Consider the following 57,671-nt stretch of genomic DNA (forward strand, 5'->3'; position numbering starts at 1 on the left):
CTACTGAATAATGCGCTGAACATAAAAATTACCAGCGACTTATCTTTTACCACAAGGCTCGGACTTGAATATGAAAGTTCGATAAACGACGGCTTCAGCCCCATTATTTATGCCAACGACCGTGGTGGCGCCTCTAACAGCAATACATACTGGAATTCATTCCTGAATGAAAACGTACTTACGTATTCAAAGCACTTTGACCATTCGCAGCGATTAACCGTTACCGGTGGATTTACCTATCAAACATATATGGCCAGGAGTTCCGGCATTTCTGTTTCAGGATTTACAAACAATATTACCGAAAACTACAATCTCGGCTCTGCAGAAACCATTAATCCTCCATCTTCAGGCATCTCCGAATGGCAGTTGGTTTCAGGTCTTGGCAGAGTGAATTATTCTATTTGGGATAAATATTACGTTACTGCCAGCCTTCGTTCAGACGGATCTTCGAGGTTTGGCAAAGAGAATAAGTGGGGAATATTCCCCTCAGGAGCTTTAGCATGGAGAGTTTCTGAAGAGCGCTTCATGAGAGAAAACGTAAAGTTTATTGACAACCTTAAACTGCGGGCAAGCTATGGTATTACAGGCAATACGGCCTTGTCTCCCTATCAGTCTCTCGACAGGATGTCGCCAGTAAAGTATATCTATAACGGCAATACAGAAAGCGTGGGATATGCGCCTTCAGGTATTTCAAACAGCCAGTTGAAATGGGAAACCAGCAGTGAGCTCGATCTCGGGCTTGATCTCAGTATTTTAAACAACAGGCTTGGTTTTACTTTTGATTACTATAAGAAAAATACACACGATCTCCTGGCCTCTGTGCCACTGCCGCCATCTGTAGGTTTTGGATTCATTCTCCAAAACTTCGGTGAAATTCAAAATCAGGGACTTGAATTTGGATTGAATGCTGATATCCTTACACGTGAATTTAAATGGGATGTTTCTACCCAGTTGTCTATGAATAAGAACAAAGTGGTTAAAATAGCGGGAGGAAGCGATATCGTTACTGTGGGCCAAACCTCAGGGTTACCGGGCTATAATATTGCACGGGTAGGTCAGCCATTGGGCGCTTTTTATGGTTACCAGGAAGACGGGCTGGATGAAAATGGGTATATAAAATTTGTGGATGTTAACAAAGATGGTTCTATCACACCATTGGATCGTGTGATACTCGGTACGCCATATCCTGATCTTGAATTCGGGTTCAATTCAAACTTTTCGTATAAAAATTTTAGCCTGAATATTTTTCTGCAGGGAGTTAAGGGCAACGACATCTTTTTCGCCACCGCCTTCACCAATCTCAATTCATTCCAGAGAACACAAAATCAATTTGCCGATTTGTTCGGCAACTATTGGACAGAGGATAATCCGAACCCAAAAGCCAAATACCCCAGGGTAAGTCCGCTCACACAAATGCGACCCTCCGACAGGTTCATTATGGATGGAAGCTATTTCAGGGTGAAGTCTGTACAGTTGTCCTACAACCTGCCGGTAGATAAGATGGGATTAAACTGGCTGAGTTACGCAAGCATATACCTGAAAGCAACGAATCTTTTTACAGTTACCAATTATCCGGGGCTTGATCCTGAAGTAAATACAAGGGGAAGCGATTCCCAATCCATTGAGGATCGGTTGTTCATCGGCACAGATGAAAGCGGCTATCCCAATGCAAGAGTATTTGGAGCAGGTATAGAACTTAGGTTTTAACAGCAAAAATATCTTACAATGAAACGAACTATTTTATTTATAGGACTTATCGCCATCATCTCATCGTGCAAAAAAGAGTTGACGGAAGTGCCGAGGGATTTTATTTCAAAAGCCAATTTTTATAAAAACGCTGCCGATGCACAAGCCGCTATTACAGGCGCTTATTCGTCTCTTGCTGATAATTATGGTATTACTTACTGGCTCTTTCTCGTTAATCATGCCGACTATGAAAACGGAAGGGGGTCGCAGGCTCCAATCTCGGTGTTTAGTCAGATACTTGATGTAGCCAACATTGGAAGAGCGGCTGATATCTGGTCGTCTCATTACAGAACCATTAACCGCGCTAACTCTATTCTGGACAATGTGCCGGAAATTGAAATGGATGAGACTGCAAAGAATAAGATTCTTGCAGAAGCACATTTTTTAAGAGCAATGGCCTATTTTAATCTCGCAAGAGGGTTCGGTCCGCTGCCTTTAAAAACATCGGAAAGTGTTGATATCAGTACAGTGGGCGCTCCCAGGATGCCGGAAGATGCAGTATATGACCTGATCATTGAAGACGGCATGGCTGCAGTTAATGGATTGCCTGAAACAGTGGGCGGTGAAACAGGCCGGGCATCTAAGTGGGCCGCAAAAATGCTTTTGGCAGAAGTATACCTCACAAGAGAAAAATGGGCTGATGCTGCAAAAGAAGCAGATGATATTATCAACAGTGGACAATATAATTTAGTAAGGGTACAGCAATCTAATGATTTTTATAAAGTATTTGCTGCAACTACCAGCGCTGAAGATATATTATCCATCCACCATTCCGATTCAAGGCAGTCCGCATTGCCCGGCTATCTGCACCGGCCGAATACGCCTCCCTACAATTACAGCAGTGGAGGAGTGTATGCCTGGCTTCCCAATATGAATTCTTTTCTTTCAACCTGGGATGGTAAAGATCTGCGAAGAGATTTCAATCTCTATACAAAATATATCGGACCAAATGGAGATTCTGTTTTGTTGCCTTCGGCTACACCTGTTTTGTTTAAAAAATTCACTACCGATCCTTCCGGATTGGCTACCTATAGCGATCCTGTATTCCGTTATGCTGAAGCCTTCCTCATTTTTGCAGAAGCAGATTGTATGGATAAGGGGTTACCCGGCACTTTGGCGCTTGAGCGGCTGAACACGATTAAAAGAAGGGCCTATGGGTATGATCCTGAAGTGCCTTCGCCGGTTGATTATGCCTCGGGAATGAACCAGGAACAATTCCGCAATACCGTTTTAATGGAAAGAGCCTACGAATTTATTGTGGAGGGTCAACGCTGGCAGGATTTAAAAAGAACAGGCACTGTGAAACAGGCTATGGAGCTTGCTGGCAGAACTGTTATTGATGCCCGTCTTCTTTGGCCTATACCGCAGGAAGAGATTGATAACAACCCGGATATGGAGCAACAGGATCAAAACCCGGGATATTGACAAAAATATCAAGCCATATTTTGTAATAATTTCTCATTTCCAAATGATAGTGTATCGTTTTTACACTATATAACAGCCTAAAAATATTCGAATGAAATATAAAATTATTAACCGGTTCCTGTTAGCCCTATCAGCACATATGCTGTTGCTGTGTGCGGCAATGGGTCAATCGGGCAAGACAACCACTCATTCTGCAGATATTTGTATTTACGGCGCCAGTTCTGCGGGAGTAATCGCGGCGTATGCAGCAGCAAAATGTGGTAACAGTGTTATACTGATTGAGCCGGGGAAAATGATAGGAGGACTAACTACAGGTGGATTGGGTAAAACAGATGCGGGGATAAAAGAGGCTATCACCGGATTGTCTCTGCAATTTTATCAACGGGTAGCAAAAAAATATGGACGCGCATCTGATGAACAATGGACATTTGAACCCCGTGTAGCATTGGAAGTAATGCAGGATTATATTCGCGAAGGAAAGATAACATTGTTGATGGAAACACAACTTTCTAAAGTTGAAAAAAAAGGAACTATTATCCGTGCAATTCAACTTAATGATATGCCTGCCGGGAAATCCATCAGCGTGAGTGCAAAACAATTCCTTGATTGTACTTATGAAGGCGATTTAATGGCCATGGCCCGTATTTCCTATTTTGTAGGCCGTGAAGATAACAGTGTGTACAACGAAACTCTCAATGGTTTTCAACTGCCGGAGTATCACAGGCAATCCGGGTATCATCAGTTCCCGGATAATGTTAGTCCATATAAAGTTCCCGGCAATCCTTCCAGCGGACTGGTATGGGGTATCACTAAAAATAAGGTTAAACCTGCCGGTACAGGAGATAAAAAAGTGCAGGCATATAATTTCAGGATATGCCTTACCGATAGTGCCGAAAACCGTATACCAATAACACGTCCTGGAGATTACGACCCCACCAGGTATGAGCTGATGGCGCGCCTTTTTGAAGCGCAGCCCACAATGAGAGACATTAATCATTATTTTATCTGGAGCCTCATGCCGAATCGGAAAACGGATATCAACAACCGGGGAGGATTTTCAACCGATATGATGGGAATGAATTATGATTGGCCGGAGGCAAGCTATGCAAAAAGAGAAAAAATGCTCGAAGAAGCACTTTCTTATACCAAAGGATTGCTGTACTTTATGACAACGGATAAACGGGTACCGGATACATTGCAGGCCTTTATAAAGGAATGGGGTTATCCCAAAGATGAGTATGAACAGTTTGGTCATTTTACCCCACAACTGTATGTACGGGAAGGCCGCCGTATGATCGGCGAGTATGTGATGACCGAACACAACTGCAGGAGCGAAGCAAAAGTGGATGACGGCATAGGCTTTGCTTCTTATGGCATGGATAGTCATAACTGCGACCGGATAGTGGTAAATGGAATGGTAAAAAATGAAGGGAATGTGGAAGTAAGAGTAGAACATCCTTATGCGGTTTCTTATCGTTCCATTACGCCTAAACAAAAAGAATGTAGCAACCTGTTGGTACCTGTTTGCCTTTCTGCAAGTCATATTGCTTATGGCTCTATACGCATGGAGCCTGTTTTTATGGTATTGGGACAATCCGCTGCCATGGCTGCCTCAATAGCTATTGCAAAAGATATCCCTGTACAAAAAGTCAGCGTGCCTGAATTGCAGGAGTGGCTTCATGCAGACCCTTACTTAGAGAAAGGAGGTTTCAATAATAAGTAATGAATTGAAGAAATTAATATGAGGTATCAATGCGATTGAAAATGAACATGATAAAAAAACCATACGAATGAAAAGAAGAAATTTTATAAGATCTCTTACCGTAGGTAGCGGCATAGCGATATCCGCAGGCGCTCCGGCATTTGCATATACCATACTGGGTAAAGGGAAAAAATATGACGCGGATATTATTATTTACGGAGGAACATGTGCAGCCGTTACTGCCGCAGTGCAGGCAAAAAAGCTGGGAAAGGCTGTAATCATTGTCTCACCGGATAAACATCTCGGCGGCATGACATCGGGAGGACTTGGATTTACCGACACAGGAAATAAAACGGTGATCGGCGGTTTGGCAAGAGAATTTTACCATCGCATATATATTCATTACGACCGCCCGGAATCCTGGAAGTGGCAGAAGAAAGCAGCTTATGGCAATAAAGGACAGGGCACACCTGCGGTAGATGGAGAGAACAGAACGATGTGGATATTTGAGCCACATGCTGCCGAGAAAGTATTCGAAGATTTTGTGAAGGAAAATGGTATACAGGTATTGCGCGATGAATGGCTGGATCGTGAAAAAGGAGTAGAAGTAAAAAATGGAAGGATTACTGCTATCAAAACAGTAAGCGGGAATATTTTTACAGGAAAGATGTTTATAGATACCACCTATGAAGGTGATCTGATGGCGGCCGCACGTGTTAACTATACAGTTGGCAGAGAACCCGGCAGCTTATATAACGAAAAATGGGGCGGTATTGTAACAGGTGTGTTTCAGCACGGGCACTATTTTAAATCAGACATTGATCCTTACAAAACGCCGGGCGATCCTTCAAGCGGGTTGCTTCCGCGTATTTCGCCAGATCCGCCAGGCAATAGAGGTGAAGGAGATAAAAAAGTGCAGGCGTATTGTTACCGCATGTGTTTATCCAGCCATACGGAAAACAAATTGCCTTTTCCTCAACCCAAAGGTTATGATCCTTTCCAGTATGAATTGTTAGTGCGCGTATTCAATGCAGGATGGCGGGAGCTTTTCCAGAAATTTGATCCCATTCCCAATATGAAAACGGATACCAATAATCACGGTCCGTTTAGCACGGACAATATAGGAATGAACTATGCATACCCCGATGCTTCTTATAAGTTGCGTCGCCAAATCATTGAAGAGCATAAAACCTATCAAAAGGGGCTGATGTATTTTATAGCTACCGATCCACGCATTCCCCGGGATGTACAGGATGAATTTAATGCCTGGGGGCTTGCTAAGGACGAATTTGTTGATAATGGCAACTGGCCGCAACAGTTATATGTGCGGGAAGCGAGACGTATGGTAGGAGAACTTGTGATGACAGAAAATGAGATTTTAGGAAAAAATCCTGTTACAGATTCTATTGGCATGGGTTCATATACATTGGATTCACACAATATTCAACGTTATGTAACGCCGGAAGGATATGTGCAGAACGAAGGTGATTTTGGCGTGCATGTACCTCAACCTTATAGTATATCTTACAAATCTATTCTTCCAAAAGAAAAAGACTGCGAAAATCTGCTGGTACCGGTATGCCTGTCCAGCTCGCATGTTGCTTACGGATCTATACGCATGGAACCTGTATTTATGATTTTGGGAGAATCTGCCGCCACCGCCGCTGTAAATGCAATAGACAATCATGTAAGTGTACAGAAGGTAAACTACGAAGAATTAAAAAGGCAGTTGTTACAACAGGATCAGCGGCTTGCTTAACATTTGAACATATTCCAAAGCCTGCATTCAAAATATTCAGAATGTGAAAAGAAGAAACTTTATCCGGTCATTAAGCCTTAGCACCAGCGCAATTGTCGTGGCTCCCGCAGACATTACCTCAGTTATATCAACCACACATCACCAGAAAAAACCATCTCATGAACTATCCGAAGATGTTGTGATAGCGGGTGGTGGCATGGGCGGTTGTGCTGCTGCATTGGCGTTGCTTCGCAACGGGCTTCGTGTAGTCATGACCGAAGAAACAGACTGGATAGGAGGACAACTTACACAGCAGGGACTGAGCTGTCCTGACGAACATCCCTGGATAGAATCTTTTGGTGCAACACAGCTTTATCGCGACTTGCGCATGGCTATCCGGGAATACTATATACGCCATTATCCACTTACTGAATCTGCTAAGGCAAATAAATATTTAAATCCGGGAACGGGCTCAGTTTCCAGGTTATGTCACGAACCACGTGCAGCATTAGCCGTACTGAATAGTATGCTGGCGCCTTACCTGGGTTCCGGCAAACTAAGATTGCTGCTACAGCATAAGATCGTAAGTGCGGATACCGATGGAGACAAAGTAAAGGCACTAAAAGCACGTTCCCTGCAAACCGGAAATGAAATTATACTCACCGCTCCTTATTTTATTGATGCCACTGAACTTGGAGAATTATTGCCATTAACAAAAACCGAATATGTAACAGGAGCGGAATCCAGGCAGGATACCCGTGAACTGCATGCACCGGAAAAAGCGGATCCCAATAATAACCAGGCCTTCACCTATTGCTTTGCCATGGATTATCTGCCCGGCGAAAATCACATTATTGATAAACCAAAAGAATACAATCGCTGGCTTAACCTGGTACCCGATTTAACGCCATCCTGGCCGGGGAAATTATTGGCACTATCCTATTCAACTCCTTCCACGCTACAACCAAAGACATTGGGTTTTGATCCCACAGGTAAGCCTACCGGCAAAACACTTAATCTATGGAATTACCGGCGCATTGCTGACAAGAATAATTTCAGCCAGGGATTTTATGCAGGTGATATCAGCATCGTAAACTGGCCGCAAAATGATTATTTCGTTCACAACATTATTGATGTAAACGAAAAAGACTTTCATCATTTCATCGAGCAGGGCAAGCAATTAAGTTTATCGCTTTTTTACTGGCTGCAAACAGCGGCGCCACGCCCCGATGGAGGATTGGGCTGGCCGGGATTGCGCCTGCGCGGAGATGTTGTGGGAACAGCAGATGGATTAGCCAAATACCCTTATATCCGGGAATCACGCCGTATACAATCTGTCTTTACTGTTTTGGAGGAGCACGTTGGTAAGGAAAACAGGAGATTGGTGGCGGGTGAAAAAGCGGGAGATAAAGCCGCCGGTTTCTTTGACAGTGTAGGTGCAGGTTATTACCATATTGATCTTCATCCCAGCACCGGCGGCAACAACTATATTGATTTTGCGTCATTGCCGTTTCAGATACCTTTGGGAGCGTTGTTACCCCGGCGTATGAAAAACCTGGTTCCGGCAAACAAAAATATCGGTACTACACATATTACCAATGGTTGCTACCGGCTGCATCCTGTAGAATGGAATATAGGTGAAGCTGCCGGAATGCTTATCGCTTATTCGCTTGGCAAAAAGATCGCACCGCATGCTGTCAGGGAGAAGAAAACTATACTGGAAGACTTTCAGCAATTTATTCGTGCGCAGGGTATAGCAACACAATGGCCGGAAGAAATATCAAATCATAGTTAGTGCCGTGTCAAACGTGAAAAGTGAGAAGCGAAACACTTCCTTCACCTTTATCCCCGTCCGAATGGCATTCAGTGCCGCCTGAATGCCAGCCCGAAAGAATCATTCTGGCGGGGCTCAGTCGCCTGCCCGGCTGACACCAGTCGGACGGGGGCAGGCGGGCGGGCGCTCCCTTTTCACGATAACATACAAATATTATTTTTCCTGGTTGCGCTTACAGTGGATCCAAATATCTTGGCATATCTAAGAATAGTATTGTTATTCCCTTTTTTTGAGATGCCTTACAGCGTATCCGTATCATATCTCTCCACAGCTTCAATGCCCGGCAGCTTTTTCAGGCGGTCAACCAACTCATCCAATTCTTCTTTATCGTGAACAAATAGTTTTATATTCCCTTCAAAGAGTCCTTCTTTAGCTTCTACCGTTAATGCTGCTATATTAATTTTTAATTCACCTGATACCAGGTTGGTGATTTTATGTATCACACCAACATCATCGAGTCCTACAATTTTTAAACCGGTAAGAAAAGAAATTTCCTTGTTTTTGGCCCATTTGGTTTTTACTACACGGTGTCCGAAATTAGACATCAGCCTTGCGGCGTTAGGACAATTGGTGCGGTGAATAATCAATCCCTTACCTGTACTTACAAACCCAAAAACATCATCTCCCGGTATGGGCTTGCAGCAGTTGGCCAAAGTATATACAATCCTGTCGCTGCTTTCACCAAAAATGATCAGTTCATTTTCCTTTTTGTGGGCGGGCCGGTTAGCATCAGGGTCATGATGCTTAATTTCAGGTTCGGGCTTTACAGGTTTTGGCATAACCAGTTTATCACCCAGCACCTGGAATTCTTCTTTTAATTCTTTAAGATCAATGTTTTTTACAGCCACCTGGTAATATAAATCCAGGGGTGAGGCCATTTTATAAAAAGAAGTGAGCTCTTCTATATTCGCCTGGCTTACCGATGCACCTATGCTTTCGAGCCTGCGCTGCAGTATATATTTTCCTTCGCTGGCAACTTTGCGCTTTTCTTCTTTCAGCGCATCCTTTATTTTGCTCTTGGCCTTTGTTGTTACTACAAAGTTCAGCCAGTCTTCATGAGGTTTTTGCTTATTGCTGGTAATAATTTCTATCTGGTCGCCACTACGCAGCTTATGGCTGATGGGAACGAGCTTGTGATTTACCTTGGCGCCAATACACTTAGAGCCTACAACACTATGCACGGAAAATGCAAAATCTAATGACGTGGCGCCTACCGGCAACATTTTTACATCGCCTTTTGGTGTATATACATAAATCTCCTCAGCAAGAAAAGAGGTTTTAAAATCCTGCAGGAAATCTATGGAACCCACATCCTGCGCCAACGCCTCGCGTATCTGTGTAAACCATTTGTCAAACCGGCTCTCATCATTTGTGCCTTCTTTGTATTTCCAGTGCGCTGCCAGTCCTTTCTCTGCAATTTCGTTCATGCGCTTTGTTCTGATCTGCACTTCTACCCACTTGCCCTGCGATCCCATTACGGTTGTGTGCAGGGCCTCATAGCCGTTCGATTTTGGGTTGCTCAGCCAGTCACGCAATCTTTCGGGTGATGGGGTATACATATCCGTTATCATGGAATATGCTTTCCAGCAATCTTCTTTTTCACGCTCGGGAGGCGTTTCCAATATAACACGGATGGCAAAAAGATCGTACACTTCTTCAAATGCCACTCCCTTTTTCTTCATTTTATTCCAAATGGAATGGATTGATTTTGGTCTGCCATATACTTCAACTTTAAGCCCGGCTTTCTCTAACCCTTCTTTAATGGGCCGTATGAACTCATTGATATACCTGGTACGCTCTCTTCGTGTTTCCGCCAGTTTCCTTGCTATCTCCCTGTAAATATCGGGCTCCAGGTATTTCATCGCAAGATCTTCCATCTCCGTTTTAATAGTATATAACCCCATCCGGTGTGCCAGCGGAGCATATACATATACCGTCTCACTTGATATTTTCAATTGCTTTTCCCGCTTCATGCTGTCTAACGTACGCATGTTGTGCAGGCGGTCGGCCAATTTGATGAGGATGACGCGGGGATCATCGGTGAGGGTGACCAATATTTTTTTGAAATTTTCTGCTTGCTGACTGGTATTGGTATCTACTACATTGGCTATTTTGGTGAGCCCGTCAATGATACGTGCAATTTCTCCACCAAAAGCTCTTTCAATATCTTCCAGGGTAAGGTCAGTATCTTCAACCGTATCATGGAGCAGGGCGCAAATAGTAGAACGAACGCCCAGTCCTATTTCTTCAACACATATCCGCGCTACGGCAATAGGATGCAAAATATAAGGTTCACCGCTTTTCCGGCGCATGGTTTTATGAGCATCGGCAGCCATTTCAAAAGCCAGTCTCAATAATTCCCTGTGCCCCGGTTTCAACTTGGGTTTAAGACACCTTAACAATGCCCTGTACTGACGAACAATTTCCTTTTTTTCTTCTTCTTCGCTCAGGTTGTATTTTGGCGTTTTAACATCAGCTTCCATATAAATCCAAATTTAAGTAAAATCTACTACCTTTGCCGTCCCAAAAAACGATAGGACTTTTAAAAGTCCGGGGAACAGAAAGCGGGTGTGGCGAAATTGGCAGACGTACCAGACTTAGGATCTGGCGCCGCGAGGCATGGGGGTTCGAGTCCCTCCACCCGCACAAAGAGTTTTTAAATCTCACGAAAAACAAGCAGTTATTCTATAAAGGATAACCGCTTGTTTCCTATTAACCCCCGGTTATCCAATCCAGGTAATTGTTTTTTGTAATGCACTCAAACGAAGCTTCAGGATACGCTGTTGAAAATGCAGCCGGAATTTTAACCCTTTTGTTATTATTGTATTTAAACTCCCAGGCATATAGTTTGCCCTGTTTTAATTCAAGGAGATCTACTTCCTGCTGATCATAGTTGCGCCAGAAAAAATATTGAACATGGTCATGGAGATAGCTATTGCGTTTCATACGCTCATTTAAAAGATAATTTTCCCAAAGACTACCGGTATCCTGACGAAGGTTCAGTAAACGCAGGTCGTTTGCAATCGCATTGCGAATACCATTATCGGCAAAATACCACTTAGATCCTTTAGATACTTCCTTACGCTGGTTGGTACTATAAGCCGGCAATCGGTAGATCAGGAATACTTTGCTTAATAAATCCAGGTAAGTTTCAACTGTATTTTTACTGATACCCAGTTGATTGCCAAGTTCATTGTACGAAACTTCGCTACCTGCCTGAAAAGCAATCAGTCTGAGCAATTTCATAATTTTATTTGACTGACGTATTCCTTCAAAAGCCAGGATGTCCTTTAACAAATAAGATTGTACCAATTCCTGTAAATATTCTTCCTTTTCACGATAAGAAGGCAACTGAAGTATTTCAGGATAAGAACCAAAAACAAGCCGCTCTTCCAAATGCTGCCTGGTTTCAACAAAGTTTTCCCGGCTTTCTAATTCCATTTGAGCAACCGGGTATAATTGAAATTGAATTTTTCTTCCCGTTAAAGGCTCCCCTGCTTTGTTCAGTAAATCAAAAGAAGATGAACCCGTGGCTATTATAGTCAGATCCGGTAAGCTGTCAATCATCAGCTTCAATACTTTTCCCGTTTCCGGAATTGCCTGTGCCTCATCTATAACCAGCAATTGTGCATCTCCAGCTATTCTTTTATAGTTTGTGGCCGTCCGCTGCTGAAGTATCTCCTGTGTATCCAGATCCTCGCCATTCAATAATACAACCTGCTTGTTGTATTCCTTAACGATTTTGTTGATCAAAACAGTTTTCCCTACACGTCGTGTACCCAGGATCAACAGCACTTTGTTCTTTCCGATCAGGCTTTTTAACCGGTTTTCAATTATTCTTGTCAGGATTTCCATAATATAATTGTCAGTTAATTGACAAAATTATGCATAATTCTGTCATTACAAAGGTAAAATTGAGTACTATTTTTATTTACAATTGATAATCAGTATATTATGATTAACCCTGTTTATCCTGAGCGTTGATAATTTCAAATAGAATGCTGCTTGCGGGGATACTTTGTGAGGGAAGCAAATCATAAAGAATTAATACAAAAGCCTTACTTTTGCACTCCTTTTTACAGTTCTGACAAGAATTTAGGAAGAATAAACAAATAGTTTTTCAGCAAAAAAGCAGCAGACCGGGCGTTTTGAAGATTGGCAACAGCCCTTGGGCAAACCGCCTGTCTGTGCTGGTGATTACGCATATTTTAATACACAATATATGGCAACGGTTACAAGGGAAAATATTGGGTTACTCAACGATAAAATAACAGTTACGGTAAACAAAGCGGATTATTTCCCGCCTTTTGAAAAAGCATTGAAGCAATACGCCAAATCTGCCAATATACCAGGCTTTCGGAAGGGAATGGTACCATCGGGGATTATCAAAAAAATGCACGGACCTGCTGTTTATACCGAAGAAGTATTGAGGAGTATTGAAAAGGGACTGGTTGATTATTTAGACCAGGAAAAACTCGACATTTTTGCGCAACCGCTTCCCGGAACAGACAATGATCCCGGCAGTTTGGATATGAATAACCCTTCTGAGTATTCTTTTCATTTTGAAGTAGGGTTAAAACCTTCATTTGAACTACCCGATCTGAATACAATACCACTTAAGCGCTATAAAATTGAAGTGCCGGCCGAAATGATAGAAGAAGAATTAGAAAGACTGAAAGTGAGGCATGGTAAAATGACAGAGCCTGAAACCATTGCTACAGACGAGGATGTGCTGAATGTAAAGTTTGAAGAATCGGATGCTGAAGGCAATGTGGTCGAAAACGGCATTTCTAAAGATAATTCGCTGCTGCTTAAATATTTTAATGCTTCATTTAAAGAACAACTTACAGGGAAAAAGAAAGATGACAGTGTTGTTTTGCAGTTAAAAAGCGCCTTTGACGATAAAGAAAGAGAATGGCTGGAGAGTGATTTGGGATTGGATAAAAACAATGCTGAAGACCTTGAAAAATATTTTAAAGTAACCATTGCTAAAATTGGGTTGGTAGAAAAGCGGGAATTAAATGAGGAATTCTATGAAGAAATATATCCCGGTAAAGAAATTAAGACAGAAGAAGATTTTCGCAACGCGATAAAAGCGGATATTGAAAAGTCCATAGACGGGCAAAGCCGTAATCATTTTCATCACGAGCTGTACCATGCTTTGCTGGATAATACAGCTATTGAATTTCCTGAAAGCTTCCTGAAAAAATGGATGGAAAAAGGTGGTGAGCAGGCCAAAACGCCGGAGCAGATAGAAGAAGAATTCCCGGTGTTCAAAAACCAGTTAAAGTGGACCCTGATCAGCGATAAGATTGTTAAAGAAAATCATTTGGAAGTGTCGCCTGATGAAATACGCGACCAGATTACCACGGAAGTCCTTGGCTATTTTGGCGCTTCAGGATTGCAGGGTGATATGTCGTGGATTGACAGCTATGTTGACAGGCTTACAAAAGATCAGCAACAGGTGGAAAATACCTACAGGAAATTGATAAGTGAAAAGGTTTTTAATCAAATAGAAACCAAGGCCATTCCGGCAGAACAACCTATCAGCTTAGATGATTTTAAGAAACTGCAGGAAGAACATCAGCACCATCAACATTAATTTGCAGGTTATCGTTTGTAGTTTAGGGTTGTATTTCGCTTCGGATTTTGAATTTATTTGGCTCTTGGGATTTGGTTCCTGGTGCTTTTTTAGGTTGCAGGTTCCAAGTTTCAGGATGCAGGGAATATCCGTTGCGCCAATTAACACTCACGTATCAGATCAGGTGAGTAGCTACTAAGATAGAATAAACCGCTTCTTCCACTTCTCTCTTTTCACCTCTCACCGCACTCTTAGTGATTGTCTCCGGATTTCGAGATTTTGTCTCCGAATTTAATTTTTGATTTTTTTTGGTTCTTGTTTTTTGGTTCTTGATGCTTCCCGACTGTATTCCCTCGAATTTCCTTTCGAGTATCATATTTTATACTTTGTGCATTCTCCTTCAGCATGGCATTTTGTCTGTTTTTTTCTCTTGCATGATATTTGGGTTTATAAATGCCATAAATTGCCATTTATAAATTAAGAAATTATTGATATTATGAACATTGGAAAAGAATTTGAAAAATATGCGGTAAAGCATAGAGGTATTTCCAGTAATACCCTCAACGACTTTACCCGGCACTCCGTTACCAATCTTACACCTAATATTATTGAAGAGCGCCCTATGAATGTGGCTGTAATGGATGTATACAGCCGTTTGATGATGGACCGCATTATTTTCCTTGGCTACCCTATTTCTGAGGAGGTGGGTAACATTGTAACCGCCCAATTGCTTTTTTTAGAAAGTACAGACCGTACAAGAGATATTCAAATGTACATCAACAGCCCCGGAGGGTCGGTATACGCTGGTATGGGTGTTTATGATACGATGCAATATATTACTCCCGACATCTCTACCATTTGCACGGGAATGGCTGCCAGTATGGGAGCGGTATTGATGTGCGCCGGTGCTAAGGGCAAACGCACAGCTTTAAAACATTCACGTATCATGATGCATCAGCCCAGTTCAGGTGCGGCCGGGCAGGCAAGTGATGTGCTGATCACTGTAAATGAAGTAAGGAAGATAAAAAAAGAGTTATATGAAGTAGTATCCTATCATAGCGGGCAGGATGTGGAAAAAATTGAGAAGGATTTCGATCGTGATTTTTGGATGACCGCCCTTGAAGCAAAAGAATATGGATTGGTAGATGAGGTATTGCTGATCAATCCTAAAAAGCAAAAAGATAAATAGCACTATTCGTTTTTAACCACAAATAATATTGGATATGTACATAAACAGCAAAAGGAAATCTTTTATTTCAGATGATGAAGACAATCCGGAAACGCCTGAGATGCCTTCGATGGAAAAAATGCTGAGCGGCTGGCAGTTCGACAAAAAATTTATTGAGCAGCGTAAGATTTTTTTATGGGGTGCAGTAGACGATAAAAGTGCTAAAGACATTACTTCCCGCCTGCTTTATTTAGATGCTATTGACCAGGGAAAAGAAATCACTTTTTATATCAATAGTCCTGGTGGCATAGTTACCAGCGGTATGGTAGTATACGATACCATGCAAATGATCAAATCGCCGGTAGCAACAGTATGTATGGGTATGGCCGCTTCCATGGGTTCCCTGTTATTAAGTGGTGGCAAGAAAGGAAAACGTTATATTTTTCCGCACGGCGAAGTAATGATACATCAGCCCAGTGGTGGCGGGCAGGGAACATCTGCCGACCTGGAAATAATGGCTGAGCAGATTCATAAGGTAAAAGAAATGAGCGCCAAAATACTCGCCGATAACTGCGGACAACCGATTGAAAAAATAATGAAAGACTTTGACAGGGATCATTGGATGGGCGCAAAGGAATCTGTGGAATATGGTATTGTTGATAAGGTAATTGATAAGTTGTAACCGGCTTACAATCAGCCGGTTGATGAGCCGCCCGCAATGGAGCGGCTTTTTCATGCAGCGAAATTGACATATGTATATACGATAAAACTGGATTTTTACAAAAAAGTTTCGGACTTTTGCAGCTTATCCTTATCCTTTTTGCCTTAGTAATAGTAAAACCACTCCCATATCCTTTGCAGCCATCCAGAAATAGTTGAACATTAAACTTTTTATTGTATTACAATGGCTAAATCAATTTTACATTGCTCTTTCTGTGGAAGAAGCCGCGACGAAGTTAAAATTCTTATCGCGGGGCAGGAAGGACATATATGCGAAAACTGCGTAGATCACGCCCGTGAAATTATTGAACAGGAGCTGGTGTTAAAGCATGAGTCTTCTCATCCCCAGTTTAAGCTTACTGTTAAAAAGCCCATGGAGGTTAAAAAGTTCCTGGATGAATATGTTATTGCCCAGGATGACGCAAAAAAAGTGCTGGCTGTAGCGGTGTATAATCACTATAAACGCCTGCAGCATAAAGCAGGTGAAAATGAAGTAGAGATAGAAAAAAGCAATATCGTAATGGTAGGAGAAACCGGCACAGGAAAAACCCTGCTGGCCAAAACCATTGCCCGCATGCTGAATGTGCCTTTTGCTATTGTGGATGCTACTGTTTTTACCGAAGCCGGTTATGTGGGTGAAGATGTAGAAAGTATTCTTACCCGGCTGCTCCAGGTTTGTAATTACGATGTGGCAGCAGCAGAAAAGGGTATTGTATATATTGACGAGATTGATAAAATTGCCCGTAAAAGCGATAATCCATCCATTACCCGCGATGTGAGCGGCGAAGGCGTACAACAGGGGTTACTGAAATTGCTTGAGGGAACAGAAGTACTGGTTCCCCCGCAGGGCGGCAGAAAACATCCCGAGCAAAAACTGATTAAAGTAAATACCCAAAACATCCTGTTTATTTGTGGTGGCGCATTTGATGGCATAGACAGGGTAATTGCCCGCAGGGTAAATACAAATGCCATAGGCTTTAATGTAAATAAAGATCAGCAGGAGTACATGAAGAAAAACCTGTTGCAATACATTAATGCACAGGATCTGAAGTCTTTTGGGCTGATCCCCGAACTGCTGGGGCGCTTACCTGTTGTTACCCATCTTAACCCCCTGGATGCAGAAACACTCCGCTCTATTCTCACCGTGCCTAAAAATGCGCTTATGAAACAATATAACAGGCTGTTTGAACTTGAAGGCATTAAGTTAAAAGTAGATGAAGACGTACTTGATTTTATGGTTAGCAAAGCCATGGAATACAAGCTTGGAGCAAGAGGTTTGAGAAGTATTTGCGAAAACATACTTACAGATGCAATGTTTGAACTGCCATCTTCAGCAGAAAAGCAGTTTCATCTTACACTCGACTATGCGCAACGTAAGTTCGACAACAGTAAAATGAGTATGCTGAAAGTGGCATAGATGGAAAAACACAAAGTACCACTGTATAAAAACTTAAAAGCCCGGCAATACCAGCCGGGTTTCTTTGTTTACCCAAGTCAATTTATTTTTTCCTCCTATCTTCACCAATAAATTACAAGTTAATTGTATGAAAGAACTAATTGACCGTTTACAGGCGGAAGCAGGTTTAACAGAAGAGCAGGCAGTAAAGGCTATTACACTGATGAAGGATTTTGCTAAAGAAAAATTCCCTTTATTTTCAGGGGCCATAGAAAAAGTGTTTACCAAATACTCTCCTAAAGAGGAGGATGATTTTTTGCATTAATAAAAGAAACCCCTGTTTTATGCAGGGGCCTCTTGTTCTCTCATGTTGTGTAAGGAAATTTTAACTTTGTAATACCTCTCTGGCAATTACAATCTTTTGTATCTCACTGGTACCTTCGCCAATGGTACACAGTTTACTGTCTCTGTAAAACTTTTCTACCGGAAAATCTTTGGTATACCCATATCCGCCAAAAATCTGAACAGCATCGCTGGCTACCTTCACCGCCACTTCACTGGCATAATATTTTGCCATAGCCGCTTCTTTTGTCATGGGTAATCCTTTATTCTTCTTATCTGCAGCCTGTAATATCAACAACTCCGATGCCATGATTTCCGTAGCCATATCTGCCAGTTTAAAAGATATGCCCTGGAAATTTGAGATGGGCTGATCAAACTGGTGCCTTTCTTTGGAATATTGTAATGCCGCCTCATAAGCGCCCTTAGCTATTCCCAGCGCAAGGGCCGCAATGGAAATCCGGCCTCCGTCAAGCACTTTCAGCGATTGCTTAAATCCATCTCCCACCTTTCCCAGGCGATTGCCATCCGGGATTCTGCAATTATCAAATATCATTTCCGCGGTTTCACTGGCCCGCATACCCAGCTTGTTTTCTTTTTTCCCCCCGCTAAACCCTGCTGTTCCACGCTCCACCACAAAAGCGGTGGCATTATTTTTTGTTCTGGGCTCTCCTGTTCTGGCAATTACTACTGCTACATCCCCCGACTTCCCGTGAGTGATCCAGCATTTTGTGCCGTTCAGTATCCAGCCATCCCCATCTTTTACGGCAGTAGTTTGCATATTGCCGGCATCGCTTCCTGTACCGGCTTCTGTTAAGCCCCATGCGCCTATCCATTCTGCAGTAGCCAGTTTTGGCAGATATTTTTGTTTCTGCTCTTCATTTCCAAAAGCAAGAATATGCCCGGTACACAATGAATTATGCGCAGCAACGCTCAATCCAACCGAACCGCAAACCTTTGCCACTTCTGCTATAATTGTTGCATATTCCACATAACCCAACCCGGCGCCTCCATAGATTTCGGGAACCAGCACACCCATTAAGCCCAGTTTACCCATTTCCTTAAAAACATGTACCGGAAACTCCTGGGTTTCATCCCATTCCATTACATAGGGTTTTATATGCCGCCTTGCAAAATCACTGGCCGTTTGAGCAATTTGTAGCGTTAATTCATCTGTTTGAAAATCCATACTATTTTAGAATTGTGCAAATTAAAGAATAATTTTGATAAAACTAACAAACGTTAGTAGTTAATATAGGGTAACAGCTTTTGAATGAGGTCATCCGTTACCAAATGAACTTGTTTCAGATCCTCCTCATTTTGAAAATTGCCATGTTGTAACCGGTACTGGATAACGGCATTACCCACCTGATATTTTATATAAGGATGTGCTTTTAGCTCATCTATGCCGGCAGTATTAATATTGATTTTCTTTATAGCCCCGGCATTGCATTGCAGGCGGGGTCTTATTTGCTGAAAAACGGAGTCGCTGAGACCAAACACTTCTGCAACCTGCTCCACATTGTAAAAGCCGCCTAATTTTTCTCTGAAACTAATAATGCGGATAGCCAGTTTACTGCCAATGCCCGGTAAGGCAATAAAAGCCGTAGTATCGGCCGTATTAATATGAACAATACTTACAGTATATTTTGTACTGCCTGCAGCAAAAGAAGCAGGGTAAATCTTCTTCTCCTTATTTTGCGATGCATTTGCCGCAATACGCACATAGGGCAGCAACCTTTCATAATCCGGCTTTCTTAATCCATATATTTTGCCAATGTCTTCTGCCTTATAAAACCTGCCGCCTTTTGCTATAAAATTTTGTATAGTTTGAATGGTTCTGCCGGGTATGCCTAAACGCTGCCATTCCATGGGCTTTAACGTATTGGGGTCAAAATAAAAGGTTTCTGCTTTTACCTGTTTCCTGTATGAGATGGCTGATGATACCGGGTAAAATATTTCACCGGAATCATTGTCCTTCCCGGTCTGCACACTCTCTTGCCGCAGTTGCGCAATGTCATGCTCAAACCTGGCAAATTCCTTTACATCAAATGTTTCATCCGGAATAAACAGCAACGGTGCAAACCACACGCCGGCCAGCATTACCAGCAACACAATAATTCCATTGCGTTCTTTTTTGCTGAAATTAAAATATTCCTTTAACTGGTTAGCATTCATACCCTGGTGTGTATATCATTTGAAAGTTACATAATAAACATAAGAAAAAATAATGGTAGCGGAAATTAAGTAAGTAGTAAGCCGTATGTGGTAAATGACTGATACCTCATACCTTCAAGCCTTACAATGCAAGACTCAATCCATCGTAAGCCAAATGTATACCTTCCGGTAATTCATTGCTTACATCGGCATGTTTTCCTAACTGGTGGCTGATATGTGTAAAGTAAGCTGTGGGTATATTCAGTTCCTTTACTTCGGCTATGGCTTCACTCAGGCTAAAATGAGAAATATGCTTTTCCTTCCGCAACGCGTTTAATACCAATACTTCGCTGCCTCTTATCATTTCCCTGCTGTTTTCTTCTATGCGGTTGGCATCCGTAATGTAGGTAAATTTTCCAAACCGGTAACCCAGCACGGGCATCTGCATATGCCAGACCAATATAGGAGTAATTACAAGATCATTGATCTGAAAGGGCTCTGAACTGATGGTGTTGAGGTGGATATTTGGCGCTCCGGGATATTTTTTTTCGGTAAAGGCATAAGGAAATTCCCTGATGATCACTTCCAGCGTCATTTCATTGCCATAAATTTCCATAGGCTTTTGCATGAAATAGTTGAATCCCCTTACATCATCCAACCCCGCCACATGATCTTTATGCGGGTGTGTAAATACAACTGCATCTAAATGTTTTATGTTCTCCCTTAACATCTGGTAACGGAAATCGGGTCCCGAATCAACTACAACAGTAGTATGTTCAGATTGCACAAGTATGCTTGAGCGCAGGCGTTTATCTTTCCTGTCTGCTGAAGTACAAACTTCGCAGCTACAGCCAATCATAGGCACACCACTGCTGGTACCTGTACCCAGAAATGTAATTTTAATATCAGGATAACTCACGTGTCAAAGCTAAAAGAAAATGTAACAGGCAATTGTAAATTTTTAGAAAAGCGCTTATGTTTGTTTCAAATACTGTGCTTACAACTATCTATTCATTGGCGGGCTTGGCCATCAGTTCCTCGTATAATTTTTGCGATTCGTGAGTAAGCGCATCAAACGTTATTTCCAACTGGGGCATAAGATCGGCCAAAGTATTGATGCGGCCTTCCAGCGTAAGAAATTTATTGAGTACCACCACCTTCCTTTGCTGCAATATGCAATACCCGCTTTGAAAAGTACCTCTTTCATACCGTATCACATAGCCGGCTTCTTCCAGTATGGCTTCAATTTTATTTAAGGTAGGTTGGTTAATCTTCATCTTATTGTTTTCCCCTGGCAAAGATATACGATTTGAAATTTGAAATCTAAAATTCGAAATTCGAAGTAATACACAATCCCTTCACCACGCCACACAGGTGAGGTGGGTGTCAGAAACCAATATTAAATTTTAAATCTCAAATTTACTTATTTGTCATTCTTATTACCGGCACAATCATTTCCTCCACACTTATACCCCCATGCTGAAACGTGTTCCTGTAATAGTTTGAATAATAGTTGTAGTTATTAGGATAACAGAGATAACCATCTTCTTTGGCAAATATGAAGGAAGAATTAACGGAAGGCACAGGCAGGCCGGCTTCTTTTGGGTCGCGAAAAGCCAGCACTTCTTTAGGCTCGTAATTAAGGTTGCGCCCGTGCTTATACCGCAAATTGCTGGTAGTTTGTTTATCGCCAATCACTTTGTAAGGCGTATTTACTCTTACACTCCCATGATCCGTTGCCACTATAAGCGTGAGGGGCTTTTCTGCTATTTTTTTGAGTGCCTGGTGAAGCGGTGAATGCTCAAACCAACTGGCGGTAATACTCCTGTAACTGGTTTCATCACTGGCCAGTTCTTTCAGCACTTCCATTTCCGTTCTTGCGTGGCTCAGCATATCTACAAAATTGTATACAATGATGTTGATATCGTTTTCCAAAAGATTATGGATATTATCTACCAGTTTCTGGCCGTCATGGTGATTAACCACTTTGGTATAGGAATATTTAATATCGCCTTTGTATAAACGCTTTAACTGCGCTTTCAAAAACTCCTCTTCATACAGGTTTTTTCCACCTTCCTCCTCATCGTTTTTCCATTGTGCCGGAAAATGTTTTTCAATGTCCACGGGCATCATCCCGGCAAAAATAGCGTTGCGGCAATACTGTGTAGCGGTTGGCAGTATGGAATAAAAGGTTTCTTCTTCCTGTATGCGAAATGTTTCTGCAAAAGCAGGCTGAATGGTTTTCCATTGATCGTAGCGCAGGTTATCAATTAAAGCAACAAACAGAGGCTTGCCTTTCTCAATATGTGGCAATATTTTATAACGGAATAAAGTATGGCTCATAATGGGTGCATCCGTGCTTTTGGGATTTACCCATGAAGCGTAATTTCTGCTGATGAACTTAAAAAACTCGGTATTGGCTTCACTTTTTTGTGATTGAAATACCTCCCGCATTTCAGGACTGTCACTTTTTTCCATTTCCAGTTCCCAATACACTAATTTTTTATAGAGTTCCATCCATTCGTTATAGTTTGGATTGCTGTTTAAAGCCATGAAAAGATTGCGAAATTCCTGTTGGTATGCACTGGTTGTTTTTTCGGCTACCAGCCTGCGGTTATCAATTATTTTTTTTAAACTCAGCAATACCTGGTTGGGATTAACCGGTTTGATCAGGTAATCACTGATCTGTGAACCAATTGCGTCATCCATCAGGTTTTCCGTTTCATTTTTGGTAATAAGCACCACCGGCAACTGCTGATTGATCTCTTTTATCCTGGCCAATGTTTCAAGCCCCGTAATGCCGGGCATGGTTTCATCGAGCAATACTACATCTACTATATTTTCTTTCACATAGTCCAGCGCATCATACCCATTGGTGAGCGTTTGCACTTCGTATCCTTTATTTTCCAAAAAGAGCTTTTGCGATTGGAGACTCTCCATTTCATCATCAACCCAAAGTATTTTTGCCAAAGACATGAATATTTATTTTTATGTTTAGCTAATCAAATGTAGTTATTCATTTCCCGCTTTTTACCTTTGCGCCGGTTCCTTTATTTTTTTAACATTTTCACATGCCTTTCCGAAAAATCATCAATGATCCTGTATATGGATTTATTACTATAAACAACCCGTTGATATTTGAAATTATTTCACACCCCTGGTATCAGCGTCTGCGGCGCATTAAGCAAATGGCACTGGCGCATTTGGTGTATCCCGGCGCCGTTCATACCCGCCTGCATCATTCTTTAGGAGCATACCATTTAATGGGCAACGCCTTGCAGGTATTAAAAGAAAAAGGAACATTCATCAGCGAAGCTGAAGATACCGGTGCAAAGATTGCTATTCTTTTACACGATATAGGTCATGGCCCCTTTTCGCATGCATTGGAAAGCGTGCTTATGGAAAATGTTCATCACGAGGAATTGTCTCTTTTACTGATGCAGGACCTGAACCGGCAATTTAACGGGCAGCTTCAAACCGCGATTGATATCTTCACAAATACTTATCCCAAAAAATTTTTACATCAATTAGTAAGCGGCCAATTAGACGTTGACCGGATGGATTATCTTACCCGCGATAGTTTTTTTACCGGCGTAAGCGAAGGCGTTATCGGATACGACCGGATCATAAAAATGCTTACTGTACACAACGGGGAGCTAATGGTGGAGGAGAAGGCCATATATTCCATCGAAAAATTTTTAGTGGCGCGCAGGCTTATGTACTGGCAGGTGTATTTGCATAAAACTGTACTGGCAGCGGAAATGACGCTTGTTAAGATCCTGGAAAGAGCCAGGGAAACGGGTATGGAAAATGCTGAGCGTTTGCCGGAAAGCATATTGAAATCATTTTTGTTAAATCAATATAAAGGAACCATAGCCCTGCATCTTGATCAGTTTTGCCAACTCGATGATACAGATATTGTAGCCGCTATAAAAAGCTGGTGCCATCATCCCGATAAAATACTTTCCCTGTTGTGCAATGGCATCATGAACCGGCATTTGCTCAAAGTAAAACTACAAAGCACTCCTATACCCGGGGAAGAAGTAACTAAACAGAAAAAAAGGATGATGGAACGGCTTAATATCAATGAGAAGGATGCTTCTTATCTTGTATTTACCGGAGAAGCGGTAAACCGCACATACAATCCTTATAATGAAAAGATCAACATCCTTTTTAAGGACGGCAAGGTTAAAGATATATCTCAGGTAGACAACGCCCTGATACAACATAACCTTTCCGGGGCCGTGAAAAAATTTTACATTTGTTGTCTCAAATAATCTTTATGACATTCACTGCCACACAAATAGCTTTGCTGATTGACGGTAAAATTGAAGGCAATGCCGATGCAGGTGTACATTCATTCAGCAAAATTGAAGAGGCAAAAGAAGGTCAGTTGGCTTTTCTTGCCAATCCCAAATATGAAGATTACCTGTATGCTACCAAAGCCTCGGTAATTATTATTAATGATTCGCTGGAGCTAAAAGAAAAGGTTAGTGGAACGCTGATAAGGGTTCCTGATGCCTATAGCGCTTTTGCCACCTTATTGACCAAATACCAGGAAATGGTGTCGCAGCAGTTAACTGGTATTCAGCAACCTTCTTATATTGCTCCTTCCGCCAAAACAGGAACAAATGTTTTTGTTGGAGCTTTCGCTTATATAGGAGAAAATGCTGAAATAGGAAATGATGTTAAGATATATCCACACAGCTTTATTGGTGATAATGTTAAAATTGGCGATCATTCTGTTATTCATCCTTCAGTAACCATATACCATCATTGCAAAATAGGAAAGAAGGTTATTGTTCATGCAGGCACTGTTATTGGCAGTGATGGTTTTGGCTTTGCCCCCCAGGCAGACGGCAGCTTTAAAAAAGTTCCGCAAATTGGAAATGTAGAAATAGAAGACAATGTGGAAGTGGGTGCCAACGCCACTATAGATCGTGCAACTATAGGTTCTACCATTATAAGGACAGGCGCAAAGTTAGACAACCTGATTCAGGTGGCTCATAATGTGGAAGTAGGGCGTAACACGGTAATTGCCGCACAGGCAGGGGTAAGCGGGAGTACCAAAATAGGAAATAACGTTATGATTGGAGGCCAGGCGGGAATTGTAGGGCATATTACTATAGCTGATGGCGCCAGGATAAATGCACAAAGTGGCGTAAGCAAATCCATCAAACAACCTAAAGCAGCGGTAACCGGATCTCCGGCTCATGATTATACCAGTACATTGCGCAGCCAGGCCATATCCCGTAAGTTGCCGGATTTTGAAAAAAGAATCCAGGAACTGGAGGCGCTGATTAAACAACTGCTCGCTGAAAAAGTATAATATCTTCCTATATACTGGGCCGGATAACTTACTATCGGGCGTTCATCCCTATCTTTGCCCGATAACAAAAATGAATAATGAACGCAAACTTCAATCCTGATAAACAGCACACGCTTAAATCGGCAGTAAGTATTTCCGGAACGGGTTTACACACAGGTATTAAAGTAGATATGATATTAAACCCCGCTAATGCGGGTTTTGGGATTCAGTTTCAACGTATTGACCTGGCAGGACAGCCTATTATTAAGGCGGATTGCGACCTGGTTACAGACACTTCACGCGGAACAACACTGGAAGATAAAGGCGTTAAAGTAAGTACCGTTGAACATATACTGGCTGCATTGGTAGGCATGGGTGTTGATAATTGTCTTGTTGAATTAAACGGTCCTGAAATACCTATTATTGACGGCAGTTCGGCTCCATTTGTAGAAATTATTGAAGAAGCCGAAGTACTGGAGCAGGAAGCGGCAAAACTGTGGTATACGATTGACAGCAATATTACGTATTATGATGATGAGAAAAGGGTAGAAATGGTGGCAATGCCGGCCATAGAATATCAGATAACAACCCTTATTGATTTCAATAGCCCCGTTTTGGGAACACAGCATGCCGGTTTAAAGCACCTGAAGAATTTTAAATCGGAGATTGCTCCCTGCCGCACTTTTTGTTTTTTGCACGAACTGGAAATGCTCCTGGAGAATAACCTGATAAAAGGCGGTGATATTAATAACGCCATTGTAATAGTAGATAAACCTGTAAGCGAAGCCGAAATGGAACGCCTGGGCAAAGCCTTTGGCAGAAAGAAAATGGAGGTAAAAAGCGGCGGATATCTTAATAATCTTGAGCTCCGGTTCCCGAATGAGCCCGCACGCCATAAATTACTGGATATTGTAGGCGACCTTGCCCTCATAGGCACTCCCATAAAAGCGCACATTATTGCCAACCGCCCGGGGCATTCTTCAAACGTAAGTTTTGCCAAAAAGATAAAGCAGCACATTAAAGTAAACAAGCAAATGCTTGATGTACCCATATACGACCCCAACCAAACTCCTGTATATACCACCCAGCAAATTGAAAAAACACTTCCCCACCGCTATCCTTTTTTATTGGTTGATAAAATTATTGAGCTTACCGATACAAGAATTGTAGGTATCAAGAATGTAACCTTTAATGAGCCATTTTTTGTTGGGCATTTTCCAGGTAACCCTATCATGCCCGGCGTGCTGCAGATAGAAGCTTTGGCGCAAACCGGCGGAATTTTAGCCATTAATGCCCTCCCCCCCGGAGAATATGATACCTATTTTGTTAAAATGGACAATGCCCGCTTCCGCCACAAAGTGGTTCCGGGAGATACCATGATACTGAAAATGGAGCTTAATGCTCCCATCCGCAGGGGAATGTGTGAGATGCAGGGAACGGTATATATCGGAAATAAAATTGCAACTGAAGCCACGCTGATGGCACAATTAGTGAAGCGGTAATTGATGAATATTATCTTTTCCTTACTTTTGCCCTCGTCAGGAAACCACCTGACATTTTTTGTATATACATGAAATACTGTTTGCCAGGATTCCACATAAGAAACAATCATCAATGATTCATCCCCACACATATATTCACCCCAACGCCAAACTGGCCACTAATGTAAAAGTTGATCCTTTCACTGTAATTCACCATAATGTAGAAGTAGGAGAAGGCACCTGGATCGGAAGCAATGTAACGATTATGGAAGGTGCAAGAATTGGCAAAAATTGCCGCATCTTTCCGGGGGCGGTTATTTCGGCCATCCCGCAAGACCTGAAGTTTGCAGGAGAAAATTCTCTTGTTGAAGTTGGCAACAATACTACCATACGCGAATTTGTTACCATTAACCGCGGCACCAAAGAAAGAGGAAAAACTACGGTAGGCGATAATTGCCTCATACAGGCCTATAGTCATATAGCCCACGACTGCTCTGTTGGCAATAACTGCATTATTACCAATAATACACAAATGGCAGGGCATGTGGCAATGGGCGACTGGTCTATACTTGGCGGCATGTGCGCTGTTCATCAGTTTGTAAAAATTGGCGCCCATTCCTATGTAGGTGGCGGTTCACTTGTGGGTAAAGATGTGCCACCGTATATTAAAGCCGCCCGCCAGCCTCTTAGCTATGCCGGTGTAAATTCTATCGGGCTTAAGCGCAGGGGCTTTACCATAGATAAGATCAATCATATATTGGATATTTACAGAACCATTTACAATAAAGGACTAAACACTTCCCAGGCAGTGGAAATTCTGGAAGAAGAATTCCAGGCCACGGATGAAAGAGATGAGATCGTAACTTTTATCCGTGAAAGCGGAAGAGGTATCATTAAACGCTACACTAAAAACAGCGTGGATGACGATATCGTTGATTAATACAGGCAAAAGGTTTAACAGGGATTGGATATTCCGGCATCTTAACTTTCAATTCTCAGCAGGCATGGCTTACGCCATTACCGGTCCTAACGGATCCGGCAAATCCACACTCCTGCAGGTAATAGCAGGAGCGCTTTCTCCAAGCGAAGGAAAAGTGGAATACCTCGCAAAAAGCAATCAACCGCAAACCGGAAATCCACTGAACCCTGAAAATATTTACCTGCACCTGTCCATCGCCGCTCCTTATCTGGAACTCATAGAAGAGATGACCCTGCATGAGTTCCTGCATTTTCATCAACAGTTTAAACCACTGTTAGCATCTCCGGCCATCCCGGATATTATTGCATTAATCGGACTGGAAAAAGCTACCCACAAACAGATAAGGTATTTCAGCAGTGGGATGAAGCAAAGAGTAAAGCTGGCGCAATCTATTTTTTCAGACACACCTGTTTTATTATTAGATGAGCCCTGCACAAACTTAGATGCCGAAGGCATTGCGTTATACCAGCAGTTGATTACAACATATTGCAAAAGCCGGCTAATCATTGTAAGCAGCAATGATGAAACAGAGTATGCATTTTGTAACGAACAACTGAATATCAATAACTATAAATAACAATCCCGCCTATCCTACTTTCTCTTTTAAAAGGTCTGCAATTGCCCATGGACAGGGCATATGCGTAAAACCCTGATCCGGAACATCATTATAAAGAGGCATTCAAATATGTTTTTTTTAAATTTGCCTAACCTTTAAATCAATACCGGTTGGAACTTTATTATTCGTTTTCTGTTTTAATTGTATTAGCTTCTTTTTTTGCTTATCTGAATCTCAAAATATTAAAACTACCTTCTACCATTGGCATAATGCTCATTGCCATTTTCGTTTCTCTCCTCATCAGAATTGCCGGCCCAAGCATCTTTCCTAAAACGACGCTTAGTTTTTTTAACCTTATCTCGGAATTTGATTTTACGGAAGTATTAATGGGCGCCATGCTTAATTTTCTCCTTTTCGCCGGCGCTATACACGTAAATTTCTCCGATCTGAAAGAACAACGTCTTCCCATATTCATCTTTTCTACCGTAAGTGTTATTATTTCCACTTTTGTAGTAGCGTTCATTTTGTATAATGTAGCACCGCTTTTGCATGAAAATATTCCTTTTATTTATTGCCTGCTATTTGGCGCGTTAATTTCTCCTACAGACCCCATAGCAGTGCTGGGCATTTTAAAGCAGGCAAAGGTTCCTAAATCATTAGAAACAAAAATAGCCGGCGAATCACTTTTTAATGATGGGGTAGCCGTAGTATTGTTCGCCGTTATTCTGCAGCTTACCCAAACCAATGCTATAGATATTTCCGCGGGTTCTATTTCATGGCTGCTGGCAAGAGAAGCATTCGGAGGATTGTTATTAGGTGCCCTTCTTGGTTTTGGCGCATCGGCAGCTATGAAAAGAGTAGATGATTATAAGGTATCTGTTCTTATTACACTTTCTGTAGTAATGGGCGGATACCTGGTAGCGCGTGCTACGCATATTTCCGGACCGCTTACCATGGTTGCTGCGGGGCTTATTACAGGCAATTACGGAAAAAAAACAGCGATGTCATCAGAAACAAAAGACTATCTTAATAAATTTTGGGAACTTATAGATGAAATATTGAATGCCATATTGTTCCTCTTTATTGGTTTTGAACTATTACTGATCCCCGATTTAACCAGTCACCTGGTGCTTGGTCTTTTTGCTATTGTTATTGTGCTGCTGGCAAGACTGCTTTCCATTTGGATCCCTTACGCTATAGTGCCATTTAAAAACAAGTTTCTTAAGGGCGCCCTCACTGTAATGGTATGGGGCGGGCTGCGCGGAGGTGTATCAATAGCCCTTGTTTTATCGGTGGATAATGGGGAACACAAAAATTTATTACTGGAGATCACTTATTTCGTAGTGGTATTCTCCATCGTTGTACAGGGACTCACCGTGGGCAAGGTGGCCAAAAAAGCACTGGTAGGTAACTGAGAAACTACCTACTCATCACTTACCACTTATCTCCTGCTGGCAATCAATAAATTCAGGTCTGTATATTTTAAATTGAAGCGCTGGCTGAGATAAATATTTGTTAGCGCGCCCTTAAACAAGTATATCCCGCTGCGGATATTAAATTTATGCCATACTAATTTTTCCAGTCCGCCTTCATCGCCTATTTCAAGCAACAGGGGCATCAGTACATTACTAATGGCCTGCGATGCCGTTCGGGCAAACCCCGAAGGTATATTGGGCACACAATAATGAATAACGCCGTGCTTAATAAATACAGGGCTTTCATGCGAAGTGATCTCCGAGGTTTCAAAACAGCCCCCGCGGTCAATACAAACATCCAGGATTACACTGCCCGGCCGCATAATAGACACCATCTCTTCCGTTGCCACTATCGGCGTGCGTCCGCCAAAAGAAGATAAAGCGCCCACTGCCACATCACAGGTTTTTAATTGCTTGGCTAAAATTTTAGGCTCTATTACAGAGGTCCACATTCTTACCCCTATATTACCCTGCATGCGTTTGAGCTTATAAATATTGTTGTCAAATACTTTTACGCTGCTGCCCATAGCCAGTGCGGTTCTTGCTGCATATTCGCCTACAATGCCTGCACCAATAATAACCACTTTGGTAGGAGGAATACCGGAAATACCACCCAGCAGCATTCCTTTGCCACTATTGGCATTACTTAAATAATTACCCGCCAGCAGCATTACCGCACTACCCGCAATTTCACTCATGCTGCGCACAATAGGATTGTGACCTGAATCGTCTTTAAAATTCTCAAATGACAAAGCGGTAATCCGCTTTTCCATCATGCGCTGTAATATTTCCGTTTTCATTACGGGCAGGTGAATAGGCGATATAATCGTTTGATTGTGCCTTAACAAAAGCACTTCCTCTTCATTCACCGGCGCCGATTTCATGATCAAATCGCATTGAAACACCTCCTTCTTATCATATGCAATTTTAGCGCCTGCATCGCTGTAATCCTTTTCAGAAAAATGTGCGCCTTCACCTGCACGATGCTCTACAACAACCCGGTGGCCGTTGTTGGTTAGTACACTAATGGCATCAGGCGTTAATGCAATCCTGTTCTCCTGGAAAGAGTTTTCTTTTGGAATCCCGATCAGCAACTGCGCCTCACGTGGCTTAATATCTAATGTTTCTTCTAATGTTTCGTAATTGAACGATGTACCTACAAATGGCTTTTCTGCCGGCATAAGCTGGATAGGTTTGAGCGAACAATTTACTAAAAATTTACCTGTGAAAATCAATTTTTAGCAAACGTGTATTGTTATTAACAGCATGCATGTAAATATCTACCCTGCTTTCGGGTAAAAGTGAAGGCGTTTTTTGCGGCCATTCCACAAAACAAATATTGCCCGAATACAAACAATCTTCTATACCGGCATTAACAGCTTCTTCTTCATCCTTTAACCGGTACAGATCAATGTGAAAAATATGTTTCAGTAAGTTGCCCTCACTATAGCTGTATTCATTTATCAATGAAAAAGTTGGACTGCTTACATGAGCGGTTACTCCTTTGGCGGCACACAATGCTTTAATAAAAGTGGTTTTCCCCACTCCCATCTCTCCATGAAAAGCAAAGACCCTGCCCCGCACATGCTCCCAAAAATACTGAGCACACTGCTGTATATTTTCTAATGTAACTGCTATCTCCATAAACAATGTGTCTGACGGGTTGCAAGTTACAGGTTGCAGGCGAAGACTCCTTATACCTGAGACCAGTAACCTGTAACCTGCGACCTTCCCTTGCCTCCCTGTTGCAAAGATATTGGCTGTTTTACCACTTTACTGATACGCAGTTGCAAAGATATTTGTGATTACCGTAATACACGATTCTATTGGTTGGTAATTTTGCGGTATGGAAAAAATAAGATGGAAAGTAGAAGGAATGGATTGTTCCAACTGCGCGCTTACCATTCGAAAGTACCTGGAAAAAGAAGACGTTCAAAACATCAGGGTCAATTTTGTGGATGGCGATGTGGCATTTGATTTAAATGGCAGCAGTTCTGCACAACAGATACAAAAGGGAATTGATGCGCTGGGTTATAAGGTAACCGGCACATTAGAAGCAGACACAGCAGGGGTTCCTGTAAAAAAAATGAATATTCATTTAAAGTACACACTCATTTGTTTGCCTTTTACATTGGTGTTGCTTTTGCACATGGTGCACGATTGGATAGGCTGGCACTGGCTGATGAATCCCTGGATACAGTTTGCGCTTTGTGTTCCCGTATATATAACCGGAATGTCTTATTTTGGAAAAAGCGCAGTTAAAAGCCTGCGCAATGGCATTCCCAATATGAATGTACTGATTGCCCTGGGCGCCACGGCGGCTTTTGCTTACAGTTTTACAGGAACCTTACTAACCCTGGGTGAAGATTATCTTTTTTATGAAACTGCCGCTACCATTATTACCCTCGTCTTTTTTGGCAATTACTTAGAAAGCGCATCTGTTCAATCTACGCAAAAAGCCTTACAGGGTTTGGCAAAATCACAAAAAACAGTGGCCAATATGATTGCTTTTGATGAACACCATCAGGAAGTAATTATGCCCGTTGATAACAAGGATCTTCGCTCCGGCGACCTGGTACTGATTAAAAACGGGGAACTTGTGCCGGCAGACTGCAAAATTTTGTGGGGCGATGCCAGTGTGAATGAATCTATTATTACCGGCGAAAGCCTGCCTCGCGAAAAACATGCAAAGGATATGCTTATTGGAGGCAGCTTGCTGGTAGACGGCACAGTAAAAGCACAGGTTACCGCAGCAGCCGGTGATTCAGCACTCGCTAACATTGTAACCCTGGTAAAACAGGCACAGGGCGAAAAACCACCCGTACAACAAATGGCCGACAGAATCAGCGCCATATTTGTACCTGCGGTAATCGCTATTGCAGTACTTACTTTTATTATCAACTATTTTGTACTGCAGGATTTCACTTCTTCATTAATGCGCAGCATTGCTGTACTGGTTATTTCGTGTCCCTGCGCATTAGGGCTGGCAACCCCCGCTGCTATTGCCGTAGGATTGGGTCGTGCCGCACGCAATGGTGTGCTTTTCCGTAATGCCAAAAGTCTTGAACTTTTTAAAGATATCCGGCAGGTGGTATTTGATAAAACAGGAACACTAACTACAGGTGAATTAACAATTGATCAGTTCCAAACAACAAATAATACCATCTCTGAAGAAGAACTAAAAAGAATTACATACTCACTCGAAAAATATTCCAATCACCCTATTGCGAAAAGTGTAGCCACAGCCTGGAAAACCTGCCTGTCCGGCAGGCAGGCCAAAAATGAAATACGATGGGCTAAAATAGAAGAAATAAAAGGTTTGGGAATAAAAGCAACCAGCAAAGAGGGAGATGAATATTGGGCCGGTTCTTACAAAACAGCAACAGCCCTTACGGCCAACAATACACATAACGTATATATCATAAAAAATAACGAGCTGATCGGATGGATAGATCTTAAGGATGATATACGGCCTGAAGCTAAAAAAGTGGTGAATTACCTACGCAACAAAGGGATAATTACATATCTTTTAAGCGGCGACAGTAAGGCCAAAAGTGAACAACTGGCTGCGGAACTCGGCATTGACAAAGTAATAGCAGAACAAACACCCGAACAAAAATTAACCGTTATTGAATCACTTACCCTTCAGGCTCCCACAGCTATGATAGGCGATGGCATTAATGACGCACCGGCGCTGGCCAAAGCAACAATTGGAATTTCATTAAGCGATGCATCGCAAATTGCCATTCAAACAGCCGATGTTGTGCTTATGAATCATGGCCTGAAAAACCTTCCTTTATCATTGGGATTAGGTAAGCACACCTTCATTACCATAAGGCAAAATTTGTTCTGGGCATTTTGTTATAATATCGTGGCCATTCCTATAGCGGCGCTGGGTTTTCTTAACCCCATGTTCGGGGCACTGGCTATGGGGCTCAGCGATGTGGTGCTCGGCATCAACTCGGGAAGGCTGTTTGTGAAGAAGGTGATATGAGTTATTACTAACGATAGGGTGAGTACTTCAGGATTTGAAATTTGAGATCTGAGATTTGAGATTGCATTTCTCTTCGGATTTCACCGCAACTGCGGGATACGAATTTGAAATTTCAAATTTATTTGGTTCTTGTTATTTGTTTTTTGGTTCTTTGTATTCGTTCGGATTTCGGGTTTCAGCCTTCGAATTGGAGATTTATTTGTTTCTTGTAATTTGGCTTCTTGGTTCTTTAACTGATATTTGCCCTTTACGATTCATTTTTGGCAGATATTCATTCCATATTACAATCCAATTGGGGCTATACTTCCTTTCGGCCAATGCAGGAAGATATTATACAATCTGTATTGAACGGTAAGGATACTTTGGCCATTATGCCTACAGGCGGAGGCAAATCCATATGCTTCCAGGTACCGGCCCTGGCTTCAAAAGGCATTTGCCTGGTAATAACACCATTAATAGCATTAATGAAAGACCAGGTACAAAATTTAAAGGCCAGGGGCATACTGGCGCTTAATATCCATTCAGGAATGCAGTTTGCCGATGTTAAAAAAATACTGGATAATGCCCTGTACGGCAATTATAAATTTCTGTATGTATCACCCGAACGGCTGGAAACGAATCTTTTTAAAGAATATTTACCAGCTTTACCCCTTAATCTGATTGCGGTAGACGAAGCGCATTGCATCTCGCAATGGGGCTACGACTTTCGCCCGGCTTACCTTACTATCGCTTCCATTCGTGAACAAAAACCCGGAGTGCCCGTGCTGGCACTCACTGCATCGGCAACCAAACCGGTACAGGAAGATATTTGCGATAAATTACAATTCAAGGAAAAGCAATTGTTTCAATTGTCCTATGAAAGGCCTAATCTTTCGTATAGTGTATTTAATGCAGATATAAAGTTTAATAAGTTATTGCAGATCATTGAGAACGTACCCGGTTGTGGAATTGTATACTGCCGCAGCCGGAAACGTACCAAAGAAATAGCGGATTTGCTTAAACTCCATCATATCAGCGCCGATTATTATCATGCAGGCTTATCGCATGAGGAAAGAAATGACAAACAGGAAAACTGGCTCAAAAACGAAACCCGGATCATGGTTTGTACCAATGCTTTTGGTATGGGCATAGATAAACCGGATGTAAGAACAGTAGTGCATATGGATATACCCGATTGCCTGGAAAATTATTACCAGGAAGCCGGTCGTGCAGGGCGTGATGGTAAGAAATCGTACGCTGTATTATTATACAGGGAACAGGATATTGATGATCTTCAAAAACATCCGGATATCCGCTTTCCTTCCATTGAAGAAATAAAAAATGTATACCAGTGCATTGTAAATTATCTCCAGTTGCCGGCAGGCTCGGGTGAGGATATGTTTTTTGATTTTGATATGGCGGAATTTACTAAGCTTTTTAAATTAGACATTGTATCCACCACTTATGCAATAAAAGCCCTGGAACAGGAAGGCATTATTGAATACAATGAACAATTATTTGTGCCTTCTACAGTGGTTTTTTGTTGTGGGAAAGAAACCCTGCAGGAGATTGAAAGAGAAAGTCCCGCTGTAGCGCCCTGCATTAAATTCCTTTTACGTTCGTATGGTGGTATTTTTGATATTCCTGTGGCTGTAAGTGAAATGCAAATAGGCAAAAGCTTAAAAAAGGATATTAGCGAAATAAAAAAGATATTGCTGCACCTTCAATCGCGCGGTATCATTATCTATGCGCCCCGGAAAGATAAACCCCAGCTACGATTTCTGAGCAACAGGGTAATAACCGGTAATCTCACCATCAATATCCCCGATTATCAAAAAAGGAAAGCGGTTCTTATAAAGCAAATAGAAGCCATTACCGGCTATGCAGGCAATACCAAAGATTGTCATGCTCAAATCATAGCCCATTATTTTAATGATCATGCAGCGCAGCCATGCGGCATTTGTGATAATTGCATTGAAAAGAAAAAAACAATGCTTTCCCGTGAAGATTTTTCACTGTTGCAGTCTGATATAGCAAAAGCGCTTAGCCCGGGGCCTTTAACCATAAAGGAATTAATGCAACAACTGCGTATTACTGATGAAGAAAAGACCTGGAAGGTCATTGAACATTTACTGGCAGAAAACTATCTTGAAATGAGTGAAGGGGGGTACAGTGGGAAAATAAACATAAAAAAAAAGGGCCAGGATAAAAATCCAGCCCGTTTTTAAAATCCAATATCCTATGAAAAACCGAGTCAAAGATAGTGATGATAACGGTTCTAACAATACCCTTTTAGTGGTATTCACTTAATATTTTCTACTATTTACCCATGAGTTTTCTACCAAAAATCTATTATACTTTCTACTTTTAACAATGAAGATTTCTTAAAGTGCTCAGAACCAACTCGTTTTCTTTTTTGTACTCCGCCTGCCTCCCAATCCTAAAGCTCCTAATAAGCTCCTCGTAATAATGGAAGCCGCCGTTCTTTGTACCTGCCTGGCTACGGGATTGTTTAAAACCTTTTCAATGGTTGAGGGTTCGGGTTTAGAAGAAGGCTTATTGGCAGCTTGTTCGGCCGACTTTCTTTCGGCTTCCTTTAATTTGCCGGATACGATTTCATAAGCGCTTTGATTGTCTATGGTTTGTTCATATTTTTTTACCAGTTTGGATCGTGTTGTTAGTGCGCTTATCTCCGCATCGGTCAAAATATCCATTCTTGACCGGGGTGAAGTGAGCAAAGTGTGCACCAAGGGGGTGGGAATCCCTTTTTCGTTGAGCATGGTTATTAAAGCCTCGCCAATGCCTATTTCGGTTATTAATTCATTTACCTGGTAATAGGTGGTTTCGGGATAATTTTCCGCAGCCTGCTTAATGGTTTTACGGTCGGCAGCGGTAAATGCCCTTAAAGCATGCTGCACTTTTAAGCCCAACTGGCTTAACACAGATGCAGGTATATCCTGCGGGTTTTGCGTACAAAAGAAAATACCCACCCCTTTTGACCGGATGAGCTTGATGACCGTTTCTATCTGCTGCAGCAATGCATCCGTTGCTTCCTGGAATACCAGATGGGCTTCATCAATAAACAATACCAGTTTGGGCTTATCCAGATCGCCGGCTTCAGGCAATATGGCATACAGCTCAGCAAGGAGTTGCAGCATAAACGTAGAAAACAGCTTGGGGCGGTTCTGCATATCCGTTACCCTCAGTATATTGATCATGCCGCCTCCGTCATCACTGATGCGCATCAGGTCATCTACTTCAAAAGAAGGTTCCCCAAAAAATACATCAGCGCCCTGCTGCTGCAGTTCTATTACCTTCCGCAAAATAGTGCCCGTACTGGTAGTTGATATTTTACCATACTGCTTTTCAATATCGGCCTTGCCCTCGTTGCTGATATATTGAAGCATTTTAGTAAAATCCTTCAGGTCAACTAAAGGAATTTTCTGATCATCGCAGTATTTAAAGATCATCGCCACCAGCCCCTGTTGCGTATCATTTAATCCCAGGATCTTTGAAATCAAAATAGGTCCGAACTCACTAACGGTAGCCCGCAATCGAACACCCTTCTCTTCACTCAGGCTCATTAGCTCAACCGGAAACGGTTTCGGAATGTATTCCAGTTTCATTTTCCCATACCTTTCTTTAATTTTATCGTTAAATGCCCCTGGCTCGGCTATACCACTCAGATCTCCTTTAATATCCATCAGCAGTACCGGCACACTGGCGTCACTCAACCCTTCTGCAATTACCTGCAGGGTTTTGGTTTTTCCTGTTCCGGTAGCTCCTGCAATTAATCCATGCCGGTTCATTGTTTTTAACGATAAATGAACGGAAGCTTCGCTGAGTACTTCGCCGTTCAGTATGGCGGCTCCCAATGTAAAGCTTTCACCTTTAAAACTATAGCCGGCATTAACGGTTTGTATAAAAGCTGTTTTATCTGGCATACGCAACAATTTTAAGGAAAGTTAAAGGATTAGAGCAATCCGGGTAAATTTATTCTTATATGTCTTCTTCCCGTTCCAACATCAATATAGCACTTTGCGGAACGATTAGATACCTTTCATTTTCATACATAACTTCCGTTGCGCCACTTAATAAAAAAATGGCCAGGTCGCCTTCCCTTGCCTGGAGCGGAATATATTTAACCTGCTCTTCTTCGGGTTTCCAGGATTCATTTTCAACAGGCATGGGAATGGCATACCCAGGCCCATGCTTAATTATATAGCCCTGTTGTACTTTTTCTTTTTCCTGCACACCGGGCGGGAGATACAAGCCGCTCGCTGTTCTTTGATCGGATTGAAGCGGCTTTATCAATAGCCTGTCGCCTATGACGATCAGCTTTTTAAACTTATTCTCCGGAGTTAATCGCATGGTTGTTTTTATTTAATTGCAAAAATAAAGATTCGTATATTTAATACCTTTTAACAAAAGTTTATTCGCGTTTTATTATAAAGCGGAAACTAATTATATTTATTTGCCACTAAATGTTTGAATTATGGAAGCACAAAAGCACAAAATATTGTTATGCGAAGATGATCAGAACCTGGGGCTGGTATTAAAGAATTATCTTGAGCTCAATGATTATGATGTAACATTAGAAAGAGATGGCCGCCTTGGTTTAGCTGCTTTTCAGCGCGAAAAGTTCGAGCTTTGCCTGCTGGATGTTATGATGCCCAATATGGACGGCTTTAAGCTGGCAGAAGAGATCAGGGATATTAATCCGGATATTCCTTTGTTTTTTCTTTCCGCGAAAACGATGAAAGAAGATATTATACAAGGCTATAAATTAGGCGCTGATGATTATATAACCAAACCGTTTGACAGTGAAGTATTGCTGCTGAAAATTAAAGCCATACTTAAGCGGAATGACGACCTGAACAAGGATGCCGCCAATATAGAATTTGATCTTGGTAATTATCATTTTAATCCCAAACTGAGGGAACTTATTATTGCCGGAAAGACACAAACCTTATCACCCAAAGAAAATGAATTGCTGAAAATGCTGGCTGAATATAAAAATGATTTGCTGCCCAGGGAAATTGCGTTAAAGCGCATATGGGGCAGCGATACCTATTTCAACGGAAGAAGCATGGATGTGTATATTGCCAAGCTCAGAAAATATCTTAGAGAAGATCCCAATATTGAAATAGTGAATATACATGGCAATGGTTTCCGGCTGGTAGTAAGTGAATAAAAATTAGTATACTTTTGAATTATCAATAGTTTTTTTCACTACCCGAATAATTATGAACTGCGTAACGCATGGGAATAAAATATTTGTGGGATACCAATACGGCTATCTATTTCCTGCAACAACAGTTTCCGCCGAACGCAGAAAAATTTACAGATGATTTATTGAAAGATGAACGCCCCGTCATCTCTGCCAGTACAGAGATTGAACTCCTATGCTGGAAAACAGTTATCGAAAAAGATTTACAAGTCCTGAGCAATTTCATCAGCGATTCTTTGGTGATAGAACTGGGACAACGATCAAACTAAAAACGGCGGATATACGCAAAGCATATAAATTTAAATTGCCAGACGCAATCATTGCGGGAACAGCTCTTGTTTATGATTTAACCTTGCTTAGCCGTAATATGAATGACTTCAAAAATATTGCCGGACTGAAGATTATTAATCCGTGGGATCTGTAAAAACGCTGAATATACAAGGTTTTTTTCACGTTTCACGTTTGACACAGCACTAGTAATCAATCAATTGCTCCTCAATTAATTCAGGTATCTCACGCCATTCATATTGCTGGTTCCGCAATTGTGGCTCAAAGCCTGCTTCACGTATGGCATCCTGGACAGACCTGTAAGTAAACCGGTGAGGCGCACCCGCGGCGCTCACAACATTTTCTTCTATCATAATACTGCCAAAGTCGTTGGCGCCGGCATGCAAACAAATTTGTGCCGTTTTTTTGCCAACGGTAAGCCATGAGGCCTGTATGTTCTTAACATTGGGCAGCATAATGCGGGAAAGGGCAATCATACGTATATATTCTTCGGCAGTAGTAAGATTGTGCACACCCCTTATGCGGGCAAGCAGTGTATCCACATCCTGGAAAGTCCATGGAATGAATGCTAAAAAGCCTTTTGCATCTGCTGGCTTGCGGCTTTGCACTTCGCGGATCTTTGCTAAATGCTCAAATCTTTCCTGAATGGTTTCTACATGCCCGAACATCATAGTGGCACTGGTAGTAATATGCAATTTGTGCGCTTCATGCATAATATCAAGCCATTCCTGTGCGCCACATTTTCCTTTACTGATCAGCCTTCTTACCCTGTCCGTCAATATTTCTGCGCCCGCACCGGGTAAAGAATCCAGCCCGGCGGACTTTAAAGCCTTCAACACATCATGGTGGCTCATTTTCTCCAGCTTACAAATATGAGCCACTTCGGGAGGGCCAAGGGCATGCAGTTTTATATCGGGGAATTCCTGCTTAATTGCACGAAATGTGCCGGTATAAAAATCAAGACCTAATTGCGGGTGATGTCCTCCCTGTAACAGCAGTTGATCGCCCCCGTATTTTATCGTTTCCTTTATTTTTCTGCGGTAGGCAGGCATATCCGTTATATATGCGTCTGTATGTCCCGGAATGCGGTAAAAATTACAAAATTTACAATTTGCAATACACACATTAGTGGTATTTACATTCCGGTCTATTTGCCAGGTAACTTTTCCATGGGGAACATGCCGTTTACGCATTTCATCTGCCACATACATGAGCTCTGCAAGTGCAGCATTGTGGTATAAAAACATTCCTTCTTCTACGCTAAGAAATTCAAAGCTCAGCGCCTTTTGTAAAATATCTCCGGCATTCATCATTACAATACATATTTTGCTTCAACTGTAAAACTGGCGGATCGCTGGTATACATTTGCTTTGCAAGGATACATAAACCAGTATTTGCAAAATTACTAAGTTTATGAATGATGAACGGGTGGATTTTCTATACAAAAAGAATTAAATTTATGAGCTACATATGAAAATAACATTTGCCTGTTTTGTATTTGTAGCTATACTAATGTCTCCGGGCTTAACCATTGCCGGCCAGAAGATATTTTCCGGCGAGCCTGCAAAGCTGATCACCCAATTCAAATTTCAGCAATTCAGCGGTGGCGTAGTGATTATTCAGGCCCGTGTAAATCACTATCCGGATACTTTGAATTTCATTTTAGATACAGGCAGTGGCGGCATTTCCCTGGATTCTTCTACTGTGGTAGCCTTATCCATTCCCACATTACCTTCAGAGCGAACCATCCGTGGTATTGCGGGCATCCGGAAAGTTAATTTTCTGTACAACGCTACGCTTCATTTACCGGGACTGTCATTAGACAGTCTTAATTTTCACGTAAATGATTATGAAATCCTGTCGAGTGTATACGGGGTAAAAATAGACGGGATAATAGGATATAGTTTTTTTAGCCGGTATATTGTTCATTTTGATTATGATAACCTGCTCCTGTCGGTGTATTCACAGGGAGATTTCAAATACAAGCGCGGAGGTTATATTTTAAAACCGCTGCTTACTTCCATCCCTATTATGCAGGCAGATTTCAGGGATGCCAGGAGATTTAATTCAAGATTTTATTTTGATTCCGGCGCAGGCTTGTGTTTTTTACTTTCGGATGATTTTAACAGGGACAGCGTAGTGCTTAATCCAAAGAAAAAACCGCTGCTTACACAGGCAGAGGGCCTGGGAGGCAAAATGGAGATGCGCTTAACCACGGTAAAGGAAGTGAGAATTGGTCCTTATCGTTTTCGCAACGTGCCTACATATATCTTTGAAGATATCTATAATATTACAGCGTATCCTTACCTCGCCGGTTTAATAGGCAATGACCTGTTGCGGCGTTTTAATGTAACCCTTAATTATGCCAAACGCGAAATACATCTCATTCCCAACTCGCATTACCGCAGCCCTTTCGACTATGCGTACACGGGCCTTGGCATTTATATTGTTGAAGGCAGAATACAGGTGGAAGATGTAATACCGGGCTCACCGGGTGAAGAAGCCGGCTTTAAAGTTGGTGATGTTTTAGTAAGCGTAGGGAATAACCTTTCCAATAATATTCAAACGTATAAAAATATTTTGCAGGCGCCGGGCCAAAGAATAAAAGTTATTGTAAACCGCAACGACAGTCTTATTATTCTTACGCTCCGGCCAGGCAGCATTCTCTGATTTAAAACCGTTTTCCATATATTCCTCCTAATTTTGCATCCTTTCTAAGTTACAGGAATTTATAAGTATGATACAGTTTGAACAATTTGTGCTGCAAAATGGATTAAAGGTAGTTGTGCATGAAGATCATTCCACACCTATGGCAGTTGTGAACGTAATGTATGATGTTGGGGCAAGAGATGAGGATCCCACACAAACAGGATTTGCTCATTTATTTGAACACCTGATGTTTGGAGGTTCCATTAACATACCATCATACGATGAGCCGTTACAACGTGCGGGAGGAGAAAATAATGCGTATACCACCAACGACCTTACCAATTACTATTGCCAGTTACCCGCCGAAAATATTGAAACCGCCTTTTGGTTAGAAAGCGACAGGATGCTGAGCCTGGCCTTTGGTGAAAAAAGCCTGGAAGTACAACGTAAAGTAGTAAGTGAGGAATTTAAAGAGCACTACCTGAATAAGCCTTATGGCGATGTTTGGCATAAAATGCGTACGCTGGCATATAAAAAACACCCTTACCGCTGGATGACTATAGGGGCGGAGTTAAGCCATATAGAAAACGCTTCACTCGAAGATGTAAAGCAATTTTTCTTTAAACACTATCGTCCTGTAAATGCCATACTTACGGTAGCCGGTCATGTTACTTCCGCCCAGGTACAACAGCTTGCAGAAAAATGGTTTGGCGATATCCCGGCAGGAGAAAAATATATGCGTCATCTTCCGCAGGAACCTGTACAAACAGCTCCACGCAAACTCGAAGTTCGCGCCAATGTACCTGTAGATGCATTTTATAAATGCTGGCATATTTACCCGCGTATGGACCGCAGGTACTACACAACAGACCTGCTTACTGAAATATTGAGCGGCGGCGGTTCCTCCCGGTTATTTCAAGCGCTGGTAAAAGAAAAACAAATCTTCAGTAATATTGGATGCTATCATTTTGGAAGCATAGATGCGGGACTGGTAACCATTGAGGGCAAACTGGTGAGAGGCGTTAAAATGGAAGATGCAGAATCAGCTGTAGAAGCTGAGCTCCAAAAAATAAAAGATGCACCTGTTGAAGAAAAGGAATTGCGAAAAGTAAAGAACAAAACGGAAAGCCTGATTGCTTTTGAAGACATGAGCCTGATGAACAGGGCAAGCAGTCTTTCTTTTTATACCCTACTGGGTAATACCAATATGATCAACGAAGAATTGGACAGGTACCAGTTGGTTACAGCCACCGAATTACAGCAGGAAGCCAACATTATTTTTGATCCCGCTAACAGTAATACCATGTATTACTTTGGTAATCATTAAAAACAGAAAGTATAAAGCATGGTGAACAGACAATTTGCTCCCGGAATTAAAGATGCGATAGAATATGCGCTTGAATTAAAACCTTTCCTGAAGTTTACTTTAGATAATGGGATAGCTGTATATACCATTGATGCGGGTGCAGAAGAAGTAGTACAATTAGAACTGGTTTTCAACGCCGGTAACTGGTATGAGCGTGAAAACCTGGTTGCCACCGCCACCAATTACATGCTAAAAAATGGGACTTCAAAAAAAAATGCATTTGATATTAATGAACATTTTGAGTACTATGGTTCTTACCTTAACCGTAACTGTTATAACGAAACCGCCACTATTAGCCTGCATAGTTTAACCAAACATCTTCATGAATTGTTACCTGTTATAGAGGAGCTGATCACCAGTTCCACTATGCCTGAAACTGAGCTGGATATTTACAAACAAAACATGAAGCAAAAGCTTGAGGTTAACCTTAAGAAATGCGACTTTGTATCTAACCGCTTAATTGATGAATACTTATTCGGTATTCATCATCCGTATGGGAAATACAGTTCTACCATAGCTTACGATGCATTGCAACCTGAACAGCTCCGCCGGTTTTTTGACCAGTATTATGCAAACGGGCAATGCAGCATATTTGTTGCAGGTAAACTGCCGGCTAATATTGAGCAACTGTTAAATGAAAACTTTGGAAAGCTTCCTTTAAATAAAACACAGCCTCCGCAAATAACACATACTATAGAAGCCGCAGCGGAAAAGAAATACCGCATCATCAATGATAAAGAAGGAATACAGGGCGCTATTCGTATAGCAAGTCATTTCCCCGGCAATCACCACCCCGACTTTATCAAAGCACAGGTGCTGAATACACTGTTTGGCGGTTATTTCGGCTCACGACTCATGAGCAATATAAGGGAAGATAAAGGGTATACTTATGGCATACACAGCTATATGCAAAACCATATGCATGAAACTGCCTGGATGATCAGTACAGAAGCCGGCAGTGAAGTTTGTGAAGCCACTATTGCCGAAGTGTATAAAGAAATGCAGGTATTGCGTGAAGAAACCGTAACAGCAGAAGAATTGCTGCTGGTAAAAAATTACCTTATCGGAACCATACTGGGTGACCTTGATGGTCCTTTTCATATTATAGGCAGGTGGAAAAACATTATTTTAAATGCATTAGGCGAAGATTATTTTTATAAATCTGTAAACGATATTAAAAGTGTTACCGCTGCAGAAATACAGGAACTGGCGAACAAATACCTGCATCCCGAAAAGTTTTATGAGCTGGTGGTGGTGTAATACTATAACAATAAATTATTGTTCAAAAGCAAAAAGGCTACCCCTTAAAAGGCAGCCTTTATATTACAAACATTTAATCTTATTGAATTTTTTGAAGCGTAATGGTAGCATCTCCAAAGCTTCCTGCTGCAACAGTATGTTTTAATCTTACGCTTAAAATACCCTCACACGGCCCGACATAGTTATCTGCACTGGGAACGGTTTCGCAGGAGATTTCTCCATAACCCAAACCATACCCGTCTCCATATACCTGCTTCGCAACAAAAGTGGTGTTATCGGGTTTAACTTCTACAATAATCGGACGGGCATTATCATCCAAATATTTGAAAGATAAATGTGTATCATCAATCACCGTTACAGCAACAATATCACCGGGCGCATAATCTGCCCAATCATCTGTGACAACTTTAAAATCGCCCGCATAGTCTTCCGGGTTAAACTTACATATCGCTTCATACCGAACGCTTGTGCTGGAGTTGGCTAAAGCAGCAATATTTGCGTTGTATGCAACCCCTGTTAAAGGAAAGGCCTGAAATACCTTTCCTTCTTGTGTTGTGATATTTACGCCTATATCAAATTTATCGCCCAAAACTATAGGAGACCCAAACAGTGTAGCCAACTGAGGTCCGGTAATTTGCAACGATACAGGAAATGTAGTAACTCCATCCTGTAAGGATTTAACATTGGATTTATCTCCATTTTTGATAATAACCACGTCAAATTTTTGCGGTTTAATATCATCTTTATAATAAAGATCTACATTAAACGTTGCGGCAAACGTCTCCGGCTCCTGCGATGAAATGGTTACGTCGGTTGAGGCATCTTTGGTAATCAGTGGCAACGGTACACGCTCAAGATCGGGAACCTTGGCGTTATCATCCTTTCTGCACCCTGCAAAAAGGAACATTGCCAAAATCGCACTATATATTATTGATAATGTTTTCATACTATTATTTTAGATGATTGTCTTTTATTATTAAGGCATCCAGAATACTTTAAATTCAGAAGGTGTTTTTTGCGCGGGGGCATTAGGGTTCGTTTCCAGTTCGTCCTGGGCCCATGGTAACGAAAGCGGATAAGGCAAAGTGCGAAGTACCGGCACTTTAGCCTGTGCGCCTGGATTAATCGGATCGCCATCAATAGGTGGCTGTACAAAGCCGCCTGGCGCCTGTTCAGGATCATTAGGATCGAACATTACGGGGTAACCGGTTCTCCGATAATCCGTATATTGATCTATTGAGCTGCCCATGCTGGATAGCCATTTCTGGGTCATAATAATTTCCAGTTTCCGGTCAGCAGAAGCCGCATCGAAATTGAGCAGTATTTCATCTATATACTTCATCATAGGAGAAGCAGGATCTTCATCAAATACAGCAGGAACAGTTTGCGATGGCTTTACATAGTTGGCAATAGTATAATCTATCTGGTTAAAGGATTCCAATATAGCTGCTTGTAATGTTGCCCTGTCATCGCCGGGTATAATGCCTTCATGAATTAATTCAGCTTCCAGGTATAGCCTGTCAGCGTAAGTAATAAATCTGTAGGGTGCGGCGCCCGTACCACTGTTGGCAGATGCAACACCACCTGTGCCTTCATCATATCTTCCTCCCACCGGGTAAATACCAAACAAGCTAACGGAATTTTGTTGTGACTTGGCCGCGTTTTCGCCTTTTGATCCAAAAATTATGGTAACAAATGCACCATCCCTGTACTCTGTATTGTTATCCGCCTCACTTGTTGCGGTTTCCTGGTTATAAATATAATACGGTATGCGGGGATCTTCTATCCCTGCATTCATTTTTGGATTGTACCCTTTCATAATCTCGTACAACCATGGGCTCACATGATTGGATCTTTGTGTAGCAAAGTAATCACCGAATCCCGGATTCCTGTCATCGGTAGCTCCATTAGGACCGTAAGGAAGCATAAATGATTCTTCTGTACTGCTGATTAAATCTCCGCCGCTGATTAAAGCATTTACAGGGCCGGAAACATCCTGCACTTTCCTTACCTGCGTATATAATTTTAGTTTTATGGTATTGGCAGCCTTTATCCACTTTTGCGTTGAGCCTTTGTAAATCACATCATCATCTTCAGGTGTATTTTCGTTAGCCGCACCTGCGTTGCTTAGATCAGCAATAGCTTCATCAAGCATAGCAAACAACTGAGGATAAATATCGGCTCCCCCATCGAATTTGGGATACCGGATCCCTTCCTCCAATTTACCCACTTCAGAAAAAGGAACATCCCCGAATACATCTACCAACTGACTATACGCATATGCTTTCAACACTTTTGAAATGCCTGCATAAATCATATCATTATTTGCTGTTGCATCTTTAGTAATCTGATCGAGGTTTGCAATGGTGGTGCGGTATAATGTCGGCCATGATTGGGTAAGGAAAAACTCAACTCCTGTAACGGCATAATCGTTTGCTTCCTCGCGGGTGCTCATCTGGTGCGTGTATACGGCCAAATCCTGCGAAAGCCCGGTACCAATTGCGAGGGAATTACCCAATGCAACCTCTGCATTCGTGAGCAAAGTTGTTAAGGGTACTTTTACGGGGTTGTTGGGGTTATCATTTATATCTAACTGCTTTTTACATGAAACAAAAATTAACAGCCCTGATAAAATGAACAATAAGCGCTTTATCGTGTCAGGTATCATAATTAAGAATTTTGGTTATCCATATTATTTTATTAAAAAGTAACCAACAGGTTAATACCATATCTTTTGGTAGTTGGCGCAGCAGACAATTCAAATCCCTGGCTGTTGTCGGTTCCAAAAGAACCTACTTCCGGATCGAAATTGGTATATTTTGGAAAATTAGGCGCCAGGTACCACAGGTTTCTGCCGGTAAAAGTGAGGGACATTGATCCGATAGGCGTTTTGTTGAATATGGATTTGGGAAACTCATATCCAAGAGCAATTTCCCTCAGGCGGTAAACCGTAGCATCATATATGCTGAATTCAATGGGTCCGTTAATACCAAAGCTGGCATTCACACTGCTCGAAGCAAAATATAAATCATTTACCGGAATACGGGTTTGATTGGGGATGGTTTTGCCACCGTCCATAATGGGTTTCTCTGTTAACGGATCACCGTATACACCCGGGATTACAACCGAGGTTTCCCTGTCTTCTGTATCCTTGGTAACGCCGCGACCCATTAAAGAATTTACTGTAACAGAATACAGGTCGCCGCCTTTCGTCATATCAAACAGCACATTAAGCATAAGCCCTTTATAGCTAAGTATATTGGTAATACCCATCTTATAATCGGGATTGGGATTTCCAACATATGCCAGTTCAGTTGACTGTATGAGTGTTCCGGTTTGAGGATTGATCAACAAATTACCCTGGTCATCCCGAACCGCTACTGTTCCCCTGAAATAACCATAAGGCATTCCTGCCTCCAGGTAGGTATTTAAATCCCCAAGCGGGTTATTCGGATTGAGGATCATTCGTGTAACCCCTTCGGTTAATTCTTCAACTATATTTTTGTTTTTAGTAAACACTCCTCTTATCTCCCAGCCAAAATTGCGGGTTTGTACAGGCCTGAGATTTAATGACACTTCTATGCCTTTGTTGCTGATCTTCCCAAAATTAGTATACAATTCCTTATATCCCGAACTGGCAGGAAGTGAAATAGGCGCAAGTAAGCTGGTGGATGTTCTTTTGTATAGGGTAACATTTAAAGAAATTCTCCTCTTTAAAAAACTTAAATCAGTTCCCACTTCAATTTCCTGGGTAAATTCAGGTTTTAGATTAAGATCATAATAGGTTGTTCCCAGTGAAGCGCGGGGTTGTCCGAGGAAATTTGTATTAAAGGAGTAAACATTCTGCAAAGAATAGGGATCGGCATCCCGTCCCACTTTTGACCAGCCGGCTCTTATTTTGCCGTAGTCCATTACATTATTGTTAATCCCAAGCGCATCGCTGAATACAAATGAAAGGGATGTGGCAGGATAAAAATAACTTCTGCTTTCGACAGGTAGCGTAGAAGACCAGTCATTGCGCCCGGTAAGATTCAAAAACAAATAATTTCTGTACCCCAGCGTAAAGTCGCCATAAACACCTATAATACTCCTCTTTGAATAATAGTCAAGATCAAACTTTTGCTGAACCGTATTGAGCAAATTGTGAATACCTTTTGTAATGAATTCGTTGCCGGTGTTTTGCTCATCATCTACCATACGCTGGTTGTAATTGGTTCCCACTATGCCGCGCAAACTAAAATCTTCACCAATATCCGGCGTTAAAGTAAGCATCAGATTGGATTCAATTTCCTGCTTACGATAATTTTCAACAATCAATCTTCCTTTCTGCTCCGCAGCCCTGGACCCAATTTCGGTTACTTCATTCCTGTTTAGTGTAGTAATATTCGTACCAATTGAATAATCTACTTTTATCCATTTAGTAATATTATAATCGGCATGAGCATTCGCTATAAAACGATCTTCATTGGTAGTAGCTACATTGTATTTGGCCGACCATAAAGGATTATCAAATTGGCCTGCCGGACCAGGAACCAGCATATTGCCATTCTCATCTTCAAAGGGTAATTCATAATCCCAGTTTCTTCCAAGAAATAAAGACCTGGCAAACATTGAGGCAGAACCTTCAAACTGGTTTTCCCCAAAATAACCACCTTTTTGAGTGGAGCGGGAATAGCTGAAATTACCCCTGAGATTGATTCCCATATTGAGCCGGGTTGATCCCCCCAAACCAATGTTGTTCCTTTTATAGGATGAATTTTGCACATACCCTTTATGCGACAAATTTGAGGCTGTAAGTGCAACAGAATTCTTTTCGTCTCCGCCACTAAACCCAATGGAATTTTCATACACGGTGCCCATTCTGAACAAACTTTTTGTATTGTTCGGATAAGCTTTATATACAATATTATCCGACGGGAACATATCCGGATACGCCTCCCGGTATCCGTCATAAAGCGGAATGGAATCTCTTGTGCCAAATTTAGCACCCCAGGAACCATTTGAATTAGACCAATTGCCATACGACCCAACCCCATAGGTGTTCTGATATTCCGGAAGATTAGCAATTTGTTCAAACGCTACCGAACTTTTGAATGTCACTTCCATTCCTTTTTTACTTCTGCCTGCACTTCCGGATTTGGTAGTAATAATAATTACACCATTAGACGCCCTGGAGCCGTATAGGGCTGCAGCAGCAGACCCCTTTAACACGTTCATGCTGGCAATATCATTGGGATCAAGACTTGAAAGCCCTGTTGAATAAGCCGTACCGCCAAGGGCCTGGTCGCTTGTAGCCACCTGGTCATTGCTGAAAGGAATACCGTCTACTACTATGAGGGGCTCATTATTGCCAAAGAATGATGTATTACCCCTGATTTGAATACGGGTAGCTGCACCGGGTGTACCCTGGGAAGAACGAATGTCTACACCGGCTACCTTGCCCTGCATACTTTTTAATATATCGGGTTCAGATTTTTGAACCAATGTGCCCGGGTCAACCTTACTTACAGCATAACCCAGAGCCTTTTCGGTTCTTTTGATCCCTAAAGCGGTAACCACCACCTCCTGCAAATTTGTAGCAGATTTTAAGGTTACTGCCAAAACAGACCTGTCTCCAACGGAAATTTCCTGTTCTTCGAAACCGGCGGCACTCACAATAAGCGTTGACTGTGCTCCAACAGAAATGGAAAAATTGCCGTCCTGGTCAGCGGCTACCCCGGTTGTGGTACTTTTTTCTCTAATAGATGCAAAAGGAATGGGATCATCTTTTTCATCGGTAACCCGGCCGGTTACTATTTTTGTTTGAGACCATGCGAATGCTGAGGATAATATAAGCATTGTTAATAGTGATAAGGTTTTTCTCATATTTTTTATTTTAAATGAAGAGGCGGTGCTCCGACTTAATTAACAAAGGACAATTGATCTTAAAATTTTGCTGCTTTTTAAATTTTTGACACTACGCATCCAGAGAATACAGATAATATGATATATGCAGAAGACGTAAAGTTTCTAGTATCGAATGCCCAAACCGGCCGGTTACACTTCTATTTGTGTTACAAATCTACAACACATTAAACGTATATACGAAATGTTCATATTTTTTACCAAAGAATAACCTGTAATGCTTAAAAAGGCTGCCTTAACCGGCAGCCTTTTTGTGTAGCTTTATTTTATTAATATTTGTCAAACCAAAGCTTCTGTGTTATCTGATCCTTTCCTACTGCGGCAGAAGCGGCTTCATAATTTCCTTTATTCAAGTTTTGCTCAACAACCGGGTAAGTAAGTCTCACAATAACCGCCGGAGTTTCTCCGCTGGCAAATAAGGCGCCTGAAGGTATGGGCAATACAGGATAATCCAGACGTCTCCATTGGGTCCATGCATCATACCCCCTGTTATATAAGGCAAGCCACGACTGCAATCCAATTTTCTCTTTATATGTTCCTGGAGCGGCGCTGTATTTTACGGAGGGCTGGCTGCGGTATACCAGTGCATCTTCAGATGTGCCTCCCCATTCTTCAATAGAAGCGTCAATTGCATTGTTATAATGTTCTTCAGCGGTACCTCCTACATCTATGCCTCTTTCAATAGCCTCTGCCTTTAGAAATTCCATTTCCGAATAACTAAAAAAAGTATGTGGAAATTCAGGCGCTGAAAGTGAGGAAGCCGGTGCGGAAAAATCATTGTAAGTGGCGCGATCGCCGGGAACCTGACCTGCATATCCTTTTCCTTCCGTAATGGCTTCATTAAAAAACAAGGGAACTCTGGGATCATTGTACTTTTTTAAAGTATCCATCAAAGTTTTTGCCGCAACAAAATCATGACGCCCACTTTGTATAATATCTTCCCAAACAGGGTTGGTATTTGGGGGCGAGGCTAAAAAATGTATCATGATATTTTCGCTGTTATCATTAATTACATTTGGAGCAGCTTCTAAAATCATTGTCCCGGCAGTGGCAGCGTCAACATCAGCAATCAACATACCCATTCGCATTTTCAATGAATTGCCGAATTTCTTCCACTGAGCTATATCATCATTCAATATAATATCAGCGTTGCCATAAGCGGCATAGTTTTCATCCAGATTTCCTAATGCAGCGTTCAACTTTTCAGTAATCGCTTTATATATTTCGGGCGCTTTATCATAAACAGGTTGCAGATTTTCGATACCCAGCGCTTCAGAATAAGGTATATCGCCAAAACTGGAGACTAAATGATAATAGGCATATACCATCAAAATATCATTAATAGCTTTCCTGTTTTTAATTTCTCCATCTTTAAGCGTTAAGGTTTCCGTTTCGGCCAACTTCGATGATTCTGTAAGATCCTTTATTATGTCCCTGTAAAATTCCGCCCACCACCTGTCGGAAATACTCCGCTGATTAAGATTGTATCTTGTTTCATCACGGTAAATGGTTTCCGTCCAATATTGAACAAAGAGCCTGAAATTATTGGTATTAACATTGGTGCTGGCCATAACATCTGCCAGGTTAATTGCTGCGTTCGAAAACAGCGTTGCAGAGGGAACCTCTGACGGCCGTTTTGGATTCTGATTTAAATCGGTAATGTTTTTCTTGCAAGATGTCAGAAGAAGAATTGTCATTGCGACACAACTAAAAAATATCTTTTTCATAGCTCAAGATTTGATTGTTAAAATTTTACTCTCACATTAAATCCCATTGTACGCACGGCAGGATAGCTACCTGTTTGTATGCCCTGCAAATTTCCTGAACTAAAGCTGTCTTCAGGGTCCGCATAAGGAAGGTTTTTGTGCAGTATCCACAAATTTCTTCCCAACAACACAAAATCAACTCCTTTAATAATGCCCTTATTAAACAGGCTTGCAGGAAACGAATAACCCAGGGATACTTCCCTTAATTTTACATAACTGGCATCATACACAAATCTTTTGTCAGGCGCAGACACATAACTATCAAATTCTCCGTAATTTTCAACACTTGCTCTAACCGTATTCGGCTTTCCATCTTCTGTAACACCAGGTCTTATCAATCCACCACTGGATGCATCATTCGTCAGCGGATCCCGGATAGGATTCCCCAGATCATTGTTACCGGCTGTCTCTTCATACAAGCCCCCTGCCAATGCATAATACATGTCGGTGGAGAAAACAGATCCCCCCTCACGCACATCAATTAAGAAACTTGCAGAAAATCCTTTGTAAGTAACTTTATTGTTAACTCCTCCTATCCAGTCGGGATTGATATTTCCGATGGTGATGTTATTAGTAGGGCTGATAAGATAATTTCCTGATTCATCCACCGTTTTTTGTCCCTTGGTATAAACATAATCAGTGCCGTGAATAGTACCATACGGTTCATTTATAGAAGCATTGATCGTTAAACTCCCCTGGAAATCTCCCAGAACAATGTTATCAATATCGCCATACAATTTGGTTACTTTACTTCTGTTCCTGGTCCAGTTTACATTGATATCCCAGGAAAAATTTTCAGTCTTTACAGGTGTTCCATACACAGATAACTCTATCCCTTTGTTTTGAATTGTTCCGGAGTTTACATATTTCTTTGTATAACCTGTTGCCGTAGATACTGTAAGAGGTAATATCTGGTCTACCGTTTTGGCGTCATAATAAGTAATATCAAATCCAGCACGGGAATCTAAAAAAGCCATTTCCAGCCCCACTTCAAAACTCTTGGTGCGTTCGGGTTTTAAGTCAAGATTATTTTTCGTACCGGATACAGAAAAAAGCGCATTTCCATTATAGGAGGTCACTTCCTGTCCTGAATTTGCATCTATATCACTTACATAAAAATCAGTTACTGTATATAATGGAGCATCGCCGCCTACTTCCGCATAATTTGCTCTTAGCTTACCATACTTAAGCCAATCGGATTTTAATATTTCAGAAAATACAAAACCTGCCGAAACAGAAGGATAATAATAAATATTATTCCCATCCGGCAAAGTAGAAGAGCGGTCACGGCGAATAGTGGCATCCAGCACATAAGTATTTTTATAATCAATGGTGGCGCCGGCAAATAAACCTTCCACTCTCCTGGTACCTTCAGATTCAAGTGGTGGTGCAGGTGTATTAATAGAATTAGCTATGCTGTACAGGTTTGGCACACCCAAACCTCCATTGGTGATTGCATCTGCGCTGGAGCGATATTGCACCCTGGTATTGGATCCAACCAGGGCTTTCAGATTAACATTTTCAGATAGTTTCCAATCGGTATTAGCCAATAAGTCGTAATTAATTTCCCGGTAAGTTTGATTAAAGCGCCTGTAAAAGGGAACACCAACGGAAGAAATTGCTTTGCGTTCTTCCTCAATTTCACTATAACCGTCTAATGAAACTCTTCCTAATATATTTAGCCAGCTTACCGGTTTATAGTTAAGATATACATTCCCGAAATATCTGTCTCTGCTGTCGGTTTCAAAGCTTTGATAACGGGTAAAGTAAGGATTGTCCCAAAACTCAGGTTGTACTTCACCGGATGGCCCAAAATGTTGGTTCCAGGTTACATTTTGTTTGTTTTTCCAATAAGCAGCTTCTAAATCCTTTATATCCACATTTACCTGCCACCATTGCCTGAAATTCGTCATAAGATTCAACGCATTTGCTCCATCATACCCTGTACCAAAACGTCCTTTTCCCGCAATTTTTGAGTAGTTTGCCGATAAACCCGCCGTTAGATTTTCCGCAACTTCATAAGAAGCCGAAAAGTTCAAAAGATCCTTATTCAAGCTGCTGTTAGGCAATACGCCTTTTTCATTATTACGCGTATACCCTAAAGCAAAAGATCCTTTATCGCCCCCGCTTTCAAGAAAAATACTGTTGTTAAACGAAACCGGACTTATAAAAAAAGCAGAAGGATCATTTTTCGCACCTACCCAGGGTGATGATTTACCAAAGGTTGGAGATGCAGGGTCAAAAGCAGTCCAATGATAAACCATTCTTGAAGGATCAAAGGCCGTGCCCCAGGAAGCATCATCATATGTTGGCACTATTTCATCGTCAGTTCCATCTCCATCAACATCTGCAGCGTCAAAATAAGAACCATACCCGGCTCCGTATTTTTTTTGATAGGTTGGAAAAGTGTTTCTGATTATTGAACTTACGGAAACTCCGGAATTAATAGAAATACCTAACCCTCCTTTACCTTTTTTTGTCGTTATCAGTATTACCCCGTTGCTTCCTCTTGATCCGTAAAGCGCACTTGCAGCAGCTCCTTTTAAAATGGTGATATTTTCGATATTATCCGGATTAATATCTGCGGAAGAACTTCCGTAATCATAACCGCCACGGCCCGTAGTTTGATCTGTTGTATTATTATTTGCATTATCATACGGAACGCCATCCACCACAAATAAAGCCTGGTTACTTCCGGTTAAAGATTTGGCGCCACGCAAAAGAACATTGGTGGAGCCCCCCATTGTATTGGTTTGCCTGATCTCCAGACCCGCTACTTTACCACTTAAGTTATTTACAAAATTTGAATTCCTGGATTGACTCACTTCACTTCCCTGAACTTTTTGCGCCGCAAAAGGGAGTGTGTTTTTTGACCGGGTAATACCCAGTGCCGTTACTACTACCTCTTCAAGGTTTCCCTGCGACTGTAATATCACATCATAGGTCATAGCACTGCCAATTTTCAGTTCCTGTTCACCCAAACCGGCGGCGCTAATAATCAGTGATTGTCCTTCCTGTACGTCAATTTTGAATTTTCCATCGGCATCAGCAGTTGTGCCGGTGTTTGTTCCCTTGATCAGAATACTGGCATAGGGGATAACCTGCCCGTTTCCGTCTTTAACCGAACCGGTAACAGTTCGGGTTTGTGCAAACATTGCTATAGAGCATAGCAATAGAATTGCGTTTAGCAATAACTGTTTTCTCATGTTTTAATTTTTAAAATGAAGGGACAAATATACAGAGATTTAAGAAATATCAATTTTTTGTTAAATTTCTAAAAATTAACCCTGTATACACTTTCAGACAATAACCAGCAGTGTTTTGCTGCTTTTTTTGAAAATTTGGAAGAGATGGAACTTTCACTTTTTGTATTATTTTTTTCTTTAATACATAGTAAAGTAACTAATAAATCATAGTAAAAATGACTGCAGGTAAATAACGCATAACTACGATTTTTATAAACCACTACTTTTTATCGGAGAATAAAAAATCAGAACTACTATCGCATTGCGTTCATGGATGAATGAGAGAAGCGGTGAATGCAAGTTAATGTTCTTTGACCCGTTTTGGCCGGTGTAAAATTGACAGTAATACCGGCAACAATACCAGGTTGGTTATTGTAGCAGAAAGCAATGTAAGTGAAGTAAGCCAGCCAAGTGCCTGCGTGCCTCCAAACCCGCTAAAAATAAAAATACTAAAACCGGCAATCAATACTAAAGAAGTATAAATAATACTAATACCTGTGTGATGAATCGTTTGCAGGATCGTAGGCTTTACCATATTATTGTTGGCCGGCAGCTCCTGCCGGTAATTAACCAAAAAGCGGATGGTTACGTCAATGGCAATACCTAAAGCAATACCGAATATTAAAACAGTGGATGGTTTTAGCGGAATGCCCGCCCAGCCCATAATACCGGCAGTTAGCATTAATGGAATAATATTGGGGATCAGGGAACAAATCAATATCCGAACCGATTTAAAAAGGTAAAACATGCATAAGGCAATCAGCAAAAAAGCCCACATGATACTTTCCTGCAATCCGCTTATGATAAAGCGACTGCCTTCTAAAAAAGTAACGCTGGTACCTGTAAAACGCACATCAAATTTGGTTGAATCAAAAAGCTCGTTCGATCTTTTTTTAATATCGGCCAGTATCGGAGGTAACTTTTTACTGCCTACATCGGCCATATTAACACTAATACGGGTTTTTTGCCGCGTGCTGTCCATAAAAGCGTTCATCAGTTGCTGAAAAACATTATTGGCATTACCGGCATCCTCTTTTACTCTTAAATAGTCGTTTACAAACGCACCATCAAAAGCATTGGGCAATGCATAGTTCAGGCTGTCGCCATTATAAAACCCCTGCTTGGCAAATTTCAATGCTTCCACAAGCGATAGCGGACGGGCCATTTCGGGTTTGGCGGCAATATATTGCGAAAGAGAATCAATTTTCTGAAAGATACCCAGGGCCTTCATCCCAACAAATCCATATTTTCTTTTCGTGTCTACAATGATCTCTAAAGGCATAATACCTTCAAAATGCTTTTCAAAAAATTTCAGGTCTGTATAAATTTTATCGGTTTTAGGTATATCATCAACCATATGTCCAACCGATACCAGCCGGAGCATACCCGAAATAGAAAATACAATAACCAGCCCGGTAACAATATAAATTACTTTGGTATGGTTAAACACCCATCGCTCTACCCGGGTAAGCACATTATCCAGCCACCTGGTTTCTAAATATTTAATATGTTTGGGTTTGGGAGCAGGCAAATAACTTAACACTGCAGGAATAGAGGCCAGCGAAATAAAGAATATCGCCATAATGCTAATGCCGGCCACCATACCAAACTCTTTTAATATCGCACTTTTGGTTAAAGCAAATACAGCGAAACCAATAGCGGCAGAAATATTACAAAACAAGGTTACAATGCCCATGCGGCTTACCATTTCTACCAATGCTTTGTTTTTTTCACCCGTATCCAGCCATGAAGTATGGTACTTATTGAGAAAATAAATGCAATTGGGTATGCCAATTACTACAATTAGCGGAGGTATTAATGCAGTAAGCAGGCTGATGTTGTAATGAAAGAGGTGCATAATGCCCATGCTCCATATTACCCCTGTTATAACTACGCCCAATGACAATACAGTAGAACTTATTGACCTGAAGAACAGCATCAGAATTACTGCAGAGATCAAAACAGAACCAATAAGGAACCAACGCATTTCCTTTTCCACCTTAATGGCCATGTTGGTACGTATAAGCGGGAGCCCGCTGATATGCATTTCAATATTATGCTGTTTCCCGAAGCTGTATACAAGTCCTTCAATTTGCCCTATTACTTTTTCCCTTGCTTTGGAACCCAATACATCTTTATTTATTCTTGCGCCTATCAGGTAGGCTTTCGTTTGCGGGTTATACAGTAATCCTTTATAAAAAGGAAGAGAATAAAAAATGGAAACATTACTGTCGAGACTTTGCTGAGAGCTGCTTTGTGCGGGGAATACCGGTTTTACGTTCAGCTTTTGGGTACTGTCGTTTTTTACAAGGTTAATAGCGCCGGGCACGCTCAGCAGGCCTTCCACTTTATCTGTTGCTTTCAGCTTTTTGCACAGCGCTGCAT

Annotated in this window: 41 protein-coding genes and 1 tRNA gene (2 of these 42 cut by a window edge); 24 read left to right on the forward strand and 18 right to left on the reverse strand. The window is 41.6% G+C overall.

The genetic code is table 11. The features are described from left to right. The 5 genes from FRX45_RS15375 to FRX45_RS15395 all read left to right on the forward strand — a co-directional run. A protein-coding gene (locus FRX45_RS15375) for a TonB-dependent receptor (RefSeq protein ID WP_152269334.1) crosses the window boundary here: on the forward strand, nucleotides 1-1,707 show its 3' portion. The gene continues 1,653 nt to the left of window position 1, outside the view; 1,707 of the gene's 3,360 nt are visible here — the last part of the coding sequence; the start codon falls outside the window, past its left edge; it ends in the stop codon at nucleotides 1,705-1,707. 18 nt (nucleotides 1,708-1,725) lie between these two features. Next, the gene (locus FRX45_RS15380) at nucleotides 1,726-3,171 is read left to right on the forward strand and encodes a RagB/SusD family nutrient uptake outer membrane protein (protein ID WP_152269335.1); all 1,446 of its coding nucleotides are present in this window, start codon (nucleotides 1,726-1,728) and stop codon (nucleotides 3,169-3,171) included. A gap of 91 nt (nucleotides 3,172-3,262) precedes the next feature. After that, nucleotides 3,263-4,894, forward strand: coding sequence for an FAD-dependent oxidoreductase (locus tag FRX45_RS15385; RefSeq protein ID WP_226805406.1), 1,632 nt, complete (start codon nucleotides 3,263-3,265; stop codon nucleotides 4,892-4,894). A 67-nt stretch (nucleotides 4,895-4,961) separates the two neighbouring features. After that, on the forward strand, nucleotides 4,962-6,632 hold the full coding sequence (locus tag FRX45_RS15390) for an FAD-dependent oxidoreductase (RefSeq protein WP_152269336.1): 1,671 nt from the start codon (nucleotides 4,962-4,964) through the stop codon (nucleotides 6,630-6,632). Nucleotides 6,633-6,675: 43 nt separating this feature from the next. Then, the gene (locus FRX45_RS15395; RefSeq protein WP_152269337.1) at nucleotides 6,676-8,406 is read left to right on the forward strand and encodes an FAD-dependent oxidoreductase; all 1,731 of its coding nucleotides are present in this window, start codon (nucleotides 6,676-6,678) and stop codon (nucleotides 8,404-8,406) included. Between the two features lie 278 nt (nucleotides 8,407-8,684). Here the strand turns inward: FRX45_RS15395 and FRX45_RS15400 are convergent, their stop codons facing one another. After that, nucleotides 8,685-10,928 (reverse strand): RelA/SpoT family protein, encoded by a 2,244-nt coding sequence (locus tag FRX45_RS15400; RefSeq protein WP_152269338.1) that lies wholly within the window; start codon nucleotides 10,926-10,928, stop codon nucleotides 8,685-8,687. A gap of 81 nt (nucleotides 10,929-11,009) precedes the next feature. Here FRX45_RS15400 and FRX45_RS15405 point away from each other — a divergent pair. After that, a tRNA-Leu gene (locus FRX45_RS15405) sits at nucleotides 11,010-11,091 on the forward strand. Between the two features lie 66 nt (nucleotides 11,092-11,157). Here the strand turns inward: FRX45_RS15405 and FRX45_RS15410 are convergent. Next, on the reverse strand, nucleotides 11,158-12,300 hold the full coding sequence (locus FRX45_RS15410) for an ATP-binding protein (protein WP_152269339.1): 1,143 nt from the start codon (nucleotides 12,298-12,300) through the stop codon (nucleotides 11,158-11,160). 367 nt (nucleotides 12,301-12,667) lie between these two features. Between FRX45_RS15410 and tig the strand changes: the two genes are divergently transcribed. The 5 genes from tig (at nucleotide 12,668) to FRX45_RS23320 (ending at nucleotide 17,635) form a co-directional block, all read left to right on the forward strand. Then, complete coding sequence (gene tig / locus FRX45_RS15415; RefSeq protein ID WP_152269340.1) at nucleotides 12,668-14,047, forward strand: trigger factor; 1,380 nt, start codon at nucleotides 12,668-12,670, stop codon at nucleotides 14,045-14,047. Nucleotides 14,048-14,522: 475 nt separating this feature from the next. Next, nucleotides 14,523-15,215: a ClpP family protease gene (locus FRX45_RS15420; protein ID WP_152269341.1), complete on the forward strand. Its 693-nt coding sequence runs from the start codon at nucleotides 14,523-14,525 to the stop codon at nucleotides 15,213-15,215. A 34-nt stretch (nucleotides 15,216-15,249) separates the two neighbouring features. Next, on the forward strand, nucleotides 15,250-15,876 hold the full coding sequence (locus tag FRX45_RS15425; RefSeq protein WP_226805407.1) for a ClpP family protease: 627 nt from the start codon (nucleotides 15,250-15,252) through the stop codon (nucleotides 15,874-15,876). A 222-nt stretch (nucleotides 15,877-16,098) separates the two neighbouring features. Further along, nucleotides 16,099-17,331 (forward strand): ATP-dependent Clp protease ATP-binding subunit ClpX, encoded by a 1,233-nt coding sequence (clpX, locus tag FRX45_RS15430; RefSeq protein ID WP_152269342.1) that lies wholly within the window; start codon nucleotides 16,099-16,101, stop codon nucleotides 17,329-17,331. A gap of 127 nt (nucleotides 17,332-17,458) precedes the next feature. Next, a complete protein-coding gene (locus FRX45_RS23320) occupies nucleotides 17,459-17,635 on the forward strand; it encodes a hypothetical protein (RefSeq protein WP_193311722.1) in 177 nt (58 codons plus the stop codon). 60 nt (nucleotides 17,636-17,695) lie between these two features. On the opposite strand, the gene FRX45_RS15435 is transcribed toward FRX45_RS23320, so the two are convergent. The 5 genes from FRX45_RS15435 to porX form a co-directional block, all read right to left on the reverse strand. After that, nucleotides 17,696-18,838 carry an acyl-CoA dehydrogenase family protein gene (locus FRX45_RS15435; RefSeq protein ID WP_152269343.1) on the reverse strand — a complete coding sequence of 381 codons (1,143 nt, stop codon included), beginning with the start codon at nucleotides 18,836-18,838 and terminating at the stop codon, nucleotides 17,696-17,698. A gap of 53 nt (nucleotides 18,839-18,891) precedes the next feature. Then, nucleotides 18,892-19,827 carry a helix-hairpin-helix domain-containing protein gene (locus tag FRX45_RS15440; RefSeq protein WP_152269344.1) on the reverse strand — a complete coding sequence of 312 codons (936 nt, stop codon included), beginning with the start codon at nucleotides 19,825-19,827 and terminating at the stop codon, nucleotides 18,892-18,894. Between the two features lie 121 nt (nucleotides 19,828-19,948). Continuing rightward, nucleotides 19,949-20,725, reverse strand: coding sequence for an MBL fold metallo-hydrolase (locus FRX45_RS15445; protein ID WP_152269345.1), 777 nt, complete (start codon nucleotides 20,723-20,725; stop codon nucleotides 19,949-19,951). Between the two features lie 88 nt (nucleotides 20,726-20,813). Then, entirely contained in the window at nucleotides 20,814-21,083 is a 270-nt protein-coding gene (locus tag FRX45_RS15450) for a hypothetical protein (protein ID WP_152269346.1), read from the reverse strand. Between the two features lie 142 nt (nucleotides 21,084-21,225). Continuing rightward, nucleotides 21,226-22,782, reverse strand: a complete 1,557-nt coding sequence (gene porX / locus FRX45_RS15455; protein ID WP_152269347.1) for a T9SS response regulator signal transducer PorX — start codon at nucleotides 22,780-22,782, stop codon at nucleotides 21,226-21,228. Nucleotides 22,783-22,877: 95 nt separating this feature from the next. On the opposite strand from porX, the gene FRX45_RS15460 reads away from it, so the two are divergent. The 6 genes from FRX45_RS15460 to FRX45_RS15485 all read left to right on the forward strand — a co-directional run bounded on the left by FRX45_RS15460 (nucleotide 22,878) and on the right by FRX45_RS15485 (nucleotide 29,545). After that, nucleotides 22,878-24,083: an HD domain-containing protein gene (locus tag FRX45_RS15460; RefSeq protein ID WP_152269348.1), complete on the forward strand. Its 1,206-nt coding sequence runs from the start codon at nucleotides 22,878-22,880 to the stop codon at nucleotides 24,081-24,083. A 5-nt stretch (nucleotides 24,084-24,088) separates the two neighbouring features. Further along, a complete protein-coding gene (gene lpxD / locus FRX45_RS15465; RefSeq protein WP_152269349.1) occupies nucleotides 24,089-25,135 on the forward strand; it encodes a UDP-3-O-(3-hydroxymyristoyl)glucosamine N-acyltransferase in 1,047 nt (348 codons plus the stop codon). Nucleotides 25,136-25,212: 77 nt separating this feature from the next. Then, nucleotides 25,213-26,616, forward strand: a complete 1,404-nt coding sequence (locus FRX45_RS15470) for a bifunctional UDP-3-O-[3-hydroxymyristoyl] N-acetylglucosamine deacetylase/3-hydroxyacyl-ACP dehydratase (protein WP_152269350.1) — start codon at nucleotides 25,213-25,215, stop codon at nucleotides 26,614-26,616. A gap of 112 nt (nucleotides 26,617-26,728) precedes the next feature. Continuing rightward, nucleotides 26,729-27,535, forward strand: coding sequence for an acyl-ACP--UDP-N-acetylglucosamine O-acyltransferase (gene lpxA / locus FRX45_RS15475; RefSeq protein ID WP_152269351.1), 807 nt, complete (start codon nucleotides 26,729-26,731; stop codon nucleotides 27,533-27,535). Further along, the gene (locus FRX45_RS15480) at nucleotides 27,516-28,151 is read left to right on the forward strand and encodes an ABC transporter ATP-binding protein (protein WP_152269352.1); all 636 of its coding nucleotides are present in this window, start codon (nucleotides 27,516-27,518) and stop codon (nucleotides 28,149-28,151) included. The genes lpxA and FRX45_RS15480 overlap by 20 nt, the downstream gene beginning before the upstream one ends. Nucleotides 28,152-28,300: 149 nt before the next feature. Beyond that, entirely contained in the window at nucleotides 28,301-29,545 is a 1,245-nt protein-coding gene (locus tag FRX45_RS15485; protein WP_152269353.1) for a cation:proton antiporter, read from the forward strand. A gap of 26 nt (nucleotides 29,546-29,571) precedes the next feature. Here the strand turns inward: FRX45_RS15485 and FRX45_RS15490 are convergent, their stop codons facing one another. Both FRX45_RS15490 and tsaE read right to left on the reverse strand, forming a co-directional pair. Continuing rightward, nucleotides 29,572-30,786 (reverse strand): alanine dehydrogenase, encoded by a 1,215-nt coding sequence (locus FRX45_RS15490; RefSeq protein WP_152269354.1) that lies wholly within the window; start codon nucleotides 30,784-30,786, stop codon nucleotides 29,572-29,574. Between the two features lie 37 nt (nucleotides 30,787-30,823). After that, nucleotides 30,824-31,249 carry a tRNA (adenosine(37)-N6)-threonylcarbamoyltransferase complex ATPase subunit type 1 TsaE gene (tsaE, locus tag FRX45_RS15495; protein WP_152269355.1) on the reverse strand — a complete coding sequence of 142 codons (426 nt, stop codon included), beginning with the start codon at nucleotides 31,247-31,249 and terminating at the stop codon, nucleotides 30,824-30,826. A 202-nt stretch (nucleotides 31,250-31,451) separates the two neighbouring features. Between tsaE and FRX45_RS15500 the strand changes: the two genes are divergently transcribed. Continuing rightward, the gene (locus FRX45_RS15500) at nucleotides 31,452-33,599 is read left to right on the forward strand and encodes a heavy metal translocating P-type ATPase (protein ID WP_152269356.1); all 2,148 of its coding nucleotides are present in this window, start codon (nucleotides 31,452-31,454) and stop codon (nucleotides 33,597-33,599) included. Between the two features lie 260 nt (nucleotides 33,600-33,859). Further along, complete coding sequence (locus FRX45_RS15505; protein ID WP_226805408.1) at nucleotides 33,860-35,806, forward strand: RecQ family ATP-dependent DNA helicase; 1,947 nt, start codon at nucleotides 33,860-33,862, stop codon at nucleotides 35,804-35,806. Between the two features lie 165 nt (nucleotides 35,807-35,971). Here FRX45_RS15505 and FRX45_RS15510 read toward each other — a convergent pair whose 3' ends face one another. Together FRX45_RS15510 and FRX45_RS15515 are read right to left on the reverse strand one after the other, a co-directional pair. Next, nucleotides 35,972-37,522: a helicase HerA-like domain-containing protein gene (locus FRX45_RS15510; protein WP_152269357.1), complete on the reverse strand. Its 1,551-nt coding sequence runs from the start codon at nucleotides 37,520-37,522 to the stop codon at nucleotides 35,972-35,974. A gap of 55 nt (nucleotides 37,523-37,577) precedes the next feature. Beyond that, nucleotides 37,578-37,949, reverse strand: a complete 372-nt coding sequence (locus FRX45_RS15515; RefSeq protein WP_152269358.1) for a co-chaperone GroES — start codon at nucleotides 37,947-37,949, stop codon at nucleotides 37,578-37,580. Between the two features lie 124 nt (nucleotides 37,950-38,073). On the opposite strand from FRX45_RS15515, the gene FRX45_RS15520 reads away from it, so the two are divergent. After that, nucleotides 38,074-38,772, forward strand: a complete 699-nt coding sequence (locus FRX45_RS15520; protein ID WP_152269359.1) for a response regulator transcription factor — start codon at nucleotides 38,074-38,076, stop codon at nucleotides 38,770-38,772. Nucleotides 38,773-38,840: 68 nt separating this feature from the next. Next, entirely contained in the window at nucleotides 38,841-39,077 is a 237-nt protein-coding gene (locus FRX45_RS15525; RefSeq protein WP_152269360.1) for a PIN domain-containing protein, read from the forward strand. A gap of 204 nt (nucleotides 39,078-39,281) precedes the next feature. On the opposite strand, the gene mqnC is transcribed toward FRX45_RS15525, so the two are convergent. After that, nucleotides 39,282-40,409, reverse strand: a complete 1,128-nt coding sequence (mqnC, locus tag FRX45_RS15530) for a cyclic dehypoxanthinyl futalosine synthase (protein ID WP_226805409.1) — start codon at nucleotides 40,407-40,409, stop codon at nucleotides 39,282-39,284. Between the two features lie 157 nt (nucleotides 40,410-40,566). Here mqnC and FRX45_RS15535 point away from each other — a divergent pair, with 157 nt between their 5' ends. From FRX45_RS15535 to FRX45_RS15545, 3 genes are all read left to right on the forward strand, one after another. After that, nucleotides 40,567-41,766, forward strand: a complete 1,200-nt coding sequence (locus tag FRX45_RS15535; protein WP_152269361.1) for an aspartyl protease family protein — start codon at nucleotides 40,567-40,569, stop codon at nucleotides 41,764-41,766. A 67-nt stretch (nucleotides 41,767-41,833) separates the two neighbouring features. Next, nucleotides 41,834-43,072, forward strand: a complete 1,239-nt coding sequence (locus FRX45_RS15540; RefSeq protein WP_152269362.1) for a M16 family metallopeptidase — start codon at nucleotides 41,834-41,836, stop codon at nucleotides 43,070-43,072. Nucleotides 43,073-43,090: 18 nt separating this feature from the next. Then, nucleotides 43,091-44,371: a M16 family metallopeptidase gene (locus FRX45_RS15545; protein WP_152269363.1), complete on the forward strand. Its 1,281-nt coding sequence runs from the start codon at nucleotides 43,091-43,093 to the stop codon at nucleotides 44,369-44,371. Nucleotides 44,372-44,450: 79 nt separating this feature from the next. Here FRX45_RS15545 and FRX45_RS15550 read toward each other — a convergent pair whose 3' ends face one another. The 6 genes from FRX45_RS15550 to FRX45_RS15575 all read right to left on the reverse strand — a co-directional run. Next, on the reverse strand, nucleotides 44,451-45,317 hold the full coding sequence (locus FRX45_RS15550) for a hypothetical protein (protein WP_152269364.1): 867 nt from the start codon (nucleotides 45,315-45,317) through the stop codon (nucleotides 44,451-44,453). A 30-nt stretch (nucleotides 45,318-45,347) separates the two neighbouring features. After that, entirely contained in the window at nucleotides 45,348-47,039 is a 1,692-nt protein-coding gene (locus tag FRX45_RS15555) for a SusD/RagB family nutrient-binding outer membrane lipoprotein (RefSeq protein ID WP_152269365.1), read from the reverse strand. Nucleotides 47,040-47,071: 32 nt separating this feature from the next. Then, nucleotides 47,072-50,236 (reverse strand): SusC/RagA family TonB-linked outer membrane protein, encoded by a 3,165-nt coding sequence (locus FRX45_RS15560; protein WP_152269366.1) that lies wholly within the window; start codon nucleotides 50,234-50,236, stop codon nucleotides 47,072-47,074. Nucleotides 50,237-50,544: 308 nt separating this feature from the next. Then, entirely contained in the window at nucleotides 50,545-52,002 is a 1,458-nt protein-coding gene (locus FRX45_RS15565; RefSeq protein ID WP_152269367.1) for a SusD/RagB family nutrient-binding outer membrane lipoprotein, read from the reverse strand. A 17-nt stretch (nucleotides 52,003-52,019) separates the two neighbouring features. Further along, nucleotides 52,020-55,247 carry a SusC/RagA family TonB-linked outer membrane protein gene (locus FRX45_RS15570; RefSeq protein ID WP_152269368.1) on the reverse strand — a complete coding sequence of 1,076 codons (3,228 nt, stop codon included), beginning with the start codon at nucleotides 55,245-55,247 and terminating at the stop codon, nucleotides 52,020-52,022. A 340-nt stretch (nucleotides 55,248-55,587) separates the two neighbouring features. Further along, nucleotides 55,588-57,671 carry the 3' portion of an efflux RND transporter permease subunit gene (locus tag FRX45_RS15575; RefSeq protein ID WP_152269369.1) on the reverse strand. The gene runs 256 nt beyond the window's last position, so the window shows 2,084 of its 2,340 coding nt (coding positions 257-2,340); its start codon lies off the right edge, out of view; it ends in the stop codon at nucleotides 55,588-55,590.

This window comes from Agriterribacter humi (genome assembly GCF_009192765.1).
Classification (GTDB): Bacteria; Bacteroidota; Bacteroidia; order Chitinophagales; family Chitinophagaceae; genus Agriterribacter; species Agriterribacter humi.

Coding starts and splice junctions, on each gene's coding strand:
- FRX45_RS15380 (WP_152269335.1), top strand. CDS start 1,726: ATGAAACGAACTATTTTATTTATAGGACTTATCGCCATCATCTCATCG.
- FRX45_RS15385 (WP_226805406.1), top strand. CDS start 3,263: ATGAAATATAAAATTATTAACCGGTTCCTGTTAGCCCTATCAGCACAT.
- FRX45_RS15390 (WP_152269336.1), top strand. CDS start 4,962: ATGAAAAGAAGAAATTTTATAAGATCTCTTACCGTAGGTAGCGGCATA.
- FRX45_RS15400 (WP_152269338.1), bottom strand. CDS start 10,928: ATGGAAGCTGATGTTAAAACGCCAAAATACAACCTGAGCGAAGAAGAA.
- FRX45_RS15410 (WP_152269339.1), bottom strand. CDS start 12,300: ATGGAAATCCTGACAAGAATAATTGAAAACCGGTTAAAAAGCCTGATC.
- tig (WP_152269340.1), top strand. CDS start 12,668: ATGGCAACGGTTACAAGGGAAAATATTGGGTTACTCAACGATAAAATA.
- FRX45_RS15420 (WP_152269341.1), top strand. CDS start 14,523: ATGAACATTGGAAAAGAATTTGAAAAATATGCGGTAAAGCATAGAGGT.
- FRX45_RS15425 (WP_226805407.1), top strand. CDS start 15,250: ATGTACATAAACAGCAAAAGGAAATCTTTTATTTCAGATGATGAAGAC.
- clpX (WP_152269342.1), top strand. CDS start 16,099: ATGGCTAAATCAATTTTACATTGCTCTTTCTGTGGAAGAAGCCGCGAC.
- FRX45_RS23320 (WP_193311722.1), top strand. CDS start 17,459: ATGAAAGAACTAATTGACCGTTTACAGGCGGAAGCAGGTTTAACAGAA.
- FRX45_RS15435 (WP_152269343.1), bottom strand. CDS start 18,838: ATGGATTTTCAAACAGATGAATTAACGCTACAAATTGCTCAAACGGCC.
- FRX45_RS15440 (WP_152269344.1), bottom strand. CDS start 19,827: ATGAATGCTAACCAGTTAAAGGAATATTTTAATTTCAGCAAAAAAGAA.
- FRX45_RS15450 (WP_152269346.1), bottom strand. CDS start 21,083: ATGAAGATTAACCAACCTACCTTAAATAAAATTGAAGCCATACTGGAA.
- porX (WP_152269347.1), bottom strand. CDS start 22,782: ATGTCTTTGGCAAAAATACTTTGGGTTGATGATGAAATGGAGAGTCTC.
- FRX45_RS15460 (WP_152269348.1), top strand. CDS start 22,878: ATGCCTTTCCGAAAAATCATCAATGATCCTGTATATGGATTTATTACT.
- lpxD (WP_152269349.1), top strand. CDS start 24,089: ATGACATTCACTGCCACACAAATAGCTTTGCTGATTGACGGTAAAATT.
- FRX45_RS15470 (WP_152269350.1), top strand. CDS start 25,213: ATGAACGCAAACTTCAATCCTGATAAACAGCACACGCTTAAATCGGCA.
- lpxA (WP_152269351.1), top strand. CDS start 26,729: ATGATTCATCCCCACACATATATTCACCCCAACGCCAAACTGGCCACT.
- FRX45_RS15480 (WP_152269352.1), top strand. CDS start 27,516: ATGACGATATCGTTGATTAATACAGGCAAAAGGTTTAACAGGGATTGG.
- FRX45_RS15490 (WP_152269354.1), bottom strand. CDS start 30,786: ATGCCGGCAGAAAAGCCATTTGTAGGTACATCGTTCAATTACGAAACA.
- tsaE (WP_152269355.1), bottom strand. CDS start 31,249: ATGGAGATAGCAGTTACATTAGAAAATATACAGCAGTGTGCTCAGTAT.
- FRX45_RS15500 (WP_152269356.1), top strand. CDS start 31,452: ATGGAAAAAATAAGATGGAAAGTAGAAGGAATGGATTGTTCCAACTGC.
- FRX45_RS15510 (WP_152269357.1), bottom strand. CDS start 37,522: ATGCCAGATAAAACAGCTTTTATACAAACCGTTAATGCCGGCTATAGT.
- FRX45_RS15515 (WP_152269358.1), bottom strand. CDS start 37,949: ATGCGATTAACTCCGGAGAATAAGTTTAAAAAGCTGATCGTCATAGGC.
- FRX45_RS15520 (WP_152269359.1), top strand. CDS start 38,074: ATGGAAGCACAAAAGCACAAAATATTGTTATGCGAAGATGATCAGAAC.
- FRX45_RS15525 (WP_152269360.1), top strand. CDS start 38,841: ATGGGAATAAAATATTTGTGGGATACCAATACGGCTATCTATTTCCTG.
- mqnC (WP_226805409.1), bottom strand. CDS start 40,409: ATGATGAATGCCGGAGATATTTTACAAAAGGCGCTGAGCTTTGAATTT.
- FRX45_RS15535 (WP_152269361.1), top strand. CDS start 40,567: ATGAAAATAACATTTGCCTGTTTTGTATTTGTAGCTATACTAATGTCT.
- FRX45_RS15540 (WP_152269362.1), top strand. CDS start 41,834: ATGATACAGTTTGAACAATTTGTGCTGCAAAATGGATTAAAGGTAGTT.
- FRX45_RS15545 (WP_152269363.1), top strand. CDS start 43,091: ATGGTGAACAGACAATTTGCTCCCGGAATTAAAGATGCGATAGAATAT.
- FRX45_RS15550 (WP_152269364.1), bottom strand. CDS start 45,317: ATGAAAACATTATCAATAATATATAGTGCGATTTTGGCAATGTTCCTT.
- FRX45_RS15555 (WP_152269365.1), bottom strand. CDS start 47,039: ATGATACCTGACACGATAAAGCGCTTATTGTTCATTTTATCAGGGCTG.
- FRX45_RS15560 (WP_152269366.1), bottom strand. CDS start 50,236: ATGAGAAAAACCTTATCACTATTAACAATGCTTATATTATCCTCAGCA.
- FRX45_RS15565 (WP_152269367.1), bottom strand. CDS start 52,002: ATGAAAAAGATATTTTTTAGTTGTGTCGCAATGACAATTCTTCTTCTG.
- FRX45_RS15570 (WP_152269368.1), bottom strand. CDS start 55,247: ATGAGAAAACAGTTATTGCTAAACGCAATTCTATTGCTATGCTCTATA.